The 56,551-nt window shown below is 57.9% G+C and carries 57 protein-coding genes (2 of these 57 cut by a window edge); 16 read left to right on the top strand and 41 right to left on the bottom strand.

Annotated elements, in window-relative coordinates; all coding sequences use genetic code 11:
- Positions 1–531: the final stretch of a spore maturation protein gene (locus T9A_RS01325; RefSeq protein WP_035244432.1), read on the top strand. The gene continues 693 nt to the left of window position 1, outside the view; only the last 531 of its 1,224 coding nucleotides appear in the window; its start codon lies off the left edge, out of view; the stop codon is at positions 529–531.
- Here the strand turns inward: T9A_RS01325 and T9A_RS01320 are convergent.
- On the bottom strand, positions 509–1,159 hold the full coding sequence (locus tag T9A_RS01320) for an alpha-ketoglutarate-dependent dioxygenase AlkB family protein (protein WP_232221952.1): 651 nt from the start codon (positions 1,157–1,159) through the stop codon (positions 509–511). The two genes, T9A_RS01325 and T9A_RS01320, sit on opposite strands and share 23 nt — an antisense overlap.
- A gap of 63 nt (positions 1,160–1,222) precedes the next feature.
- On the opposite strand from T9A_RS01320, the gene corA reads away from it, so the two are divergent.
- On the top strand, positions 1,223–2,173 hold the full coding sequence (gene corA / locus T9A_RS01315; protein WP_035244430.1) for a magnesium/cobalt transporter CorA: 951 nt from the start codon (positions 1,223–1,225) through the stop codon (positions 2,171–2,173).
- A 171-nt stretch (positions 2,174–2,344) separates the two neighbouring features.
- Here the strand turns inward: corA and T9A_RS01310 are convergent, their stop codons facing one another.
- Entirely contained in the window at positions 2,345–3,178 is an 834-nt protein-coding gene (locus T9A_RS01310; RefSeq protein ID WP_035244428.1) for an MBL fold metallo-hydrolase, read from the bottom strand.
- Positions 3,179–3,236: 58 nt separating this feature from the next.
- Positions 3,237–3,719, bottom strand: coding sequence for a hypothetical protein (locus T9A_RS01305; protein WP_035244426.1), 483 nt, complete (start codon positions 3,717–3,719; stop codon positions 3,237–3,239).
- 74 nt (positions 3,720–3,793) lie between these two features.
- Here T9A_RS01305 and yaaA point away from each other — a divergent pair, with 74 nt between their 5' ends.
- Positions 3,794–4,567, top strand: coding sequence for a peroxide stress protein YaaA (yaaA, locus tag T9A_RS01300; protein WP_035244424.1), 774 nt, complete (start codon positions 3,794–3,796; stop codon positions 4,565–4,567).
- A 41-nt stretch (positions 4,568–4,608) separates the two neighbouring features.
- Here yaaA and T9A_RS01295 read toward each other — a convergent pair whose 3' ends face one another.
- From T9A_RS01295 to T9A_RS01225, 15 genes are all read right to left on the bottom strand, one after another.
- Entirely contained in the window at positions 4,609–4,905 is a 297-nt protein-coding gene (locus tag T9A_RS01295; protein WP_035244422.1) for a sll1863 family stress response protein, read from the bottom strand.
- A 16-nt stretch (positions 4,906–4,921) separates the two neighbouring features.
- Entirely contained in the window at positions 4,922–5,839 is a 918-nt protein-coding gene (locus tag T9A_RS01290) for a universal stress protein (protein WP_035244420.1), read from the bottom strand.
- Complete coding sequence (gene fnr / locus T9A_RS01285; RefSeq protein ID WP_084573355.1) at positions 5,836–6,579, bottom strand: fumarate/nitrate reduction transcriptional regulator Fnr; 744 nt, start codon at positions 6,577–6,579, stop codon at positions 5,836–5,838. Before fnr ends, T9A_RS01290 begins: the two co-directional genes overlap by 4 nt.
- 47 nt (positions 6,580–6,626) lie before the next feature.
- The gene (hemN, locus tag T9A_RS01280) at positions 6,627–8,000 is read right to left on the bottom strand and encodes an oxygen-independent coproporphyrinogen III oxidase (protein WP_035244418.1); all 1,374 of its coding nucleotides are present in this window, start codon (positions 7,998–8,000) and stop codon (positions 6,627–6,629) included.
- Positions 8,001–8,066: 66 nt separating this feature from the next.
- Entirely contained in the window at positions 8,067–8,837 is a 771-nt protein-coding gene (locus T9A_RS01275; RefSeq protein ID WP_232221951.1) for a sulfite exporter TauE/SafE family protein, read from the bottom strand.
- On the bottom strand, positions 8,834–9,037 hold the full coding sequence (gene ccoS / locus T9A_RS01270; RefSeq protein WP_035244415.1) for a cbb3-type cytochrome oxidase assembly protein CcoS: 204 nt from the start codon (positions 9,035–9,037) through the stop codon (positions 8,834–8,836). The genes T9A_RS01275 and ccoS overlap by 4 nt, the downstream gene beginning before the upstream one ends.
- A complete protein-coding gene (locus T9A_RS01265; RefSeq protein WP_035244413.1) occupies positions 9,016–11,388 on the bottom strand; it encodes a heavy metal translocating P-type ATPase in 2,373 nt (790 codons plus the stop codon). The genes ccoS and T9A_RS01265 overlap by 22 nt, the downstream gene beginning before the upstream one ends.
- Positions 11,385–11,903 carry a FixH family protein gene (locus T9A_RS01260; protein ID WP_035244412.1) on the bottom strand — a complete coding sequence of 173 codons (519 nt, stop codon included), beginning with the start codon at positions 11,901–11,903 and terminating at the stop codon, positions 11,385–11,387. The genes T9A_RS01265 and T9A_RS01260 overlap by 4 nt, the downstream gene beginning before the upstream one ends.
- A complete protein-coding gene (gene ccoG / locus T9A_RS01255) occupies positions 11,872–13,290 on the bottom strand; it encodes a cytochrome c oxidase accessory protein CcoG (RefSeq protein WP_035244410.1) in 1,419 nt (472 codons plus the stop codon). The genes T9A_RS01260 and ccoG overlap by 32 nt, the downstream gene beginning before the upstream one ends.
- A gap of 81 nt (positions 13,291–13,371) precedes the next feature.
- Complete coding sequence (gene ccoP, locus T9A_RS01250) at positions 13,372–14,283, bottom strand: cytochrome-c oxidase, cbb3-type subunit III (RefSeq protein WP_035244409.1); 912 nt, start codon at positions 14,281–14,283, stop codon at positions 13,372–13,374.
- The gene (locus T9A_RS01245; protein WP_035244407.1) at positions 14,280–14,432 is read right to left on the bottom strand and encodes a cbb3-type cytochrome oxidase subunit 3; all 153 of its coding nucleotides are present in this window, start codon (positions 14,430–14,432) and stop codon (positions 14,280–14,282) included. Before T9A_RS01245 ends, ccoP begins: the two co-directional genes overlap by 4 nt.
- A complete protein-coding gene (gene ccoO, locus T9A_RS01240) occupies positions 14,429–15,064 on the bottom strand; it encodes a cytochrome-c oxidase, cbb3-type subunit II (RefSeq protein WP_035244405.1) in 636 nt (211 codons plus the stop codon). The genes T9A_RS01245 and ccoO overlap by 4 nt, the downstream gene beginning before the upstream one ends.
- A 10-nt stretch (positions 15,065–15,074) precedes the next feature.
- Positions 15,075–16,505 carry a cytochrome-c oxidase, cbb3-type subunit I gene (ccoN, locus tag T9A_RS01235; RefSeq protein WP_035244404.1) on the bottom strand — a complete coding sequence of 477 codons (1,431 nt, stop codon included), beginning with the start codon at positions 16,503–16,505 and terminating at the stop codon, positions 15,075–15,077.
- A gap of 186 nt (positions 16,506–16,691) precedes the next feature.
- Complete coding sequence (locus T9A_RS01230; protein WP_035244402.1) at positions 16,692–19,826, bottom strand: efflux RND transporter permease subunit; 3,135 nt, start codon at positions 19,824–19,826, stop codon at positions 16,692–16,694.
- Entirely contained in the window at positions 19,826–20,902 is a 1,077-nt protein-coding gene (locus T9A_RS01225; RefSeq protein ID WP_052042418.1) for an efflux RND transporter periplasmic adaptor subunit, read from the bottom strand. Before T9A_RS01225 ends, T9A_RS01230 begins: the two co-directional genes overlap by 1 nt.
- A gap of 209 nt (positions 20,903–21,111) precedes the next feature.
- Between T9A_RS01225 and T9A_RS17415 the strand changes: the two genes are divergently transcribed.
- Positions 21,112–21,438 (top strand): DUF3653 domain-containing protein, encoded by a 327-nt coding sequence (locus tag T9A_RS17415; protein WP_084573354.1) that lies wholly within the window; start codon positions 21,112–21,114, stop codon positions 21,436–21,438.
- Between the two features lie 65 nt (positions 21,439–21,503).
- Here T9A_RS17415 and T9A_RS01220 read toward each other — a convergent pair whose 3' ends face one another.
- The 8 genes from T9A_RS01220 to T9A_RS01185 form a co-directional block, all read right to left on the bottom strand.
- A complete protein-coding gene (locus tag T9A_RS01220; protein ID WP_052042417.1) occupies positions 21,504–22,616 on the bottom strand; it encodes a zonular occludens toxin domain-containing protein in 1,113 nt (370 codons plus the stop codon).
- Complete coding sequence (locus T9A_RS16535; protein WP_084573353.1) at positions 22,613–22,969, bottom strand: DUF2523 family protein; 357 nt, start codon at positions 22,967–22,969, stop codon at positions 22,613–22,615. Before T9A_RS16535 ends, T9A_RS01220 begins: the two co-directional genes overlap by 4 nt.
- A gap of 1 nt (position 22,970) precedes the next feature.
- Positions 22,971–24,233, bottom strand: a complete 1,263-nt coding sequence (locus T9A_RS17150) for a thrombospondin type 3 repeat-containing protein (RefSeq protein ID WP_232221950.1) — start codon at positions 24,231–24,233, stop codon at positions 22,971–22,973.
- A gap of 79 nt (positions 24,234–24,312) precedes the next feature.
- Complete coding sequence (locus T9A_RS17340) at positions 24,313–24,447, bottom strand: membrane protein (protein WP_035244398.1); 135 nt, start codon at positions 24,445–24,447, stop codon at positions 24,313–24,315.
- Between the two features lie 14 nt (positions 24,448–24,461).
- Positions 24,462–24,701, bottom strand: a complete 240-nt coding sequence (locus T9A_RS01200; RefSeq protein ID WP_035244396.1) for a hypothetical protein — start codon at positions 24,699–24,701, stop codon at positions 24,462–24,464.
- Between the two features lie 9 nt (positions 24,702–24,710).
- Complete coding sequence (locus T9A_RS01195) at positions 24,711–25,028, bottom strand: DNA-binding protein (protein ID WP_035244394.1); 318 nt, start codon at positions 25,026–25,028, stop codon at positions 24,711–24,713.
- 5 nt (positions 25,029–25,033) lie between these two features.
- Positions 25,034–26,065, bottom strand: coding sequence for a replication initiation factor domain-containing protein (locus tag T9A_RS16530; RefSeq protein ID WP_198030599.1), 1,032 nt, complete (start codon positions 26,063–26,065; stop codon positions 25,034–25,036).
- Between the two features lie 244 nt (positions 26,066–26,309).
- A complete protein-coding gene (locus tag T9A_RS01185; protein WP_035244393.1) occupies positions 26,310–26,615 on the bottom strand; it encodes a hypothetical protein in 306 nt (101 codons plus the stop codon).
- A gap of 481 nt (positions 26,616–27,096) precedes the next feature.
- On the opposite strand from T9A_RS01185, the gene T9A_RS01180 reads away from it, so the two are divergent.
- Positions 27,097–27,456: a helix-turn-helix domain-containing protein gene (locus T9A_RS01180; protein WP_035244392.1), complete on the top strand. Its 360-nt coding sequence runs from the start codon at positions 27,097–27,099 to the stop codon at positions 27,454–27,456.
- A gap of 159 nt (positions 27,457–27,615) precedes the next feature.
- On the opposite strand, the gene T9A_RS01175 is transcribed toward T9A_RS01180, so the two are convergent.
- The 3 genes from T9A_RS01175 to T9A_RS01165 form a co-directional block, all read right to left on the bottom strand.
- Positions 27,616–28,839 (bottom strand): hypothetical protein, encoded by a 1,224-nt coding sequence (locus tag T9A_RS01175; protein ID WP_035244390.1) that lies wholly within the window; start codon positions 28,837–28,839, stop codon positions 27,616–27,618.
- A gap of 290 nt (positions 28,840–29,129) precedes the next feature.
- The gene (locus T9A_RS01170; RefSeq protein ID WP_035244389.1) at positions 29,130–30,308 is read right to left on the bottom strand and encodes a vWA domain-containing protein; all 1,179 of its coding nucleotides are present in this window, start codon (positions 30,306–30,308) and stop codon (positions 29,130–29,132) included.
- An 18-nt stretch (positions 30,309–30,326) separates the two neighbouring features.
- Positions 30,327–31,169 (bottom strand): AAA family ATPase, encoded by an 843-nt coding sequence (locus T9A_RS01165; protein ID WP_035244387.1) that lies wholly within the window; start codon positions 31,167–31,169, stop codon positions 30,327–30,329.
- A gap of 275 nt (positions 31,170–31,444) precedes the next feature.
- Here T9A_RS01165 and T9A_RS01160 point away from each other — a divergent pair, with 275 nt between their 5' ends.
- Positions 31,445–32,161: a 16S rRNA (uracil(1498)-N(3))-methyltransferase gene (locus T9A_RS01160; protein WP_035244386.1), complete on the top strand. Its 717-nt coding sequence runs from the start codon at positions 31,445–31,447 to the stop codon at positions 32,159–32,161.
- A gap of 82 nt (positions 32,162–32,243) precedes the next feature.
- Positions 32,244–34,232, top strand: coding sequence for an acyltransferase family protein (locus T9A_RS01155; protein WP_084573352.1), 1,989 nt, complete (start codon positions 32,244–32,246; stop codon positions 34,230–34,232).
- Positions 34,233–34,302: 70 nt separating this feature from the next.
- Here the strand turns inward: T9A_RS01155 and rluB are convergent, their stop codons facing one another.
- From rluB to T9A_RS01125, 6 genes are all read right to left on the bottom strand, one after another.
- Positions 34,303–35,148 (bottom strand): 23S rRNA pseudouridine(2605) synthase RluB, encoded by an 846-nt coding sequence (gene rluB / locus T9A_RS01150; RefSeq protein WP_035244382.1) that lies wholly within the window; start codon positions 35,146–35,148, stop codon positions 34,303–34,305.
- Positions 35,141–36,070, bottom strand: coding sequence for an SMC-Scp complex subunit ScpB (gene scpB, locus T9A_RS01145; RefSeq protein WP_035244380.1), 930 nt, complete (start codon positions 36,068–36,070; stop codon positions 35,141–35,143). The genes rluB and scpB overlap by 8 nt, the downstream gene beginning before the upstream one ends.
- A gap of 2 nt (positions 36,071–36,072) precedes the next feature.
- A complete protein-coding gene (locus T9A_RS01140) occupies positions 36,073–37,011 on the bottom strand; it encodes a segregation and condensation protein A (RefSeq protein ID WP_035244379.1) in 939 nt (312 codons plus the stop codon).
- 28 nt (positions 37,012–37,039) lie between these two features.
- Complete coding sequence (locus tag T9A_RS01135) at positions 37,040–38,254, bottom strand: tryptophan--tRNA ligase (protein WP_084573351.1); 1,215 nt, start codon at positions 38,252–38,254, stop codon at positions 37,040–37,042.
- 212 nt (positions 38,255–38,466) lie between these two features.
- The gene (locus T9A_RS01130; protein WP_035244377.1) at positions 38,467–39,090 is read right to left on the bottom strand and encodes an L-threonylcarbamoyladenylate synthase; all 624 of its coding nucleotides are present in this window, start codon (positions 39,088–39,090) and stop codon (positions 38,467–38,469) included.
- 96 nt (positions 39,091–39,186) lie between these two features.
- A complete protein-coding gene (locus T9A_RS01125) occupies positions 39,187–40,011 on the bottom strand; it encodes a PHP domain-containing protein (protein WP_269529904.1) in 825 nt (274 codons plus the stop codon).
- A gap of 197 nt (positions 40,012–40,208) precedes the next feature.
- Here T9A_RS01125 and T9A_RS01120 point away from each other — a divergent pair, with 197 nt between their 5' ends.
- From T9A_RS01120 to T9A_RS01095, 6 genes are all read left to right on the top strand, one after another.
- Positions 40,209–40,949, top strand: a complete 741-nt coding sequence (locus T9A_RS01120) for a VC0807 family protein (protein ID WP_052042413.1) — start codon at positions 40,209–40,211, stop codon at positions 40,947–40,949.
- Positions 40,950–40,970: 21 nt separating this feature from the next.
- Positions 40,971–41,270: a YciI family protein gene (locus T9A_RS01115; protein ID WP_035244373.1), complete on the top strand. Its 300-nt coding sequence runs from the start codon at positions 40,971–40,973 to the stop codon at positions 41,268–41,270.
- A gap of 132 nt (positions 41,271–41,402) precedes the next feature.
- Positions 41,403–42,065, top strand: a complete 663-nt coding sequence (locus tag T9A_RS01110) for a TIGR04211 family SH3 domain-containing protein (RefSeq protein WP_035244372.1) — start codon at positions 41,403–41,405, stop codon at positions 42,063–42,065.
- 170 nt (positions 42,066–42,235) lie between these two features.
- Complete coding sequence (locus T9A_RS01105) at positions 42,236–43,144, top strand: 1-acylglycerol-3-phosphate O-acyltransferase, YihG family (protein ID WP_035244371.1); 909 nt, start codon at positions 42,236–42,238, stop codon at positions 43,142–43,144.
- 62 nt (positions 43,145–43,206) lie between these two features.
- The gene (locus T9A_RS01100; RefSeq protein ID WP_035244370.1) at positions 43,207–45,771 is read left to right on the top strand and encodes a DUF349 domain-containing protein; all 2,565 of its coding nucleotides are present in this window, start codon (positions 43,207–43,209) and stop codon (positions 45,769–45,771) included.
- Positions 45,764–46,240, top strand: a complete 477-nt coding sequence (locus tag T9A_RS01095) for a DUF4442 domain-containing protein (protein WP_052042412.1) — start codon at positions 45,764–45,766, stop codon at positions 46,238–46,240. Before T9A_RS01100 ends, T9A_RS01095 begins: the two co-directional genes overlap by 8 nt.
- Before the next feature lie 85 nt (positions 46,241–46,325).
- On the opposite strand, the gene T9A_RS01090 is transcribed toward T9A_RS01095, so the two are convergent.
- Both T9A_RS01090 and T9A_RS01085 read right to left on the bottom strand, forming a co-directional pair.
- Positions 46,326–46,940: a DUF924 family protein gene (locus T9A_RS01090; protein ID WP_035244369.1), complete on the bottom strand. Its 615-nt coding sequence runs from the start codon at positions 46,938–46,940 to the stop codon at positions 46,326–46,328.
- Positions 46,933–47,568 (bottom strand): arylesterase, encoded by a 636-nt coding sequence (locus T9A_RS01085; RefSeq protein WP_035244368.1) that lies wholly within the window; start codon positions 47,566–47,568, stop codon positions 46,933–46,935. Before T9A_RS01085 ends, T9A_RS01090 begins: the two co-directional genes overlap by 8 nt.
- On the opposite strand from T9A_RS01085, the gene T9A_RS01080 reads away from it, so the two are divergent.
- Positions 47,567–48,244, top strand: a complete 678-nt coding sequence (locus T9A_RS01080; protein WP_035244367.1) for an ABC transporter ATP-binding protein — start codon at positions 47,567–47,569, stop codon at positions 48,242–48,244. The genes T9A_RS01085 and T9A_RS01080 overlap by 2 nt on opposite strands.
- Complete coding sequence (locus T9A_RS01075; RefSeq protein ID WP_232221949.1) at positions 48,237–50,660, top strand: ABC transporter permease; 2,424 nt, start codon at positions 48,237–48,239, stop codon at positions 50,658–50,660. The genes T9A_RS01080 and T9A_RS01075 overlap by 8 nt, the downstream gene beginning before the upstream one ends.
- A gap of 123 nt (positions 50,661–50,783) precedes the next feature.
- Here the strand turns inward: T9A_RS01075 and T9A_RS01070 are convergent, their stop codons facing one another.
- On the bottom strand, positions 50,784–51,971 hold the full coding sequence (locus T9A_RS01070; RefSeq protein WP_035244366.1) for a multidrug effflux MFS transporter: 1,188 nt from the start codon (positions 51,969–51,971) through the stop codon (positions 50,784–50,786).
- A gap of 327 nt (positions 51,972–52,298) precedes the next feature.
- Here T9A_RS01070 and T9A_RS01065 point away from each other — a divergent pair, with 327 nt between their 5' ends.
- Complete coding sequence (locus tag T9A_RS01065; protein WP_035244365.1) at positions 52,299–54,191, top strand: cation:proton antiporter; 1,893 nt, start codon at positions 52,299–52,301, stop codon at positions 54,189–54,191.
- Between the two features lies 1 nt (position 54,192).
- Here the strand turns inward: T9A_RS01065 and T9A_RS01060 are convergent, their stop codons facing one another.
- From T9A_RS01060 to T9A_RS01050, 3 genes are all read right to left on the bottom strand, one after another.
- Entirely contained in the window at positions 54,193–54,621 is a 429-nt protein-coding gene (locus T9A_RS01060; protein WP_232221948.1) for a MerR family transcriptional regulator, read from the bottom strand.
- The gene (locus T9A_RS01055; RefSeq protein WP_052042411.1) at positions 54,618–55,559 is read right to left on the bottom strand and encodes a hypothetical protein; all 942 of its coding nucleotides are present in this window, start codon (positions 55,557–55,559) and stop codon (positions 54,618–54,620) included. The genes T9A_RS01060 and T9A_RS01055 overlap by 4 nt, the downstream gene beginning before the upstream one ends.
- A gap of 142 nt (positions 55,560–55,701) precedes the next feature.
- A protein-coding gene (locus T9A_RS01050) for an FGGY-family carbohydrate kinase (protein ID WP_035244364.1) crosses the window boundary here: on the bottom strand, positions 55,702–56,551 show its 3' portion. The gene runs 710 nt beyond the window's last position; only the last 850 of its 1,560 coding nucleotides appear in the window; the start codon falls outside the window, past its right edge — the gene reads right to left on this strand; its stop codon occupies positions 55,702–55,704.

Raw genomic sequence — 56,551 nt, 5'->3', positions numbered from 1 at the left:
TCGAGCTTGCTTGGCAATGGCATTCTGTTGCTGGTACTGAGTGCTTTCTTTGTTGCTGCCTGGCGGGGTGGGGTAGATAGCTACGACACCTTTGTGGAGGGCGCCAAGGAGGGCTTCACCCTGGCGGTGCGGCTGATCCCCTACCTGGTGGCCATGCTGGCGGCCATTGCCATGTTGCGAGCGGGCGGGGTGCTGGACCTGTTCCTGGATGGCATTCGCTTCGGGGCCGCCGCCATTGGCTGGGATACGCGTTTTGTGGACGCGCTCCCGGTGGCGTTCCTTAAACCGCTGAGCGGCTCCGGGGCCCGGGCAGCCATGGTGGATGTGATGCAGACTCAGGGTGTGGATTCCCTGGCCGCGCGCATGGCTGCAGTGATGCAGGGCTCCACAGAAACCACCTTCTATGTGCTGGCGGTGTACTTCGGCAGCGTAGGGATCCGTGATTTCCGCTATGCCTTATGGTGTGGTCTGGCAGCGGATGCGGCGGGACTGATCGCCGCCATTCTGCTCAGTTACGCGTTCTGGGGCTGATGCCGGTGAAGATTCTGCGAAACGTCAGGTTGAGACGCTCACCCTGAACCCGTTGTCGCCGCGGCAGCGCATGCTGGAATTGCTGCTGCACCTGAGGGCTCATCAGCAGCAGGCTGTTATCCGGTAGCGCCAGCGAGAAACACTGGCGGCCTCCACCACGGGGGCGAAACACGAAATCCCTTTCTGCACCCAGGCTGTAAGAGGCAATCCAGGGCTCCGGGCCAAGCTCGGGTTCGTCGTCACTGTGATAGCCCATGCAATCCTTGCCGTTACGATAGCGATTGGCCAGCACCGAGTTAAACGGGTGCCCGCACAGTTCGCTCACGGTATCGCGCACCGGCTTCAACACGTCCGGCCAGCCATCCGCCACATGCTGGTGACCGGAGTAGCGATAGGGAATGCCCGCATCGCCATGCCAGGCCGTGAGCCGTGGTACGGTATGATAACGACCAAATACCTGAATCCGTGGCTGCTGCCAGTCCAGTGCCGCATTCAGATCTGCTTGTAATAGCCGGTGCTGCGCAGCGGGCAGGGCATGGTGCCAAAGCCATAACCTGGCCTGACCGGCCAGGGTAATCGCTTCCGGCATTTTCTGGCCGGCTGCGGACCCGGAATCGTTGACAGTCATAAGCTCCGTACTATATCAAATTGCTGCCGGTATCTTGCCGGCGATGGTGATCAGGGAAACATCATGCTGCATATCTTCCGCATCGAAAACGGTGTTCTGCGTGAAAAGGACACGGAAAGCATCCTGCCCACTCTGGCTGATGATGCCAGCTGGATTGATCTGGTGGACTCGGAGGAAAACGAACGCGAGCTGGTGCAACAGTTTCTGGAAGCGGAACTGCCGGCCTCTGATGACATGGAAGAAATCGAAGCGTCCGCCCGTTTCTTCAGCGATGAGCAGGGGCTGCATGTCCACTCCCTGTTTCTGTTCCAGTCCGAGGGGCGCGCTCGTACGTCCACGGTGGCGTTTGTCGTCCAGGAAGGTCGTCTGCTGTCATTCCGGGATTCCCGGTTACCCGATTTCCGGCTACTGCGACTGCGCGTACGCCGAGGCTGGGTAAAGGCAAAGCAGCCGATAGATATCCTCTTGAGTATTCTCGAGCAAAAAGTGGAAAACCTGGCTGATGCCCTCGAGGATGTGCACCGTGACCTGGAACAAGTGGGGTACAGCGTGCTGGAGGAGGAGAACGGAGAGCTGGAAGACGATATTGAAAAACTGGCCCGGCTGGAGGATACCAACGGCAAGATTCGCCTCTGCCTGATGGATACCCAGCGTTCCATTTCCTTTATTCAGCGCTATGTCCGCACCGACAAGGTTCGCCGTCGCACCTGTGCCGAGGTGCAGCATGACCTGGACACCTTGATGTCACACACCACCTTCCTGTTCGACAAGATCAACTTTTTGATGGATGCGGCGCAGGGGTTCATCAATATCCAGCAGAACCAGATCATCAAGATCTTTTCCATCGCCGCGGTGGTGTTCCTGCCGCCGACCATGATTGCCAGTATCTACGGCATGAACTTCGAGATCATGCCGGAGCTGAACATGGTTTATGGCTATCCCATGGCGATATGCCTGATGCTGCTGTCCGGCATGACGCCTTACTGGTTTTTCAAGCGTAAAGGGTGGTTGTGAAGGGCAGTTAACGGTGCATAGTTAACCGCGAAAACCGCCTTCGGCTGAGCTCCTGTAGGAGCATCGCTTGAGATGCGAATGGACGTAGCAGGAAGCGAGTAAGAATTCGCGAAAACCGAAACCGTAGCATTGGTTTGCTTTTGCCTATCGACACTCGCTTCCCTGGCGCAATCAGGTTTTGTGCCAGCCTTGATCGGTTTCTTCGGCTTTGCCATCTTCGGCCAGCTTGATCAGGTGGGCCTGCAGGGAGAATTGGGCCACACCGTGCAGGAATTCCGGCACGTCGTCATAGACCACCTTCACCAACACTGCCAGGGTTTGAGGGTCACCCGAGAGGGCGTCCAGCACCTTGTCTTCGCGTTTCTGTCGGTGCGCCAGTGTATGGGTCAGGGTTTCTTCCGGGCCGCTGATCAGATCGCCATGACCAGGAGCCATCCGTGTTATGCCGCGCTGCTGCAGTTTGCGTAGCGAAGCAAAGTAGGCCTGCATGGAACCGGAGGGAGGAGCGATCACTACGGTGGAGCCCTGGATCAGGTGATCGCCGGTAAACAGCATGCCATCATCACTGAGGTAGCACAGGTGGTTGCCCACATGGCCCGGGGTTTCAATTACCTGTAGCGAAACGCCGCCGCAATCCACCCGGTCTCCCTCGGCCAACAGACGGTCTGCCTGCCAGCTCTCGTCTTGCAGGCCGTCATCGGGTACCGAGGGGCCCAGACAACGAGCCCCGGTGGCTGCCACCAATGCCAGAGCGCCTGGGGAATGGTCTCGATGGGTATGGGTGACCACCACCTGGTCGATGGGTTTTCCCAGGGTGCGGGCAGCCTGCAGCAGAGCCTGCAGATGCTCCTGATCCTCGGGGCCGGGATCAATGACCGTCAGGCTATCCTTGCCAAACAGATAACTGTTGGTGCCAGGCCCGGTCATCATGCCCGGGTTGCGCGCCAGAACCCGCCAGGCATGATCGCCAATCGGGGTGAGCTGGCCGGGAATCAGTGATGCCATAATGACTCCTGGGAATTTGAAGGCCGCATTGTGACGATTCACCCTGCAGGATGCCAGTCTACGACTGCGGGTAGGCCAGCTTGTCGATCGCTTCCAGTTCCCAGCGATCCACCGGGGTGTCTTCTTTCGGATGACGACTGACAACTGCAAAGGGGTAATCCTGACCAGCGGGCAGGTACATTTGCACATCAATGGTCTGCTGGTAGATCACAGTGCAGTCATTCTCCGCCTTCGGGCAGGACAGGGCGCGGGCCTGAAGCGTTACCGCTGCCACATTCATTTCACTGCGGTTGGCCAGGTTGCCGGTCAGGCGCACGCCGGATTCAGAGGCAAGGAATTCTTTCAGCGTTACCTCGATCCCATCAGGGGGAAGCCGCACCTGATCGTCACGGCCGCCTTGCCAGACACCGATGCCGAGTACCATGAGGCCGGCCAGTACCAGGCTCAGCACCAGATAAAACGGTCGACGCCCCCATTGCCAGCTACCCCAGAGCAGAACGGTAACCGCGATAATGACAGTCAATACCAGTAATAGGCGCATTTATTCTCCAGAATTGCAGACCTCGCTCCCCCTGATTCATATAATCCCGGGAGTCATATGTAAAGGAGTAGGCCATGCTGATTGTTGTATCGCCAGCAAAAACCCTGGATTACGAGAGCGAATTGCCAACGCTGAAAACCACCCAGCCCCGATTGCTGGATGATAGCGATGTGTTGATCGAGCGGGCACGCCAGCTTTCTCCGGCGGATGTCAGCAGCCTGATGGGTGTCAGTGACAAGATCGCGCACTTGAATGTGGAGCGGTTTGCCCAGTGGCAGCGACCCTTCAACAAGAAGAATGCCAGGCCCGCGGCGTTTGCCTTCAAGGGCGATGTGTATACCGGCCTGGAAATCGACACCTTCACGGACAACCAGCTCAAGGAGGCCCAGACGTCCTTCCGAATGCTGTCAGGACTGTATGGCGTGCTACGCCCGCTGGACCTGATGCAACCATACCGCCTGGAAATGGGTACCAAACTGGATACCCCACGCGGCAAGGATCTCTATACGTTCTGGGGCGACATTATCACTGAACAGCTCAACAAGGATATGAAAGCGGCGAAAACCGACGTGCTCGTCAATCTGGCATCCAATGAGTATTTCAAGTCGGTGAACAAGAAAGGGATCAATGGCCGCATCATTGAACCGGTCTTCCAGGATGAGAAAAACGGCAAGTACAAGGTGATCAGCTTTTACGCCAAGAAGGCCCGTGGCCTGATGGCGGCGTGGATTATCAAGAAGGGCATCAAGGACCCGGCCAAACTGAAGAATTTCGATGTGGCGGGTTATTGCTTTGCTTCGGATCTGTCGACCCCGGACAAGCCGGTGTTTCGTCGGGCCGAGCAGTAGACCTGGTGAAGGAGCGCCACTGGGGCGCTCCTGAAACGGGGTCAGTCTCTGTCTTCAAACTCGCTGCGGGCGGCAAGCAAGCCGGTTTTCAAACCATCCCAGGCCAGTTCCACGCCGGCTTTGATGTCATCCCAGGCATCTTCGCCGTGAGACTCCAGTTTTTCCAGTTTGGCTTCCAGCTCGTCGCGACGATCCTGAATCTCCGCAATTTTTTGCTTCGCGTCGCTACGCCACTCTTCACGCTTGTCCCCCAACCGGGCGGTCAGGCGATCCAGCTGATAATCCCAGTCTTCCAGTTTCTGGCGAATGTTGTCGGCAAAGTCTTTCTTGTCTGTCATTACGTTATGCTCCTGATCAGGCTTGCCAGGGACTCTGGAAACCTTGGGGTTTGATGACCAGCACATCCGTGCTGGCACGGGTAATCACGGATTCTGCTGTGGCGCCCAGTAACAGCCTTTCCGGCAGGTTACGATGCACGGTGCCTACCACCAGTACGTCCATATCATGTTCGTCACAGTATTTCGCCAGGGTCGGCGCCACCGGGCCGGTCAGCACTGTCATCTGGTCCGGCCCCAGGCCGTGGGCGGCACCAAATGCCTGAAAGCGATCACGGTAAAACTGGCGCACCTTTTCCATGCCGCCGCTGTAATCGGGAATCGCTTCGCCCACCAGCAGAATCAGGCTGTCGTCCATTTCATCAAGCACATGAGTAGCGCGCAGGGTGCCACCAAGATTGCCGGCAAAATGATTTGCCGCACCGAGCACGTTAACCGCCAGGGCATCCTGGGGCTGCTCTTCTGTACCCGGGTCCAGGGCGGCCAGAACTCTCGGTGCATGGGGCCACTGACGGCCATGAACACACAGCACCGGGCAGGGCGCCTTGCGAATCAATTGCCAGTCCCGCGGGGTGAAAAGATGCCGGCGCAGGCCGCTTTCTTCACTGGTATGCACAACCACCATGGCGGGTTGCAGGTCGAGGATGCTCTCACGCAATGCGGCCATGCTGTCTTTGTGCCACAGAATGGAAAGCTGACAGCGCTCCCTATCGGTTAATTCACTGATCCTGTTTTGCCAGGCTTTGTGAATCTGTGCGCGGGCGGCGTCCTGTCGTTCATGGTCAACGCCAACGGCGCGAACCATAGCGGAGGAATAGGCATTGACCAGAACATGCAGTGGCGCCTTGGTGGAATCCGCCACCTGTCTGGCTTTGTATAGCGCAGGCTGGGGAGCCTTCAGATCACTGTCGAGAATGGCCAGTACCGGGGCGGTCACAGGCTTACTTCCAGACTCTGCTCTCCACAAAGGCTTCGCCGATTTAGGATCTCCACTTCACGTCCCTCCACGCGTAACCAGCCATTTTGCTGGAAGCGGGTAAAGATACGGCTGACAGTCTCCACCGCCAGGCCCAGATAATTGGCGATGTCATAGCGCGACATGGGAAGACGGAATGCCCGCTCGCTAAGCCCTCGGCGTTGGTGACGTGCTGACATGGATATCAACAGGGATGCCACCCGGTCATCCGCATTTTTCTTGCTGAGCAGCATATGCAGCTCACGGTCTGAGCGAATTTCGTTACTCATCAGGCTGAAGAAATGGTGCTGCAGCGACGGGATGCGCTGGGACAGCATTTCCAGTTTGGAGAATGGGATCTCGCACACCGTGGCGGTTTCCAGTGCCTTGGCGTTGGACATGTGGTGGGCGGTGCTAATGCCATCCATGCCAAGCACTTCACCGGGGAGATAAAAGCCGGTGACCTGCTCGTCGCCTTCATCGCTGAGCACATAAGTTTTCAAGGCGCCGGAGCGGACCGCGTAGACCGCCTGAAACTCGTCGGCGGCGCGAAACAGATGTTCGCCGCGTTTCAGGGGTCGGCCCCGATGAATGATGCGATCCAGCTCGTCGAGCTGTGTCGGCGCCACTGCCAGTGGAAGGCAGACAGGGCTGAGACTGCAATCATTGCAGGAAACATGTTGAGACACGGTGTGACTCCGGTTGATGGCTGCGTAATGCAAATTTCACCTTACAGTATAGGGTAGGGTGAACAACAAGCGAATATAGTTCAAATGATGCGACTGAAGCGATTTTGGGCCTCGTTCTGGGTATAGCGATCAAAAGGCATCACCAGGGCCCGGCTTACCAGCCGGCCCTGCTCGGTGATCACCAGCCGCTGCTTGTCCACGCGCACCAGCCCCTGATCCTCAAACTCCACCCAGGAAGCCAGGGCATCCACAAAGTAGTCAGGGAAATTGATTTGCCACTGCTCACTGAACAGATTCATGTCCACGTACAGGTCGCACAACAGGCGCATGATAAGGTCGCGGCGCATCTGGTCATCGCGATCCAGGAGATAACCCTGTTCAATGGTGGACTGGTGCTGATCAATGGCATCCGACCAATGACTTAATGATTTCATGTTCTGCGCGTAAAGATTGCCGATCTGGCTGATGGCACTGACCCCAAAGCCCAGCAAATCCGCATCCCCGTGGAGGGTGTATCCCTGAAAATTGCGGTGCAGAAGCCCGTTGCGCTGAGCCACGGCAATCTCGTCGCTTTCCAGAGCAAAGTGATCCATGCCGATAAAGGTATAGCCGGCATCCTGGAGGATGCGCCCGGCACGGACGAACATGGACAGCTTTTCTTCCGGGCTGGGCAAGGCCATATCCGGTATCTGCCGCTGAATTTTGAAGCGCGCCGGCAGATGGGCGTAGTTGTACAGCGAAATTCGCTCGGGCCGAAGGTCTGCAATCTGCTCGATGGTGCGGGCCAGACTGGATTCCGACTGCCAGGGGAGGCCGTAAATCAGATCGGTGTTAATGGATTTGAAACCGAAATCCCGCGCCCAGCCCATGGTCTGACGAATCATTTCATAGGGCTGGACCCGATTGACCGCCTGCTGCACACGCAAATCCAGGTCCTGAACCCCGAGGCTGATGCGATTGAAGCCCAGGCCACGAAGCAGCCCCAGACGAGCCTGGTCCACGGTGCGTGGATCAATCTCGATGGCATAGTCGCCACGGTCATCTTCACGCAGGGTGAAGTGTCTGGCCATGTAATAGACCAGTTCGGTGATCTGGGCATCATTTAGAAAGGTGGGGGTGCCGCCACCCCAGTGAATCTGGGTGACCGGCCTTTGCCTGTCTACCTGTTCGGCGCGCAGGCCGATTTCCTGCTTCAGACGTTTCAGGTATTCCGCCGCTCTGCCACGGTTGGCGGTGACAACCCGATTGCAGGCGCAGTAATAGCAGACGGTGCTGCAGAACGGAATGTGCATATACAGCGACAACGGCCGGCGAGCGGCATTGCCAGCATCAATGGCCTCGGCATAATCCGACTCACTGACTTCCTCGTGAAACTGGGGAGCAGGCGGGTAAGACGTGTAGCGCGGTCCGGGACCGCCATGCCGGCTGATCAATGTTTTGTCCCAGGTAGCCACACCCGCTCTCCAGTTAAGTGATTTACTCCATTATTGCGGGCCCTGAATTGACTGTGTTGACCTGGATCAAGTCTCGGGCTGATGGTGGTGGCTGTGTTTGCCTGAATCGGCAGGACCAGGGTGAACGTGATGGGGCATCTGGCTCATGGACCAGGCCTGCCAGAAGAATGCCAGCGCCAGCAGAAACGTCAGTGATGCCGCCACCTTTGGCCAGATGCCGTTGCGAAAATGCTGTAGCCGGGAGGCGATCACACCGGTAATGGCCACGGGGATGATGGTTACTATACCGAAGACCAGCATCACCAATGCACCAGCCGGTGCGCTGCCGGCCGTAACGGCAAGGGCCAGGGCGGTATAAATCAGGCCACAGGGCAGCAGGCCCCATAGTCCGCCCAGCGCCAGCGCCTTTAGCGGGCGATCTACCGGGAGTAGCCGCCGGGTCAGGGGCTGTAATCGGCGCCACAGCCCGGCACCAATACCTTCCAGTTTTTTCAGCCACACGCCTTGCCCGAGCAGATAACCACTGAGCAGCAACATCAGAACGCCGGACAGGGCTAGCCCAATGGCCATGGAGGGGCCAGGCAGCCAATCCAGCAACGCCTTGCCCAGCATCCCTGCAAGGCTACCAAGCACCATATAGGTCGAGACCCGGCCGATGCCGAAGAGTAGCTGCCAGCCCCACAGGGACTTACCCTGGCGGCGCGATTCTGGAATCGAGAAGGTGAGCGCGCTGCTGATGCCGCCACACATGCCGATACAGTGAACACTGCCGGCAGACGCCAGCAGAAGAGCACTGGCAAGCAGAGTCAGCAGGGATTCCGGGCTCTCTGGCATCATGAGTCCCGCTCGTTGTCGTGATCTGCAGCCTCTTTACTCGTAGGGAGGCCTTTGCGCTGTTCACGATCTTCGAACACCACCCGCCAAGAGGCATTATCCAGATCATCAAACTGATCCTTGCGCAGGGCCCAGAACAGGGCCCAGATCGCCCCGGCAAGAAACAGCAGTGCCAGAGGGATCAGCAGGAGGACGATTTCCATCGGGTAACTCGCGTTGCGTTGAGGGTGACTAGCAGTGAACTGGCAGACATGCCGATGGCCGCAGCCCAGGGCGGAATCCACCCGGCCACGGCAAAGGGCACCGCCAACAGATTATAGAGCAGGGCCCAGGTGAGATTCTGGCGAATGGTGCGCTGGCAACGCCTGGCAAGTGCAGGCAAAGCCGGTATCGCCTGCAGATTGTCCTTGAGCAGATACAATCCTGCTGCCCGCTGGGCCAGGCTGGTGGCGTTGGCGGTGGCCACGGATACGTCCGCCGCCAGCATGGCCTCCGCATCATTGATGCCGTCACCCACCATCATTTGCGTCGTGGTCGTCTGCAGCTCCTTGAGCCAGCGGGTCTTGTCAGCGGGCTTCATGCCGGCACGCCATTCCTCCAGCGATAATTCCCTGGCCACCGGCCCGGCAGCGGCATCGTTGTCGCCGGTTGCCATGCGTACAGCCAACCCTTGCTGGCGAAGAGCCCGTGTTACCGCAGCACTCTCCTCGCGAATGCTGTCCTGCAGCCACAAATACAACTGCACGGCGCCGTCACGGCTCAGTTGCAGGCAGGTTGTACCGGGGCGAGCCTGTTGCGGTGCGCCACTGATGCGCCATTGCTGGCCCTGAAGGTTGCCGGTAATACCATTTCCATCCGGCAGGATGTCTGTCATTTGCGGGTTGCGCGCAATGTCGCGAAAGGCCTGGGCCAGCGGGTGAGGGTTGTTCCATTCCAGAGCGGAAACAATGGCAAGCAGATCGGCCTTTTGCCCTTCACCGGCAACCTGGGTGTCCACCAACGAGAAACGTCCCAGAGTCAGCGTCCCGGTTTTATCAAAGAGCACCCCGCCGATATGGGGTAATCGCAGCAGCTGGCGAGGCGATGCCACCAGCACTCCTTCGCGCAGGGCGGTACCCAGGGTCGCCGAAAGAGTCAGAGGTACAGCCAGCGCCAGCGCGCATGGGCAGGTGATCACCAGTACCGCCAGGGTGTGGTCAAAAGCCTCGCCGGGCCCGGCCGGCCAGTGCCAAAGCAACGTAAAGGCAGCCAGCAGAAGAACCGCAGCGGTAAAAAGTGGGGCGATGCGGTGCCAGTCACGGATCACATCCAGCCGCTCGCGGCTGGCCAGCTCCACCTGTTCAGCGATTCGGGCAATCTGACTGTGGTCTGCGGCGCACTCTGCCTGCAGCGTGATTGAGCCTTCCTGCAGGCGGGCTCCGGCCACCAGGCAAGAATGGAGCCCCCGGCTTATCGGCACAGATTCACCGGTCAGTGCCGCTTCATCGAAGGTGCCCTGGCCGTCGATGATACGGCCATCCACCGGTACCACATCACCCTGAATCAGCAGCAATCGGTCGCCGGCTGCCACCTGCCTGAGACTGACCCATTGCGCCTGATCACCACTGAGACGGCGAACCGCACGGGGCAGGGTATCGCCAAGCCTCGCATAGCCCGCATTAATAGCCTGGCGCTGACGGTGTTCCAGCCAGCGGCTGATCAACAGGAAGAAAACGAACATGGCGGCGGAATCGAAGTACACGTGGCTGCCGCCGGTGAACATGGCTACCAGGCTGCCGCCCCAGGCCAGGAAAAGAGCCAGGGCGATGGGGGTGTCCATGGTCAGATTGCGATTGCGCAACCCACGCCATGCGCCTTGAAAGAAGGGCCAGCCAGCATAAAAGACCACCGGGGTGGCGACAAAAAAGCTGGCCAGGCGGAAGACCCACTCGTAAACCGCATCCGAACCATCAAAGACGCCGATATACAACGCCATGGAATACATCATGGCCTGCATGGCGCCCAGTCCGGCCAGTATCAGCCTGCCCAGCAGGCGCTTGTGCTCGCGGCGATTGGCTGCGGTGGCGGCAGGATCACCGGGCAGGCTAACGCCATAACCCAGTTGCTGGATGCGGCGGGCGGTTTCCCGGGCTTGCGGTGCCCCCTGGTAGTCCACTGTCAGTGTCATGCCCGCCAGATTGACACTGGCGCGACTGACACCAGGCTGTGTGGACAGGGCTTTTTCGATTAACCAGCTGCAGGCCGCACAGGTCAGTCCGCTCAGTTGCAGCTGCAGGCGTTCGCCGTCAGGCAGCGACGCACAGTGTGGCGCAAGCAGGTCGGGGATCTCGAACAGAGCCAGGTCCAGTTCTGCCCGGCGTGCATCCGGTGCCGGGGCTTCGTCCTGTCGAATCCGGTAATAGTCATCCAGCCCCATGCCGTAAATGGTCTCGATGGCGGCAGCACATCCCGGGCAGCAGGCATCACGGCTTCCCTCCGGGGTGCGGGCGGTGAAAGCACCAGACGGGGCAGGCTGCCCGCAGTGCCAGCAGGGTGGGGTGAGGCTCTGATTCATGGCTTGGTAGCGTGACCCAGGCGCACCGTACCGTCTTCAATGTTGCCACTTTGGTAAAGACGCCAGTGCCCCTCAGGGGTAGAGGCGGTAGCGATAAAACGGCCCATTGAGGGGAGAGCTCCGTCGCCACGAAAAACGCCATTGCCCTGGTGATGGAGTGTCAGCAACACATCCTTTTCCTTGAGGGTGGGGTGGCGCAGCGCCACGGTAATCAATTCTGGCGCAGGGATTCCGGCATCGCTGGTCAGCCTTGCCTGAACGCCGGCGCCCACCTGGGACAGCACCAGGCCAATGCCCAGTCGCGCGGCAATCTGTTCCTGTTCCGCGGAGCGGTTAATTCCACGGCCCTCCTTGTACCACTCGTCGACCACCGGGCTGTCTGCATTGATGACGGCAATATACAGGGTGGTCAGGCCGGCAATCACTGAACTGGCCGGCAGCAGAATGGCCAGCCAGAGCAGCGGGTATCGATACCAGGGGCGATCATCGACGTGGGGTGATGAAACGGGATTCATGCTGTTTCTCCAGGTCCGGGTCGTTCAGTGACCTTACTGAAAACCAGATGGTGGATGACTGCATTTCCACCTCATAGGGGTCATAACTTACCGTCACCGGCAATGACAGGTGCTGCCCGGGCTGGATAGTAAACTCAGTTCGGTTTTCCATGCGCAGCCCCTCAGGGCCTTCCAGACTCAGTGTATAACGATGGGCATCCTGGCCCTTGTTGAGAATTTCCAGGCGATAGACGTTCTCCACGCGGCCGCTGCTGGCAACCCGGAAAAGCTGATTGCGATCGCGCAGAACATCCACCTGCAAGGGCACACGGTTATAGAGCGTGGCCATAAACAGGGTAGCCATGGCCAGCAGGACAATGCCATAACCGATCAACCGGGGACGCAGCACCCGGGATTCCTTCCCTTCCAGCGCATTCTCGGTGGTGTAGCGGATCAAGCCCCTGGGCTTGTCGATGTGATCCATGACATCGTCGCAGGCATCAATACAGGCCGCGCAGGTAATACATTCGTATTGGAGCCCATCGCGAATATCAATGCCTGTAGGGCAGACCTGAACACACAGTCCACAGTCAATGCAGTCGCCTTTTTCGACAGCCTGCGGCTCCTGATTGCGTTTCTTGCTACCCCGGCCACGGGGTTCGCCACGATCTTCGTCATAGGAAACGATGAGCGTTTCACGATCGAACATGACGCTCTGGAAACGGGCATAGGGGCACATATACAGGCACACCTGCTCGCGCATGAAACCGGCGTTCATATAAGTGGCAACGGTAAAGAAACCTACCCAGAACAATTCCCAGCCACCCCATTCAACACTGAAGATACGAACAGTCAGATCCGTAATCGGTGAAAAATAGCCGACAAAAGTGAGGCCGGTAAGAAAGGCCAGCGCCAACCACAGCACATGTTTACTGCCGCGCCGTAGCAACTTACTCATGGACCAGGGCGCCTCGTCCATCTTCATTCGACTATGCCGGTCACCTTCAAAAAGTTGTTCTATCCACTGGAAAAAGCGGGTCCAGGTAGTCTGGGGACATACATACCCACAATAGACTCGCCCGGCCAGAACCGTGAAAAAAAACAAGGCGAACGCAGCAATGATCAGCGCCCAGGAAAGAAACAGGAAATCCTGCGGCCAGAGAGTCAGGCCAAAAATATGGAACTGCCGGTTCGGCAGATCAAAGAGAACAGCTTGCTGTCCATCCCAGCGAATCCAGGGTAGGGCAAGATAAAGCCCCATGGTGCTGATGATGCTGAAATCGCGAATGCGCTGGAAACGGCCACTGATGGATTTCACCTGGATCCGTTTACGCTTGGCATAGAGGCTAATGGGGCCCTGTGCTTCCGGGCTGTCATCAACGGTTTTAATGCGGTCGCGCTCACTCATTACGCACCTCGAAGACTGCTGGCGTGATCCGCCGACTCGGCCTGTCGCAGCCTTTTGCAGGCTGCGACAATGGCCCTGGGGTTACGGGGCTGACTTGTTGGACAGGCTGTAAACGTAGGCCGCAATGACATGAATCTTCTCTTTGCTGAGTAGATTTTCATGCTTGGGCATTTCCCCTTTTCGTCCTTCGCGAATAGTGGTCTCGATGTCCTCCAGACGCGGACCGTAAAGCCAGGTGGTGTCCGTAAGATCGGGCGCACCCATGGCCTGATTTCCTTTGCCTTCCTGGCCATGGCACGCGGCACAAACTGCGAATTTGGGCTTCGCTCGCTCGATGGCGGCGGCCTTATCCGCGTCGTTGGCCAGATCCGGTCGGCTCAGGCTTTGCACGTAGATGGCCATGTCGCGCACTGCCTTGTCGGTATTGCCGATAGCAGCGGCCATGGGTGGCATCATGCCTGTGCGGCCCTGGGCAATACTGGCAATGATCTGTTTGGGCTCACCACCATATAGCCAGTCATCATCCGCCAGATTCGGGTAGCCTTTCGCGCCGCGGGCATCCGAGCCATGACAGATGGCGCAATTGTTGGCAAATAGACGACCACCCACGGCCAAAGCCTCCGGGTACTCGATCAGTTCATCCACCGGCACTTTGCCAAACTGCTCAAACAGCGGGTCCGTCTGCCGCGCCACCAGGGCGACTTCCTTTTCGTATTGCAGTGTACTGCTCCAGTTCAGCACCCCCGGGAACTTTCCCAGACCGGGATAAAGCACCAGATACACACATGCGAAGATCAATGTGCCGATAAACAGGAACAGCCACCAGCGGGGAAGCGGGGCATTGCGTTCCTGAATACCGTCAAAGCTGTGCCCGGTGGTTTCCTTGGCAGCCTCCTCCGGAGAGATCTGATTGTTCCACAACAACAGGCCCGCACAACCGAGCAGATTGATGGCAACGATAATGATGATGAACCAGCTCCAGAAATCACTCATTGCTCGTCCCTCTCTTTGCGGCGGTCAGCCTCAAGGGCCATGTGTGAGAGTTTTTCGTAGTCTTTTTTTCGGCTGGGGCGATACACCCATATCGTCATCGCCATAAAAGCGACGAAGAAGACCAGCGTAAACAGGGCTTGAAAGCTCATTGTGCTACCTCCTTACGTTCCTGGCCCAGGGAAAGCAGATAGGCCACCAGGGCATCTTCTTCCGTGGCATCAGCCCACTCACCCTTGATCTTGTTCATTTGCTCGGTGATATCCTGTTCGCTGTAGGGCACACCAAAGGTGTCCTTGAACAATCGCAAGGTTCGTTCCGTATCGCCCCAGTCCACGAGATTTTCCTGCAACCAGGGATAAGCCGGCATATTCGATTCCGGCACTACCTGGCGCGGATCGCGCAAATGTTCACGGTGCCATTGCTCGGTGATCGGCCGCAGACCGACACGAGCCAGATCCGGCCCGGTACGCTTGGAGCCCCACAGGAAGGGGTGCTCCCAGACATCTTCGCCGGCCACTGAGTAGGCGCCATAGCGTTCCGTTTCCGCACGAAGGGGGCGCACCATCTGCGTATGGCAGACGTGGCAGCCTTCGCGGATATAGATGTCGCGACCTTCCATTTCCAGAGCTGTGTAAGGCTCCAGAGTTTCCAGTGGCTCAGTGGTGGCCTTCTGCCAGAACAGTGGCACGATTTCCGCCAGGCCACCGAAACTCACCGCAATCAACGTCAGCACAATCATCAGGCCGACATTCTTTTCCACTCTTTCATGGGCATTGGACATGTCGGTCTCCTCAGGCAGCCTGCAGCACGTTGTCGTCGCCGTGGGTATCGCGCTCGGCAACGATGGTCTTGTAGACGTTGACAGCCATCAGCACCATGCCGGCGAAGAACACCACCCCGCCGAGCAGGCGGATGGCGTAGAACGGCTGCCTTTCCACCAGTTCCTGGACAAAGTTGTAGGTCAGGGTGCCATCGCTGTTTACCGCTCGCCACATCAGACCCTGCATGATCCCGGACACCCACATGGAGGCGATGTACAACACCGTACCGATGGTGCTCAGCCAGAAGTGGGCATTGATCCAGCCGATGGAGTACATCTGCTTGCGCTCAAACAAGCGGGGAATCATGACGTAGATAGCGCCGATGGTGATCATGGCTACCCAGCCCAGCGCACCGGAATGCACATGGCCGATGGTCCAGTCCGTGTTGTGGCTGAGCGCGTTGACGGTCTTGATGGACATCATCGGCCCTTCGAAGGTGCTCATGCCGTAGAAGGAGAGGGCAACGATCATGAAGCGGATGATCGGATCCGTGCGCAACTTATGCCAGGCCCCGGACAGGGTCATCATGCCGTTGATCATGCCGCCCCAGCTGGGCGCCAGCAGTACGATGGAAAATGCCATGCCCACGGACTGCGCCCAGTCGGGCAGGGAAGAGTAGTGCAGATGATGCGGGCCGGCCCACATGTACACGGCGATCAGGGCCCAGAAATGCACGATGGAAAGACGGTAGGAGTATACCGGGCGCTGGGCCTGTACCGGCACGTAGTAATACATCATGCCGAGGAAGCCTGCGGTCAGGAAAAAGCCCACCGCATTGTGCCCGTACCACCACTGCACCATGGCGTCGATCGACCCGGAATAGACGGAGTAGGATTTCATCGCCGAGACGGGAATGGCGATGTTGTTGATCACATGAAGCAGGGCAACTGCAATGATGAAGGCCCCATAGAACCAGTTCGCCACGTAGATGTGAGGTTGTTTACGCCGGGCGATAGTGGCAAAGAAGACGATGGCATAGGCCACCCAGACCAGGGTGATCAGGATGTCGATGGGCCATTCCAGCTCCGCATATTCCTTGGTGCTGGTATACCCCATGGGCAGGGTGATGGCGGCAGCCACAATCACCGCCTGCCAACCCCAGAAGCTGAAAGCAGCCAGCTTGGGAAACGCCAGGGTGGCCTGGCAGGTTCGCTGCACAACGTAGTAACTGGTGCCGATGAGGGCAGAGCCGCCAAAGGCAAAGATCACCGCGTTGGTGTGCAGTGGCCGTAACCGGCCAAAACTGAACCAGGGTAACTCGAAATTGAGGACTGGCCAGGCAAGCTGGGCGGCGATGATCACCCCCACCAGCATACCCACTATCCCCCATACAACGGACATGATGGTGAATTGCCGTACCACCGTGTAGTTGTAAGAGGGTGAAACCGCTGAGTTTTCCATGTACGTTCCCTTCCGAATGATGCGCCGGGAGACGATACCAAGCACGTTCCCCGGCTTTCTTGATATAGATCAACTGCGCCGTTCGTAACCCTGGGACAAAATGTCTCACCTACTCTGAGATAACCTCAGTTACTTTGTGGTCACTTTGGCGCTTCCGTCAACCGTCAGAAAGGAACGCTGCGAAATTCAGACCCTCTTTTTGAAAAGTGAAAGCACCAGCGCAGTCAGCGCTGGCAGGAAAGTGATGGTCACAATGGCAGTGCCGAGCAGCCCGAACAGGACAATCGCCCCGACCCCCCGATAGAGCTCTGTGCCCTCACCGGGGATCAGCACCAGCGGCGCCAGGCCACAGACCGTGGTAATGGTGGTCATGGCGATGGGGCGCAATCGTGAGGCCACGGCCTCGCTCACGGCATCCACGGCGCTCATGGCATTATCGCGGAAATTCAGCGTCGCCTGATGCACGATCAGGATCGGATTGTTTACCACTGTGCCCATCAGAATCAGAAAACCGAGCATGGTGATCATGTCGAAGGGCTGGGTTAGCGGTGGCAGCCCCAGGACTGGCAGCAAGGCGCCCACACCATTCATCATTGCCAGACCCAGCAGGCCGCTGGCGATGCCCAGTGGAATCGTAGTCATGATCAGCAACGGGAAGCCCCAATGGGTAAAAATAGCCACCAGCAACAGGTAGACCAGCATCAGCGCCACAATATAATTGCCGGACAGGGATTCCTGGGTAGCCTGCAACTGGTCGCTGGCGCCGGACAGGGTAATGCTGATGGTATCCGGAATCTCGCCGGCATCGCGTAATTGCTGAATCATGCCACGCACCCGGCTGACCCCGGTTTCCAGGGCCACACCCCGGGGCGGGATGATATTCAGTGTTACTGTGCGCCGGCCGTTGACCCGCCGCACCACACTGGTGTCCACGGTTTCCTTCAGGGTAGCCAGGGATGATAGTGGCACCGTCGCACCGATAGGCGTATGGACTGGCAAGCCGGGGAGGGCAGCCAGTTCCGGCCGGGTGCCGGTACGGTGGCTGTAGGCATAGATGTCGATTTTGTCATCACCCAGGAAAAACTCATCCAGATAGGCGCCATCGGTCAGTGCCGCTACCGTAAAGCCCAGCTCTTGCGTGGAAAACTGCACTTCGGCGGCACGGCTCCAGCGCGGATGGACCTCGATCAGCGGCTGGGCCAGGGACAGGCTGGCAGGCTGGGACTGGATGCGCGGATTATCAAATACTTGTTCGGCCTCGCGCTCCAGCCGTGAGGCCACTGTGTAGATTTCCGCCAGATCGGCCCCGGCCACGTCCAGGGTCACGCTGCGGGTACCGCCGTCGTTACTGGATATGATCGATCCGCGAGCCGCGAAAGCCCCCATGCCTGGATAGCGTTGATAGACCTCGGTGATAGCATCCATCATCGCTTCCATGTGCGTCGGATCCACTGGCTCGGCGATGATGCGCAGGCGCTCCGCATCCACACCCATATTCACATACTTCATTGGCGGCATGGCCAGCTTTCCTGACTCGTAGTCCGCCGGGTCGGCCCCCACCAGCGGCAAGAACTCTGCTTCTACTTCGTCAGCAATGGCTTCCATGGTGCTCAGGTTGTAACCCGGAGGGGCGCTCATGCTGGCGAAGGTTTTCGGTTCCTCACCCTCAGGCAGATATTCCGCCGGCGGCGTCAGGAACAGCACAATAGCACCACCTATCAGCACGGTTGCCAGCAGGGTGATCACTTGCCGGGGGCGACTACTGGACAGGAGACCGGAAAGGCGGTGCAGGGCGGTCATCCAGCGGCTGTGCTGGCCGTCATGGGCCACCACGGCACTGAAATCCAGCCGGGCGGAGAGGGTGGGAATTACCGTCATGGCCACCAGCATGGAGACCAGAATCGACGCGGATACGGCAATGGCGATATCGGAATAAAGCTGGCCGGCCTCTTCCTGAATAAACACCACCGGCAGAAATACCAGCACCGTGGTCATGGTGGAGGCGAACACCGCGGGCCACACCTTCTGGATGCCACTCACTGCCGCGCGAAAGCGATCCAGCCCCTTGCGCCGTTCCGTCTCGATGCTTTCCAACACCACGATGGAATTGTCCAGTGTCATACCGATAGCAAAGGCGATACCCGCCAGGGAAATCACATTGATGGTGCGCCCGGCCAGCAGCAGGCCAAGAAATGCGGCAATGGTGCAGATGGGAATGCCGATCACGCCCACGGCGGTGATCTTCACCGAGCGCAAGAACAGGAACATGACCAGGGTGGCAAACACCGCACCAATGGCCAGATTGGTCCACACATTGGCCACCGAGGCTTCCACGTAACGCACATCATCAGCGATCAGCGCCATGCGCATGCCTGCCGGCTCCAGCACTTCCCGGTTGATCTGCGTTACCTGGTCGAACATGGCGTACTTGATGTCGATGACATTGGAGCCGGTTTCCCGGCGCACCGCCAGGCTGATCACCGGCTCGCCATTGACCCGTGACAGGCTGCGAACCGGGAAGTGATCGAGTACCACGGTCGCCACATCTTTCAGGCGTACCTGGGAGTCACCGCTGCGGACCAGAATCAGTTCATTGAGGCTGTCGATATCCTTGAAGCCCCCCACAGTACGCAGCAAATAGCGCCGCTTACCGCTTTCCAGCTCGCCGCCGGATACATCCCGGTTTCGCTCACGCAGGGCATCCCTTACATCCACCACACTGAGCCCGAACTGGGCCAGTTTCTGGGCATCCAGCAGCAACTGCACCTGCCGTTCGGCACCGCCGCGCACTTCCACCTGGGAGACCCCGGCCACGCTCTCCATGCGCGAGCGTACTTCGTCGTCGATGAAATCCTGCATCATGTCCATGTCCAGCCCGCGAGGATTATCGGGCAGGGGAGAGACGCGGTAATACATGAAGGCGTTACTGGAAAACGAACTGGAGAGAATGCGCGGCTGATCCACATTATCCGGATAGGTAGGGACCTGACTGAGGGCATTATTGACCCGGATCAGTGCGTCGGTGATATCCACGCCGAAGGGGAATTCCAGCTCGATTTCCGCCTCGCCACTGCCGGCGGAGGAGGTCATCCGCCGCAAGTTGGGAAGATTGCGCAGGTACTCTTCCTGCTCGATGAGGATTTCCTTTTCCACATCCTGGGGCGTGGCACCGGGCCAGCTTGTCACCACGGAAATGGTTCGCACTTCCAGATCGGGAATCATCTGAACCGGAATGCGCAGTGCAGCGAGAACGCCGAGCAGGGTGATGATCAACACCACTACCGTCATCAGGGTGCCATTGCGGACAATCTTCTCGAACATCAGTCCACCACCCGGATCTTGTCACCGTCCCGCAAGCTCTCGTTGCCGCGGATAACCACACGATCACCACGATTCAGGCCCTCGACTATAGTGACCTGCTGTGACAGGCCCGAGGCGATTTTGACGACCTTGCGGCGCGCCACCAGGTTTTTATCGTCGCCCTCGGCAATCCAGACCGTCACATTGCCCTGGCTGTCACGGAGCAGGGCGTCTCGGGGTACGGAGGGCCGAGTATTTGCTGAGCGCATTTGTAGCCGGCCATTGATCGCCATGCCCGGCGTCAGGGATTTCCCGTCAACACTGGCTCTCACCGTGAAGGTTCTGGCAGTAGGGTCGTTAACAGGCACAATTGCGGTAATGCTTGCGGCTATCGAGCTCTCCGAGTCGTCTTCCTTCTCCAGCCAGACCTCCAGGCCGGTATCCAGGGACAACTGCGGAAAATACTGTTGTGGGACCGCAAAATCCGCCTGCAAATCATCGCTTCCCACCAGCTCAAAGACCGTGGTGCCAGGTGTCAGCCATTCACCTACCTCGGTAAGCTTTGCGCTGATAACACCACTGAAAGGGGCGCGAAGGGTATGTCGCTTGAGCAAGGCTTGCTGCCTCGCCACGTCAGCCTGGCTTGAGGCCAGTCCCGAGGTGGCCACCTGAACCTCAGATTCCAGGCTGCGTACTTCGCTGGCGGCGATGCTTCGCTTCGCCACCAGGCTGTTGGCTTCCTGCAGTCGCCGGCGGGCGTCTTCCAATGTGGCCTGTTGCTGCTGATAGTCAGCCCGGGAACGCTGTAGCTCCAGACGGGTCAGCTCGGCATCCAGCTCAATCAGAGGGGCGCCGGTCTCAACCTTGTCGCCGATATCCACGAGCAATTTGCTCACCAGCCCGGAAACAGACGCGGAAAGTCGCGCTGCTCGATCTGCTACCAGGGTGCCGTTCACCAGCAGCGCATCCTGGGAGCGCGACAAATCCACCACAGCCAGTGATACCGGCTTGCGATCATCCGCCAGCGCGGATACGGCCAGTAACGACAGCAGGACAACCCGGAAAAAGAATTGATATAGCAGGGACAGTAACCGCATGCGTGTCCTTGTCAGTTATTCTAAGAATTATGCAAGTTGTGAGTTTATCAGGGCCGGAGGCAAATCCGGGTGAAAAGCAGGGTAAGGATTGTATCGGGCTGACCTGGCAAAGGATCAATCATGACTACGCATAATGTATATTATGTTCAATAGACTATGCGGGCAGGGATAGGGCAAGATTTGGCTTTTAGCCTTCCAGTAAAGCACGAATGCGATTCAAAGACGCGGCTTTTGGCCTATCAGTAAATGAGCTATCCCTTATCACTCACCGCCACCCCCAGACCATACGGCGCTACCTCAGAACGAACAGAGCACCGATTGAAGTCACCCACCTGATTGACCTACACAGGTCAGGAAAAATCCCCTCTACAAATGAAAGCTGGTCAGGCTGGCGAGTTGATGGACCGCTTCTGATTGACCCTGATGGAAACGGGTACAGACCGAACGAAATTCGGAGTTTGTGGGCTGTGAAGCAGCTTAGATATGAGCTTGAGAGATTGCGAAAAGGGCCTGTGCAGATGTGCATGGACGTTTGAGTATATTCGCCCATGGCGCGGGGTCCCTCCCCGGGAGGGACCCCTCCCCGCGCCATGGGACGCGATCACTTACGAGCTATTGCAACCTGAGATGAAGGATTGTCACAGATCACATTGTGACGGTAGTCATTAAATTGGATCGTCAAAAGGCAACGCCCGCGGGGTGTTAATCTGTAGCCCGCTTGCATTAGGTCCTGCTCAGTAACGGTGAAAACACGCTGGCCGTTCTGACTGGCATAGATCAGGTAGGTATACCTATCCCCCATCTGCATAAAGCCTGCTAGGTGAAGGTGAACACCATCAAAGGGGTGGTCAGGTTCCGGGGGCTGCTCTGGTTCTGGCGGGTCGGGCGGAGACTGGACAGGGGGTGGCTCAGGGGGCTGAGTAGGTGCAATGTCAGGCTTTACCCTTGTTACCTTAACCTTAAAATCTGATGGAACAGTCTGGGCTGAAACGGGAACCGGATTAACAGGGGTGGGATCTGGTGTTGTGAAGGGCATCCCGCCCCAGAATAGACCAATAATTCCCAGCGGCACGAATAAGGCAGCGCCGATGAAAGACCAATGCTTCCAGATAGGTTTAACGTCCTGGGCCATTGCTTCCTTTACCGCCACATTGCTTTTCGTGTGGGACTTGTAGAGCTTGAAGTTGTTGCTGTCATAGCTGCGTATTGATTCCGACAAGACCGCCCCGCGTATGCCGTTCAGGACCTTACGGATATAGGACTTGTCGTGGCCTAAGGCCCTGTTGTTGGTGACACGGTAGACCATATCAACGTGCTCACAGATATTGCGGCACAGCTTGCTATGGAACTGAGTTATGAGAAGAACGTCGGCCCCTTCATGCCTGTGTTCTGCGTACCACTCCTCGATTTCATCAGGCGTTTTGCCACGCCTTAATGATTTATGGCATTCATCAATGATATACAACGGGCCCTTGCCGTCATCGTCGCGCCAATCATCGCCATAATCATCAAGGGAAGAACCTAGCCATCTGCCCTTTGGATGACGTATGTGGAGAAGGTCTGCAAAGTCAGGGTTTATAGCCTCAATGAGGGGACGATTGACCGGGAGATTAGTTATCACCTTACGGCCAGCATTAAGCGCCGGGAGAAGGTGAAAAACTACAGCCTCATAGCTTTTGCCGGAACCGGGTCTGCCGAGTAGCAGGTAAATCATGAGCCAAGCCTTACGAAGGGTATCAACTGAAGCAGGAGGCGGATAACGATAGCGGCAGTAATGATCAGGGTAGCGGAACCTAGGTGAAGTGCTCCCATGACGTTAAGTACCTCGCCGGGTAAAGCATTGATGTATTGCTGAGGGTCGAAATTGAGTTGCTGGCCGAGGGCATCAAGGAGAGTAACTGCAAGGCCCATGAGCAGGTCGAATACGAGGGAGACAGCATCCACAAGGAACGCCCAGTACGTTTCCCACATTGACAGATAGATATAGGTGATTCGCTCCAAAAGCCACTCAAAGCCGCCGACCAGCTTTGACCAAAGCCACTCGAATGGTCCCAATGATGCTTCCATGTTAACCCCCGAAGATTAACGCCCTAGCAAGGAGCAAGGCGCAAAAATTGATGATCGCGGCGAGTACGCTCCAAATCCAGCAAAAGTCAGTGCCGGGGAGACTTCCACTTCCGAAAGAACCAAGCGATCCTAGATTGAAACTCATGCTGACCTGTGGACAGGAACCGGAGTCAGGCAAGGACCAAGACCGGAGCCATGTGACTAGCGCACTCTGATCTATAGCCGCTTGGTGAGAATTCCAGACACCAAGAAGCCCGTCTGGATAACGAGGGTCCCATATCGAATCCCCGCAAATATCACCCGCATCAGGATTGCATGAGCCAAGGGAGGCAGCGCCGTCGCCGCCTGTGTCATCACCGTCGCCTGTGCCGTCGCCGGAGCCTGTAGAACCGCCGTCCGTTTCGTCATCGCCAGTACCGTCGCCGTTGTCTGATGTGCCGTCGCCGGGGTCAGTGCCCTGCCCTGTCCCGTCACCTTCGTCTGTTCCATCATCGCCTGATCCGTCGCCCTCGCCGCCTGTTTCATCGCCAGAGCCATCACCTTCGCCTGTTCCCTGTTGGCAGGCATCGCCCTGGCCATCTGAATCAGTATCTAGCTGATCCGGGTTCGGCTCTGATGGGCAATTGTCTTGAGCATCAGGAACACCGTCTGAATCGGCATCCTCCTCTATTGGCTCACCGTCAAGAACAGTATCAGCGGCGCAGCTTGCACCGGTTGAGTAATAGACCCAACGGCTGTTTGTTGCAAAATCACTGCCGGGATAGATATGAGTGCCACCAATAACGTGACCGGGCCTGTCGTACTCGCATTCATCCCTGCAAAGGGAATCTGGTATTGAGAAGGAGCATATAGGCGTTGAACCCTCAAGGCCTGTTATAAGGCCTCCATCGCAGCCGTATTCAAGGTGCGGGTCATCCTCTGGGCATTCTGGTGTTGGCTCACCGCATACAACATCAAAATCACCCGTTGGGCTTGTTTGCGTTACGCTTATAACAAGAGGATGCGTTTCTGTTGTGCAATAGTGAATAACCTTTCTGGTCATTCTGTTGTTTGAATTAATGGAGTAATTAATGCAGTAAGGCGCTGTTGCGCCATAGTAAATATTTGGAAGCAGGGGATCTGCTATTGGCTCACAGGGTGGGTAGTTTTGCCCGCCATTTTGACCCCTTCCGGCAGTTTCACCGGGAACTGTGGTGGCATATGAAACCAGAGGGAAAACAAGGAGAGCCACCAGAATTGCAATGGCTGATGGATAAAGTTTCATGGTTACGGCCTGCCTATTGCTGATGTCAAGGCAAGGCCGGCCATGGCGCCTATGAGGACAACCAGACCGGCCACCATCCTTACGCCTTGTTTACGGCACGCTTGGACAGGGTAATGCCCTTGTAGGCGAGAGCAATGCCCACAATTGCGACACCGGCAGCACCTACGAAGGTGGCAACACCGGAAAAGTCTACTGCAGCGAAGATATCAGCCATTTTTGTTTCTCCTTTTATACTCTATTGATGGTTTTTTTAGCGACGCCGATGGCGTAGCCGAGAGACCAAGGGAGCAGGATTGCCCCTAGGCCCCATGTGTACAGCCACAAAAGCTCCTCAGCCGTTGGCATTGAGAATGAACTGATGTAGCTGAACTCTGGTGCAGAAACCAATGCAAATGCCTGGCAATTCTCGATAAGGTCACCGGTTGAGCGGACCACACCCAAAGCATCGATTTCTACGCAAACTGCCATAATGGGCCCCTACGCCTTAACGCCTTTAGGCTTGCCGTCACCGGAGAAGAACCAGTTGATACCGGCTGACTTTTCACCCTTCCAAACGCTGGGAAAAACAGGAACGTAAACCTCCTGACCCTTGAATTTTTCGTAATGGGCGGCAAGGCCCTCGGAAAAAAGCTGCTTTGAAATGCGGATGTCGTAGGTAATGGCTTCACCGTCATAGCCATTTTCCTTGGGGACCTGAATACCGACATAGTGTTGCTCGATGACTTCGCCGGTTTTGTTGTTCGTGCGTGCTACCTTTTTGTAGCCGAGTACGTTGCCTTTCAGTAAAAGCGCCATGTGCGTCACACCTCTATGGTTGCCAAATCATTAAGTACTGATTTCATTAATTGCCCGTTATGGGTCTGGGTTTCTGCCCGCAGGGATTCGAACCCGCCGACATCATTTGCAATCACACCGGGGGAGCCAGACCAGACAAGCCGATCAGGGAAACCCTTTGGATTGCAGAATTCGTAGAAAATCTGGTCAGGACGCAGCCCCATGACCTGATGGGCAAAGTTGATCAATTTGCCGTACTGGGTTCGCGCTATCCGACGCAGCTTGTCATACTGGATTGAGACCTTTTCGCGTGCCGTGCGGATGACATGGGCAACCTTGCTGAGGAAAGACAAAGCAGGGTAAGCCCCGGCAAGGTACTCAGCAGGGTTTGTTAACATATCAAGCGGCAATTCCCTGTCCCGGTTATGCAGCTCACACTCCCAGCGAACCCAAGGGGAATTAGGATCACCGAGTTGCTTGCCCTTGTCGTAGCAGCGAAGGAGCTTGCCGTTTTCACGACGACCGACATAGAAGGTACGCCCATCGCCTGAACCGAAATCATCAATGTAAGATGCCTTGGGCGGCCTGCCCTGCCCCTTGAACTCACCAGAGAGGAACTTTTCTCTGCACAGGTCGACGTTGTGAATGCCGTCATGGTCATCAAACGCCAAATCGACGCGAGTTAACCGGGCACAGAGGTCGTCCAGGCGAGAAGGAAGGGCATCCCAATTCTTGATCATGGCGCAGGCCTCGCCGGTCATGTAAAGCTGAGCGCGCTCCTCAACTAGACGGGAAACGCCGCCGTCATAGTCCCTGACCTTGTTGTTCCCACCCCACGCTATGAAGGCTTTACCGTCGAATGTAATTGCACTCTCAAAGAAGTTGCGGCCGCCAGAAACCTTGTCAGAGACGGTGAAGATGCCAGCACCAAAAAGGTGATTTACGAAAGCCTGCATTCTGTCGGAAATGTCATCGTCAGAAACAACCCACGGGGACACATCACCGGTGACCCGTTCCATGGAAGAAACGGGAAAGGTCACGGAGAATGTGTCTACCAAGAATTCTCCCCGTGGGACTTCGTGGAGACTTTCACCCCGTATTACTGTCGGGGTTCCAGAAGCCTGACCGGCCTTCATGATTCACCCCGCATGCCGAGATAGCGAGAAGCGAACCGGGCAGTTCCCTTGATGAACCAAGCCAGACCCATACCAGCAAGTACGCAGATGACAAGATCAAAGGGAGCGGCGATTAGCGAATAATCGAACATGATCTGTGATACCTGCTCAGCGGTTGCGCACTCCATCAGATAGCACCCCGGTTTTTCAGGTAACGACGAGCAGCCTTCACGCCATCGCGGGACAGGTCTGCAAGAAATTCGTTATTGGGTATGAAATGGGTTTTCCTTTCCTCAGCCTTGGCAAGATGACCAAGGCCACAATCAGAGAGAACGGACTGAGAGCTACGGAACATTGCTAGCCGACGAGCCATCACATGGGAATCATGAAGGCGGTCACCGACATGCTCCTTGGCCAACCAGTAGACGCCTGGCTCAGGTGCAGGCTTGAACGGCGGATTGTAGGGATTCACTTTGATAACAAGCCGTGTCATTGCCCTGACCCTTTTGAAAAGCGGTTTTTCATGGCGCGAGGAAAGGTTGCAGCAGCGTTGAGCGAGTCACCCGCAGAGAACCGACTGAGGAAGCGTTGAGAACTGGTGGTATGGGGGCCAGCAGATTTATGAGGGAGCCGGGGGCAAGGTATCGTCGGTGAGACGTTTTCGCCCTGGCTAACGCTTTCCTGCCGACTGTTAAGGCCTACGGCCTTGGGGTGCAATTTTGTACCCTCGATAGGACAACGAATAACGACCGGGGAAATTTTGGAGACTTTGCAGGACGGGCACAGAAAGCCGCCATCATTGGTTTCGCCTGACCAGTTGCAAAATTTGCTGTCACAGTACGCCATTGCCTTACCCCTTGTGCCGTGTTGCAGCGCTGCAATAAGTGGAATGTATTGCAAGTCTGCAACGTTGTAAAGCGGAAATATTGCAAAGGGGCAACACAATGGGTCTAATTGCCACAAGGAGACGAGATATGAAAAAGACAGCCGACTACCTCAAGGAAGCGCAAAAGACTCTGAAACACAGCACAGACGGCGATACAATGCGATGGCTAGACGTGAACAGGGGGACGGTCTCTAGATACCTGTCTGGCAAGTCAATCATCGACAGTGATGACGTCGTGTGGAAGATTGCCGAGGCATTGGATATAGACCCAGCGGAGATAATCGCAGCCAGAGCGATAGAACGAGCAGAACGCTCAGAGGACGCGGACGGGTTCGCACTGTGGACCAAGCGGTTTAAGGCTGTAAGTCACTCAGCAACAAGCCTTTTTTTTGGGGGAGCCCTCCTCGCAAGCGCCGTTGAGGGCATACGACACTGTATATTATGTTAAATAGGGGATGTCGCGACAATATCTTTTCTCGGGATAACGCTCTCGCCCAATGATCAGCTGTTAAAGGTTTTAGCTCCAACAACAGCTGACCTGCTAACACCCCAGGCGTTGCCTGAGGCGTAAAGAGCTCCATTTCCAGCCCTTACGCCTAAGCATTGATCAGTGATCGCGGCTGTGGGTATGTTCGAAACGATAAGTCAGGTTTAACTGCACACGAGGCGCTTCGCTGCGATCCCCTGCCTGATTGTCGCGCATCCCGTAAGCCAGCTCGGCCCCATAGCTGAGGCTGTCGTCGTGCTGGCGAATCAGGCTCAGGGTGCCGTAGCGGGTGCGACGCATGGCATTTCCGGGCAGCTCATTGTTCTTTTCCAGGGTAATTTCGCCGCCAACCATGGCCAGCGTCCAATCCCGGCGGAACTGCCACTGCCCGGCCAGATAGCCGCCTTGAGCCAGTAGCGGCTTCAGTCCGTCGGTAGCGAATACGTAGCCATCCATACTGCTGTCACCGAAGCCAGACAGGTCATTGTAGTAATGGGCCATGGCTTCACCATAACTGCCGCTGGCCAGCAGGGTCAGGCTGTCGGTCACAGCCAGGGTGCCACTGAGCACACCGCCGGTGGCATTGGCGAACTGCTGGCCGCCATCGGCAAATTCCACACCGATTTCCCGGTTCATAAGGCCGACCCGCAAGTGGCCTCGGCCATGGGACTGGATCCAGGCGGCAATAATGTCAGGCCGGCGGCCGCTGGCGCTGCTCAGGTTATCCGGGTCATACACTTCCGGATTGGGATCCTCCAGAGCCACCGTTAGGTGCTCGCCCTGCCAGCGCACGCCGGTCTGGCGGGCGAAAATGGCGCTGTTGGGGCCCTGGGAATCCAGCGTCAACGGCCAGGCCGCACCATCCAGCAAGGCGGTGTAGCCGTAGCCGGCACGCAGGGCGCCATACTCAAAATAGAAATCCCGGACTCGCAAATCGTAGCCATCGATGCTGCCGAACACATCCACGGCGAACACCGCATGGGGCCCACTGCCCTCTCCTACCCGTAGGCCTAACTGGCTGTTCTTGCTGTGTAGCTCAAAATTCTGCTGATGAGTATCACCGGCAGGGATGGTGCTGGGGATCAACAGATCATCGAGCCCCGCATTCTTGTCATCGTAGATGGCATCCACGCTGACCTTGCCGAACACGGCAAAGCCGGGCCACTGCAGATGGTTTGACGGGGAATGGGTTGGCGCATCCTGGGTCAGGTTGGCCTTGAGCCGATCCAGCTCCTTTTGAAGACGACGGATTTCAGACTGGGTGGTATCCGCATAGAGGCCGGCTGCGGCCAATGCGGTACTGCTGAAAACGGTCGTCCAGATGGTGGTTCGCACCCTGGACATGGGAATCTCTCCTGAAGTCCACCGGATCACGGTGGGCGTTCATCTTTGTGCTTCGGCGTCCCGGGGTTCCGTGCCTTGTGGGCTGTCCGGGGCGTGAAACGCGAAAGGCGCGGAGAATACGGATGCAGGGCTCTGTGCGCTACTAGACAAATGTTTAGTGCGGCAAAATACAGGGGTGGGCAGACGAGCGGAATGCAGATTTTTGCTCTTGAGGGACGTAGGGAATAGCTTGCCTGCACGCGAACCCGATTGTGGCGTTCGGCTGCAGGCAGCCTCCTACAAAAAGACCATTACTTGCTCAAATAGCGCATGGCCTTTTCCAGGCCTTCGATAGTGAGCGGATACATCTTGTGCTCGCTGAGCTGCTTGATCCACTGCGTGGAGGTGGTCATCTGCCAGGCACGCTCCGGTTCCGGGTTGAGCCAGGCCACCTTATCGTAGGTTTCCATAAGACGCTGGAACCAGACCGCACCGGCCTCTTCGTTCCAGTGCTCCACGCTGCCGCCCACGGAGTTCACTTCGTAGGGGCTCATGGCCGCATCACCGACAAAGATCACCTTGTAGTCACTGCCGTATTTATGCAGCACATCCCAGGTGGAAATCTTCTCGTCCCAGCGACGACGGTTGTCCTTCCATACATACTCATAGATGAAGTTATGGAAGTAGAAATACTCCATGTGCTTGAACTCCAGCCGGGCGGCGGAGAAAAGCTCTTCGCAGAGTTTGATGTAGGGGTCCATGGAGCCGCCTATGTCAAAGAAGATCAGCACCTTGACGCGGTTTTCCTTCTGCGCACGCATCTTGATGTCGAGCAGGCCGGCGTTACGAGCGGTGGAACGGATGGTGTCATCCATATCCAGCTCTTCCTCGCGACCAATACGGGCAAACTTGCGCAGCCGGCGCAGGGCGAGCTTGATATTACGCGTTCCCAGCTCCACGGAATCGTCCAGATTGCGGAATTCCCGCTTTTCCCAGACCTTCACCGCCCGCTTGTTGCGGGATGGCCCGACCATGCGCACCCCTTCCGGGTTGGCGCCGTAGCCACCAAAGGGACTGGTGCCGCCGGTACCGACCCACTTGTTGCCGCCCTGGTGGCGCTTTTCCTGCTCTTCGAGCCGCTTGCGCAGCTCGTCCATGATCTTTTCCAGGCTACCCAGACCCTTGAGTTTTTCGAACTCTTCCGGGCTCAGGTTCTTCTCCAGCTCCTTGCGCAGCCACTCATCCGGGATCACCTTGTTGAGCCAATCGGGCTCCAGGTTTTCCAGCCCTTCAAAGTAGTTGGCAAAAGCCTGGTCGAAACGGTCGTAGAACTTTTCATCCTTGACCATTACCGCCCGGCTGAGCAGATAGAAATCCTCGATGGAGCCGAAAGCCACGTGGGCCTGCAGGGCATCAAAGAGATCCAGCAATTCGCGCAGGGTTACCGGGACCCGGTAACGGCGCAGATTTTCGAAGAAACCAATCAGCATAATCAGCCAGCGTTGCGGTTAGCGTTCGCGACGGTTCATGAACGCCAGGCGTTCAAGCAGTTGTACGTCCGACTCGTTTTTCAACAATGCACCGTAGAGCGGTGGCACCGCGCTCTTGGTATCGCGATTCTGAAGGATGTCCGCCGGAATATCGTCGGCCATGAGCAGCTTCAGCCAGTCGATCAACTCGCTGGTGGAGGGCTTCTTCTTCAGACCGGGCACCTTGCGCAGGTCGAAGAAGATTTCCAGGGCCTCGGTGACCAGGTTCTTTTTGATCTCCGGGAAATGCACATCGACGATGGCCTGCATGGTCTGGGCATCGGGGAAATTGATGTAATGGAAGAAACAACGACGCAGGAAAGCGTCGGGCAGCTCTTTTTCGTTGTTGGACGTGATGATCACGATCGGGCGCTGCTCGGCGCGGATGGTTTCCCCGGTCTCGTAGACGAAGAATTCCATGCGATCCAGTTCTTGCAGCAAATCATTGGGGAACTCGATGTCGGCCTTGTCGATTTCGTCGATCAGCAGAACCACCTGTCCGTCATGGGTAAAGGCTTCCCACAGCTTGCCTTTCTTCAGGTAGTTGGCCACATCTTCCACCCCTTCAGCACCGAGCTGGGAATCGCGTAGGCGAGACACCGCGTCGTACTCATACAAGCCCTGCTGGGCCTTGGTGGTGGATTTGATATTCCAGGACAGCAGAGGCAGGCCCAGGGATTCAGCTACCTGCTCGGCCAGCAGGGTCTTGCCGGTACCCGGCTCACCCTTGATCAGCAACGGGCGCTTGAGCGCAATCGCTGCGTTAACGGCCATTTTCAGGTCGTCGGTGGCCACATATTGGTCAGTACCCTGAAACTGCATGAAACTCTCCACACTTAAACAGTGAATCGAACGGGTGAACGGGCGGCACACTCTACCAGCGGCCTGAAGGCGCCGCCAGTTACCAGCGGGCCAATCCAGCCACATCCCCGGGGATCCTGACGCAGGTGAATGGGCTGGTTGTGCAATGGGAGCAATCTAGCAAGGCCGGCTGGCGAGGCAAAGGGCGAGAACAGCCAAGTAAACAGCGATTTACGTCACCCTGACCCGGCGATTTCCGCGCGGATTCCGGGTCAGGCTGTGCGATAATCCGCGCCATGAATCTGCTGTTACTGCACCCTCACCAACACCTTCATGGCGATCTCTGGCGTCTGGATGACCGTCAATGCTGCCATGTCCGCGATATCCTCGGGCTGACCGCTGGTGATGCCTGCCGCGCCGGGATTATTGATGGAGCGATGGGGAAGGCGCAAATTGAATCCATAGAAAACAGCAGGATAGAGGTTTCTTTTAAAGTGGACTCTCACCCTGAAGCGCCGCTCCCTCTGTCGCTACTGCTGGCCCTGCCCCGCCCCAAGATGCTCAAACGCATTCTGATTGACGCTACCAGTCTTGGCATCAAGCGCATCGTGCTGATCAATAGCTGGAAGGTGGACAAAAGCTACTGGCAGACCCCCAACCTGAAAGCCGACCTGCTCCGCGAGAAAATGCTGCTGGGACTGGAGCAAGCCCGCGACACCACACTGCCGGAGCTGGTTCTCGCCCCACGCTTCAAACCGTTTGTGGAAGATGACCTGGACACCTGGGCCGGCCCCGGCCGCCGCCTTCTCGCCAACCCCGGTGACTACCCGGCCATGCCCTGTGACCTGGCCGAGCCTGTCACGCTGGCCATCGGCCCGGAGGGGGGCTGGACCGACTACGAAGTGGAGATGCTGCAAAGACAGGGTTTTGCCTGTCACAGCTTCGGGACGCGCATTCTCAGAGTGGAGACAGCGCTGCCGGCTCTGGTAGGACGCATGATGCAATTGCCATGAGTGCAAGCACTGGCACGCCCCTCTCTCGACCACACAAATGAACCCGAGTATCCTTTCGCTTTTTTAGCGGGGAAGCGGGTCAATGCAACAACGATATCTGGCTCATCTGGACGGGCTCAGGGCCATTGCCGTTGGGCTTGTGGTGGTTTATCACGCAGGACTAGGTGTCTTCGGTGCCGGCTTCATTGGTGTGGACGTATTCTTCGTATTGTCCGGTTTCCTTATCACTGGGCAGCTGGTGCATAACATGCAGGAGGGAAAGTTCTCCTTTGCCCAGTTCTATATGCGTAGAATTCGTCGCCTGGCCCCTGCCATGCTGGTTGTTCTGCTCGCCACATTGCTTGCAGGGGCCTTTGTTCTCCTCCCCGAAGACCTGATCTATCTTTCCCGCCTTGCAGCCCTAGCCGTGCTAAGTGCCAGCAATTTTTACTTGGCTAATACCACCGGCGGTTATTTCGAGACGGAAACCGATGAAATTGCCTTACTGCACACCTGGTCGCTGGCCGTGGAAGAACAGTACTACCTGATCTGGCCGCTGTTTCTGCTGGTGTTCCTCAAGTTTGGTGCCCGCTTCTGGCGGCCCGGTCTGCTTGCCGGCATCTTCCTAACCTCCCTGGCGTTTTCGGTCTGGTATACTCACGCGGACCCCATGCGGGCCTATTACCTGCTGCCCGCACGTTTCCACGAATTGTTCATCGGCGCGATGCTGGCTATTGCCTTCCAGGCAAACAAGGTGCCTGCCCTGCCCCGCTCGGCTCGGGAAGTGATGGGCTGGGCTGGGCTTTTGATGATTCTGGTACCCGCTGTGGCCTGGACTGCCGAGATCGCTTTCCCCGGCTATCTGGCAGCCATACCGTGCCTTGGCACAGTGATTCTTATCTACGCCGGCGACGGAAAATCCTCAATCAACTGGCTGCTTACGCGCCGTGTCATGGTCTGGCTGGGTATGCTTTCCTATTCACTTTACCTTTGGCACTGGCCTATTTTCAGTTTTACGACCTATGCTACCGGTGAAATCGACACCATAAGCGCTCTGGCCGGCATCGCTTTGGCTGTTGTGCTATCTCACCTCACCTGGAAGTTTGTCGAGCAGCCATTCCGCTACCGCTGGACATTCCCCCCAAAGCAGACAGCGCTGCGCCTATTTGTGGTCCCTTTGCTGTTGCTCGCTGGCGTCGCTGTGGCCATCTATGAAGGTGATGGCCTAATCAACCGGTTCGACAGTAGCACAGTGGCCAAAATTCATGCTCTGGAAAGCGAGCCGGGCCGCTTCCCCTCCCAGTGTGATAATCAGGAAGATGGGCTGTGTGCGGATGTACTTCTGCTGGGAGATTCCCATGCTCAGCATTTCGGGGACTTCATAGGGATACTGGCGAAGGATGCTGGATTGTCATATAACGTGAAGTGGCGCGCCGGCTGCCCAGCCTACGCCGGCCTCATGCCTCTGAATTACAAGGGCGAAGAGGTGGAAATTGACGAAGAATGCCCCCAGGTGAATGACGCTATTCTTGATGAGGCCGACAATTATGGAGCAATTGTACTTGCCGGTTACTGGTCCCTGACCGATATTAAGGGCGACCGCTATTTCTTTGTCACCAATGCTAATCCAGAGCCGTCACAGGCCAATTCCAACGCGAATATTGCCGCCGGTCTAAGGGAAACGTTACGCCGCATTACAAAAGCTGGCTCCACGCCAGTACTCATTTACGACAACCCTCAGGTGGAAAAACGCGATTTCAAGTGTTCGAGAATGAATCTTCTACCCTTCCATGATGAGCCTTGTAGCTTCCCTCTCAGCTATGTAGAAGAGCAACAAAGACTTAAACGAGCCCTCTTCGCCCAGCTGGCAGATGAATTTCCACAGCTGAAATTCATCGACCCTAACTCTCTACTCTGTAGCAAAGAGAGCTGCTATACCGAACTGGAAGGAGTTCCGCTCTACCGGGATGATGATCACCTTAATCAGGTCGGCTCCGAGTGGTTGGCGAAAAAGATGCTCGAAAACGGCAACAACCCATTGAAGGAACTCGTCATCCGGCGGCAGAGTGGCGTGGTGGAGAGTCAGCAATAAGCAGCAGTTGAAGCCTGAAAAAAAGGGAGGCTTATGCCTCCCTTTTTTTGTGTGCCTATTGTTTATGGTCTTAACGGCGGTAAGGACCGCGGGCCTTGCGGGGAGGTTTGCTGCCGGCGCGCTGGTGACGCAGGCGGGCGCGGCCGTAGAGGCCGGTGTATTTCTTGCCCTTCAGCTCTACCTTGCCGATCAGTGCCTGTATCTGCTCAGGCTCCAGCTCCATCCAGCGGCCCTGGCGCAACTGGGGCGGCAAGGTCAGGTCGCCGAAACGGATCCGCATCAAGCGCGCCACATCCAGATCCTGGGACTGGAACAGGCGACGCACTTCCCGGTATTTACCCCCGGTCAGTGTCACCTTGTACCAGTGGTTGGCGCCCTCTTCCGCGCCGCCGGCATCTTCAATGCTGTCGAACTTGGAGACACCATCTTCCAGCAGCACGCCGTCGAGCATCGCCTGACGCTTTTCCGGGGTCATGCCGCCACGTACACGCACGGCGTATTCACGCACGAAACCGTTGGAGGGATGCATGAGGCGGTGGGCCAGCTCACCATCGGTGGTGAACAACAGCAGGCCGGTGGTATTGATGTCCAGACGGCCCACCTGTACCCAGCGCATGCCCTGCAGTCGCGGCAGGTTATCAAACACCGTGGCGCGCCCTTCCGGATCGTTGCGGGAGCACACTTCGCCGGGCGGCTTGTGGTACATGATCACGCGCTGAACGATTTCTTCTTCCGCCTTCACTTTAATAATCCTGCCATCTACGCGTAGGGTATCTTCACTGCCAACCCGATCACCCAGGGTTGCCACTGCGCCGTTGACCGAAACCCGGCCATCAGCGATCCATTTCTCCAGCTCCCGGCGGGAGCCCAGTCCGGCTCGCGCCAGTACTTTCTGCAATTTTTCAGTTTCAGTCATGACGTGTCTGGCTGTCCTCTGCACTATTTTCCGCAGCGGCATCCTCGCCGTCAGCGTCATTGGGGCTATTGTCAGCCGTCTCGGCCTGTTCGGCCACACTTTCATCGCTGGCAACGGCTTCCTGCTTGTCCTTGTCGGCAGCCGGTTTGCGGCGGAATTCCTGTTCGAAGTCGGATAACACCGAATCTACCTTGTCCATACTCATCAAGGTGTCATCATCAATTTCCGGTTCCTGCTCCAGGCCCGGGAAGGCTTCCTGGTCGCCTGGCAGCCGCTGTTCACGCTCACCCTCCAGCATGCCATGGCCATCTTCGCCTTCCGGCGCTTCATCCATATCGCCCGGCCTGGCATTGGCAGGGGGCACATCGCTGAGAGCCAGTTCTTCATTGATCTTGTCCAGATCACGGATCTCCGACAGCGATGGCAGGTCCTCCAGGCTCTTCAGATCAAAATAGTCGAGAAACTGCTTGGTGGTGGCAAACATGGCCGGCCGGCCCGGTACATCCCGGTGCCCCACCACGCGTACCCAGTTTCTCTCCAGCAGGCTTTTGACGATATGAGAGCTTACTGAAACACCACGAATTTCTTCGATTTCGCCACGGGTAATAGGCTGGCGATAGGCGATCAATGCCAGGGTTTCCAGAATGGCCCGGCTGTAACGGGGAGGTTTTTCCTGCCACAGGCGGCTTACCCACTGACCCAGTTCCGGGCGGGCCTGGAAACGAAAACCAGAAGCGACTTCTTTGAGAAAGATGCCACGGTCAGCATAGGCCTCACCGATCTCTTCCAGATATTTACCCAGATCCTGCTTGCTGGGGCGGTCTTCCTCATCAAACAGAGTCTGCAGTGCATCCCGGTCAAGCGGGCCTTCCGCCACCAGAATGGCGGCTTCAATGATTCTTTTTATCTGTTCAGCTTCCACAGCTACCCCTCGGTTCCGTCATGGGCATCGGGTTCATCATCCACGCCGTCATCGGGTTCGTCTTCCAGTTCAAGTTGGGCCAGCACATCAGATTCTTCCAGTACCAGGGTCTTCGCTTTCACATGAATGGGAGCGAAAGGCCCGTTCTGTACCAGCTCAATCAGGCTGCCCTTGACCAGCTCCAGGGTGGCAAGAAAGGTGACCACCACGCCAAGCCGCCCTTCTTCCGGGGTGAAAAGCTCCACGAAGGGCACAAAATCCCGGCCCTTGAGCTTGTCCAGCACATTGGCCATGCGCTCCCGGGTAGACAGCTTTTCCCGGGATACCTGATGGCTCTCGAACATATCGGCCCGGTGCATGACCTCTTTCAGGGCCAGCAGCAGCTCTCGCATGTCCACATCCGGCTGGGCCTTTTCCCGGGTAAATTCAGGGCGTTTGGCTTCTGCCGGAAAGATGTCCCTTTCCAGGCGCGGCAGCTGATCGATGTCTTCTGCTGCCTGCTTGAAGCGCTCGTATTCCTGCAAACGGCGAATCAGCTCTGCACGCGGATCGTGTTCTTCGTCTTCCTCGTCCTCTTTCTGGCGAGGCAGCAACATGCGCGACTTGATCTCGCCCAGCATGGCGGCCATCACCAGATATTCCGCCGCCAGCTCGAAGTTCATCGCCTTCATCAGCTCCACGTACTCCATGTACTGAGTCGTGATGGTGGAGACAGGAATGTCGAGAATGTCCAGATTCTGTCGCTTGATCAGGTACAGCAACAGATCCAGCGGGCCCTCAAAGGCTTCCAGGAAGACCTCCAGGGCGTCGGGCGGTATATACAGATCGTCCGGCAGTTTGGTGATCGCCTTGCCATACATCAAGCCAAAGGGCATCTCTGCCTGGCTGGGATGCAGCGGCTTCATAATGGGTGTGACTGTGGGTTCTGCCGGTTCAGTCATCTCTCTCTCCCGAGTGCGCTAGTGCGCCTCAGCGGTAATTGAGCCCCATAGCGGCGCGGACTTCTTCCAGGGTGGCGCGGGCAGCCTCGCGGGCTTCCTCACAACCCTCAGCGACCAGGGTGCGGACCAGATCCGGATTGCGAAGATGCTCCTCCGCACGCTTGCGGATCGGCTCAAGCTCTTCCTGCACGGCCTCGATGATAGGTTTCTTGCAATCCAGACAACCGATGCCGGCACTGGTGCAACCTTCTTGCACCCACTGGCGGGTGTTGTCATCGGAATAAACCATGTGGAACTGCCATACCGGGCAGTTATCCGGGTTACCTGGATCGGTCCGGCGAACCCGTGCAGGATCGGTGGGCATACGGCGAATCTTGCTGTCGATATCCGCCTCTTCCTCACGCATGGTGATGAAGTTGCCGTAGGACTTGGACATTTTCTGCCCATCCAGCCCCGGCATTTTGGAGGCCGGTGTCAGCAGTGCCTGGGGTTCGGGCAGGATTACCTTGCCGCCGCCCTCCAGGTCACCCATCAAGCGCTCCTTGTCACCCAGAGTGATATTCTGCTGGCTTTCCACCAGGGCACGCGCAGTCTCCAGGGAGGCTTCATCGCCCTGTTCCTGATACTGGCGGCGATGATTGAGGTATACCTTCGACTGCTTCTTGCCCATTTTCTTGATGGCTGCATCCACGGCTTCCTCGAAGCCCGGCTCACGGCCATAGAGGTGATTGAAGCGACGGGCCACTTCCCGGGTCAGCTCCACGTGAGCGACCTGATCGGCCCCCACCGGCACCTGGCCGGCCCGGTAGGCGAGGATGTCTGCGGATTGCAGCAGCGGATAGCCCAGAAACCCATAGGTACTGAGATCCTTTTCGCGCAGCTTTTCCTGCTGGTCCTTATAGGTGGGCACCCGTTCCAGCCAGGACAGCGGAGTCATCATGGACAGCAGCAGATGCAGTTCCGCGTGCTCCGGCACCTGGCTCTGAATGAACAGCGTGGCAGAACCCGGGTTGACCCCGGCGGCCAGCCAGTCGATCACCAGGTCCCAGACGTGCTGTTCGATCTTGTGCGGGTTTTCGTATTCGGTGGTGAGCCCGTGCCAGTCTGCCACGAAGAAAAAGCATTCATATTCGTGCTGCAGACGCGCCCAGTTTTTCAGCACGCCATGGTAATGACCCAGATGCAGGCGGCCAGTGGCGCGCATGCCGGAAACAACTCGCTGGGAAGGAACCACGGAACTCAAAGCCTACTCCTTAGAATCTTGTTTGGGTTATATCAGCACGCCGCTGTGTCTCGCTCACAGGCGGGAGCGCACTAAACCCGATCAGCCGCGCAATGCGACAGGCATCACGCGGGGGAAAGCCCGCGATTATACGGTGAACCGGGGTATCAGGGACAGTGGCAAGCAGCCCCTTTGCGGCACTCTGGGTAAAACATAGTCAGCCAGGGCAAGATTCAGAAAATACTGTCCACAGGGCCGGCCCCTTCCCGCACCACTTCGGGGCCATCACCGTCAGCCATGGAAATCACGGTCGTTTCCATTACGCCACAGAAACCGCCATCAATGACCAGATCCACCTGCCCTTGCAGGAAGTCGCGGACATCCTGGGGATCAGTGAGCGGGAACTCGTCGTTGGGCAGATGGCAGGTAGACGTCATGATCGGCTCGCCATGCTCGGCCAACAGCGCTTGGCAGATGGCATGATCTGGCACGCGAATACCGATATTGCGCTTTTTCGGGTCCATCAAACGCCGCGGCACCTCGGTGGTGCCCTTGAGGATGAAGGTATAGGGGCCCGGGGTGTGGGCCTTGAGCAGGCGATAATCCGGATTTTCCACCTTGGCATAGATGGCCAGCGCAGACAGATCATGGCAAAGCAGAGTGAACTGGTGCTTCTTGTCCAGCTGCCGCAGGCGGATCAGCCGATCCAGCGCATTCTTTTCGCCGATACCGCAGCCCAGCGCGTAGGTGGTATCCGTCGGGTAGGCAATCAGCCCGCCGTTACGAATAACGTCTACCGCCTGGCGGATAAGCCGCGGCTGAGGCGTTTCGGGATGGATGTAGAGAATTTCGGTCATAACTTCAGTTGGTAGTTGATAATTGACAGTTGACAGCTAACGTCAAAACATTGCCGCAACCCATTGTTTTAGTTGTCAACTGTCCACTGTCAATTGTCAACTAGTTAGCCGCCCTTCCCACACAGGCCTGGCGCCGTTCGGCACCGGCGGCAATCGCCCCAGTGCCAGCCATTTCTGCTCTGGCGAATGAAAATCCGAACCGGCGGACACCTGCAGATCAAAGTGTTGCCAGCATTCATCCAGCAACGCGGTCTGTTGCGGGGAGAGCCCGGGCATGGCCACTTCCAGGCCGTCGCCGCCGGCCTCCTTGAAACTGGCAAGAAACTGGCGCAGTTTTTTGCGCGTCATGCCGTAGGCCTGCGGATGGGCCAGCACCGCGGTGCCACCGGCGGCATGAATATCGGCAATGGCCTCTTCCAGGGTGCACCAGGGTGTCGCCACAAAAGCGGATTGGCCCTGCTTCAGGTAACGGTTGAAGGCGTGTCGGTGGTTGCGCACCCTGCCCGCTTCTTCAAGAAACCGGGCAAACAGAGGACGGCCCGGCGCATCGGTGCCCGCCAGTTCACAGGTACGCTCATAACTGTTGGCCAGGGTCGCAGCACGATCCAGACGGCGGCCAATCTCCCGGGCACGATTCACTCGTGCCTCTTGCTGGGCGGCAACTCTTTCCTGCAACTGCCCACAATCGGTATCCAGCCACAGCCCCAGCACATGGTATTCGCGGTTTTCGTGGCGCACGGACAGTTCGATACCGTTCACCAGGCTGATATCGTGCTGCCGGGCAGCCTCATGGGCCTCCGGCAACCCGGCCAGGGTATCGTGGTCCGTCAGGGCCAGACAGGTCACTCCGTAGTCCGCAGCCCTCGACACCAGCGCTGCAGGGCTTAGAATACCGTCGGACGCCGTACTGTGACTGTGCAGGTCGATTGTGTGGTTACGGGAGATAGCCGGATCCTCTCAAGATGCTCGATGTGTCTGCAATGACTCTCAAATTCGTCATGCGGCCCTGTTACGGCAAGCCGACGACGGGAATCAAGGCGCAGGGTAGCATTTTTGAGCCCTTCACCGGCATCTTTAACGCCCTCCGGCTGCCATAAACTGATCAAACGGAATCCCGAATGAGCGAAAGCAACACCCCGGAACAGAACAGCCAGCCAGCCAGCGCCACGCCACCGAAGCAGGAAAGTCTGCTGGCCAATCTGCTGATCAATATCGCTATTCCCGCACTGATCCTGGCCAAACTCTCCGGGGATGACTGGCTGGGCACCAAGTGGGCCATCGTGGTGGCGCTGGCCTTCCCCCTGCTCTACGGCCTGCGGGATTTCCTGCAGAACGGCAAGGCCAATTTCTTCTCCGGCCTCGGCGTTGTCAGCATTCTGCTTACCGGCGGCATCAGCCTGATGGAGCTGGACGCCAAGTATATCGCCATGAAAGAGGCGGCCATTCCTGCCCTCCTGGGCATCGCAACGGTGGTATCCCTGCGCACCCGCTGGCCGCTGGTAAAAACCTTTCTCTATAACGACAAGGTGCTGGATACCGACAAGATCGCAGCCAAACTGGAAGACAATAACAACCTCGGCGCCTTCGAGCTGACCCTCAAACAGGCCTCCTGGATGGTGGCTGCCTCCTTTTTCCTGTCTTCGGTGCTCAACTACGTTCTGGCCAAGGTGATTCTGACCAGCCCGCCGGGCAGCGAGGCGTTCAATGCCGAGTTGGGCAAGATGACAGCCCTGAGCTACCCGGTTATTGTCGTGCCCTCCATGATTGTGCTGATTCTTGCCATGGTCTTTCTGTTTCGCCGCATCGGCAAGCTGACCGGGCTGAAGCTGGAAGACATCATGGCCGCACACCACCGTTAACCCTGAATAAAGAGCGAAACCATGCTGTACGCGATTATCAGTGAGGACGTGGCAAACTCCCTTCCCTTGCGTAAAGAGGCTCGGGCGGACCATCTCGCCCGCCTGGAAGCCCTGAAAGAACAGGGGCGGCTGATACTGGCCGGCCCGCATCCGGCCATCGACAGCAACGATCCCGGTGAAGCCGGCTTCACCGGCTCATTGGTCGTCGCCGAATTCCCCTCGCTGGAAGCCGCTCAACAATGGGCGGATGCCGATCCCTACATTGCTGCCGGCGTTTACGCTGGCGTGACGGTGAAACCGTTCAAGAAGGTACTGCCCTGACCTTCAGCTGGACAGATTGCCATTTTTTACAAAGACACCACGGCCCACAGCACGAAATGTGATTATGGTAGCGCCGCAACCCTGATGACTTCTCTAGACTGCGCGGCCTGACACGAAGGAGTAAAGACCCCCATGCTCGCAAGACTGGTTTGTTTCCTGGCAATAATGGTAGCCAGCCATACGGCTGTCGCCTCCACTGCCTGGGTAGATGACAGCATCTATGTACCGATTCGCTCATCTGCCAACCCCGCTGGCCGCATTCTCCACCGGGGCATCAAGAGCGGCACCCGCATCGAGTTTCTCGGTTTCGACGGTGACTGGGCAAAAATTCGCTACAAAGACATTGAAGGCTATATTGGCAAGCAGTACCTGAGCCAGAGCCCCACCGCTGAAATCATGCTGGAGCGAGCCAATCAGGCAAGCGAAGAAGCCAAGGCGGAAGCGGCGAAATTGCGCACTCAGCTGGCTGAGCTCAAAGGGGAGCATGAGGCACTTTCCGAGCAGTCCTCGGAACTGAAGAATGCCCTGAGCTCCCGTAGTGAAGAGCTGGAACAGCTGCAGGACGTGGCCTCTGACCCAATCCGCCTGGACCAGGCCAATCGACGCCTGAATGAGGAGCTAAGCCTGCTCCGTTCCGAGCTGGATCAAGTGAAAGGCGAGAACGTGATGCTGCGTAACAACAACACCTCCCAGCAATGGATTACCGGGGTCGGCATTCTGCTGCTCGGCCTGGTGGCCGGCATGATCATGCGCTCACGCTCAGGCCGCCGCCGCAATAGTGGCTGGGCGAACTGATCATTCACTGATTATCCCAGCTAAGGCCATGCCATTCCGGCATGGCCTTTCTGCTGCATCCAGGACCCCAACGCCCTGTATTTTCGGCAAAAATGACCGAAACGGACACGGGACATGCCCAAGCGCTTTGGGTAGCATGCCTGTTTACCCTGCTATTGACGACGACAGTTATGACTATCTGGCACAAGATTCGTGGCGCACTGGCCCTGGTGGGCATCCTGCTTAACACCCTTCTTCTCTGCCTTCCGCTTTACGTTTTTGCCCTGCTTCGGCTGGTGCTGCGCGGGGAAAAATCCCAGGTGGTATTGTCGAAAATACTGGTCTTCATCGCTGAGACCTGGATCGGCATCAACAACGCCATTATCGGCCTGACCAGTCAGGTGAAGTGGAACATCACCGGCATGGACACCCTGGATCGTGATCAGTGGTATCTGGTCACCTGCAACCACCAGTCCTGGGCGGATATTCTGGTTCTGCAGCGTATCTCCAACCGCAGAATTCCCTTCCTGAAGTTTTTCCTCAAGCAGGAATTGATAAAGGTGCCGCTACTCGGTCTGGCCTGGTGGGCCCTGGACTTTCCTTTCATGAAGCGCTTCAGCAAGGCTGAGCTTGAAAAGAATCCATCCCTGAAAGGCAAGGACCTGGAAACCACCCGCAAGGCTTGCGAGAAATTTGCCTACTTCCCAACCTCGGTGATGAATTTTTTTGAAGGCACTCGCTTCGAGGCAGAAAAGCATGCCAAGCAGCAATCTCCCTACAAGCACCTGCTTAAACCCAAAGCCGGTGGCGCAGCCTTTACCCTTAATGCCATGTCAGGACATTTGCGAAATTTACTTGATGTGACCATTATTTACCCCCCGGAGGCACCCCGCTCTCTGCTGGCTTTTCTCGGCGGCGCCATGAATGAAGTTGACGTCATCGTTCAACAGCGCGTGATCCCCGCCTGGGCCTCGGAAGGCGACTACGAATCGGACCCGGAATTCCGCGCCCGATTCCAGCAATGGATTGGCGACCTCTGGGCGGAAAAGGATGCCTTACTGGAAAATAATAACGCCGGACGTACCACACCAGGCGCCTGACGCACCCCGCTTCAGCGTCAGGCATCGAGCGTCAAGCGTCTGGCGCCTTTTTGAGAATTGATATGTTTGGCCGATTTCTGAAACCACGCTGGCAGCACAGCAATCCCGACATGCGGCTCAAGGCCGTGGAACAACTATCCCCCGTTGACGACGAGGCCACCCTCGCCCGTCTTGCCCGTGGCGACTCCAACTCTCTGGTGCGAGCCGCCGCCAGCGGCAGAATTATGGACTTTTCACTGCTGGACGAAATCCACCAGCGTGACGAAGAGCCCTCGGTCCGCGAAGCCGCCTCCATGCGCATCATGGCACTGCTGGCCGGCACCGTGGATGGCGCCCCGAACAGCGAAACCCGATTGAGACTGATACGCCTCACCGGCAATCGCGAGGCGCTGGGCTTTATTGCCCGCAACAGCCCCGATGAGATGTGCCAACAGGCCGCCATTGAACGTCTTGATGATGACAATCTGTTGTTTGAACTGGCCCTGGAAAGCAGAACAGAGACCCTCCGCCTCGAAGCCGCCCAGCAGCTTCGCAGTCTCTCTCTACTGAAACGTCTGAGCCGCGAAGGTCGCGACAAACGCGTCACCCGGTTGGCCCGGGAACAAGCCAAGGCCCTGCAAGAAAAAATTCAGCTGGAAGAGGCCGAGTCCGCACGAGTCGTGCAACTGGCCGACCGGCTGGAGCAGCACGCTCGCCGTTCCGTTGACGCCCTTTATGGCCCGCGTCTGGAACAGCTGGAACAGCAATGGCAGGACAGCAGCAACCGGGCTACACCTGACCTGGCCGAGCGGGTTCAGCAGGCACTCCAGCAATGCCGCCATCAACTGGCGACGCTACAGGAGGAAAATCACCGCCAAGCACTGGCAGATACCGCCCGTGCAGAACGCGAAGCGGCCGCCCACAATCTGTATCAACTATTGAGTCAGAGCGACCCACAGGCCTGGGAAGATCAGTTGGGCGAGTTGCGCTCTGCCCTTGCCACCCAGAAGCGTCGCTGGGACAGCGCCAATGAGCAAGCCCCGGCGCCGGACAATGACAAACTGGCCTTCGAGGACCTGGTCAGTGCTTTCGAGCGCATGCTCAATCTGGCCGCCGATATTCTCGAAGCCCGCGATGATCCCGCTCGCCTGAACAGCCTGGCGGCCGAGTGGCCCACGGGATACCCCAAGCCACCATTGTTGACTGCCCTCGTCCCCCCTGCCCGCGAAGAAAAACCATCAACGGCCCGGGCTCGCCCCGCACCGAGCCCCAACCAGGGGCTGCTGGTTGCACTGAAGCGGGAGCTGCGCGACGGCAATCTGCGCCATGCCAACCGTCTCTGGCACAAGGCTCAGGCGATCATCGACGAGCAAAGTGATCCGGCTCTGGCCAGCCAGCTGAAAAAACTGGAAGCCCGCCGTGCCGAACTGCAGGACTGGCACCGCTTTGCTGCCGAACCGAAGAAGGTGTCGCTGTGCGAATCCATGGAGGCTCTGGCCGAGAGCAGCATGGATGCCCCGCAACTGGCTTCCGCCATCCAGGCGCTTCACGATGAATGGCGCGCCTTGATGAGCTCCGATCAGGATGAGGATCAGGCACTGTGGGATCGCTTCAAGGCCGCCTCCGATCGAGCCTATGAGCCTTGCCAGGCCCATTTTGCCGAGCAGGACGCGCTGCGCCAGAGCAATCTGGAAAAACGTCGCCAGCTTTGCGAGCAACTCGAGCAATTTATTGACGCGCAGGACTGGAGCCAGGCCGACTGGCAAGGCATCTGGCAAATCCGCCAACAGGCACCGAAAGACTGGAAAGCGATTCAACCGGTGCGCTTTACTCATGCTCGTGAGGTACAGAAACGCTTCTCCGCCATCCTGTCCGGCCTGGACGAAAGGCTGAAGGACTATATCGAGGCCGCCGAAACCTCTCGGCAGGCCCTGATCACCCAGGCAAAAAACCTGACCGAGCTAAATGATGTGGGCGAAGCCACCCGGCAAGCGCAGCAATTACAGAAGCAATGGCGCGACACCCCCTGGTTACCGCCGGCCCAGCATCGCGCCGGCCAGAAAAAATTCAAGAAGGCCATGGATGCCCTGTTTGCCGAGCGCAATCGCCAGCATGCCGAGCGAAAGGCGGAACAGGAAACCCGCTCACAGGAAGCGCAAGGTGCAGTCACACAACTGGAAAGCTGCCTGGATGCGCCTTTTTCAAGGGAAGGTGCCCACGCTTTAAAAGAGGCGCTGCACGCACTTGAGCAATTCAACAGCTCCGCCCTGCCCCAGTCTCTGAGTCGCCAGGCTCAGCAACTTCGGCGTCGTGCCCGTGAAAGGCTCGACCGCCTGACTGAATGGGAGCACTGGCAAGCTCTGCAGCAGACGGTAGAAAGTCTTTCTGAAGTGAATGAATGTGGTGACGAATCGCTGACATTGGCGGTTGCCTTCGAGGCACTGGCCGGCGTACCCAGCCCGGAAGCCGAGCGACAGCGCCGCCTTCAATGGCAACTGGAGAAACTGCCCTCGGCCATGAAGCAGCAAGAGTTTGCCGCCCTGGACGAAATGGCTCGCCTGTTGAAGGACCACGATCAACCGGTCTCTGTCCCCGTGCGCAATCGCCTGCACCAGGCCCTGGCCGTGCTGGAGCCCGGCAGTGAGTAATCTGCTAACCCGCTTTGCCCGCACCCCGAGAGGACTGCGCTGGTTCCTGAATCTTTACGGCCCCTATCTCGGCGCCGGTGTGCGGGTGGACTATCTGGCGGAAGACTTTCGCGAGCTGAAGGTGTCCATGGGGTTGCACTGGTACAACCGCAATTATGTGGGCACCCATTTTGGTGGCAGCCTCTATTCCATGGTGGACCCGTTCTACATGCTCATGGTCATGAACGTGCTGGGGCGGGATTTTATCGTCTGGGACAAGGCTGCCGAGATTGATTTCATCAAGCCTGGCACCGGGCGGGTCCATGCCCGCTTCCAACTAACTGATACCATGCTGGAAGAGATCCACCAGCACACTGCCGATGGCAACAAATACCTGCCTTGCTGGCCAGTGATCATCGTCAACGATGACGGCGAGACAGTGGCCAAAATCAACAAGACGCTCTATATCCGCAAGAAGCCCCGCAGCTGATCTTGTCGTGGGAGCCATCCCTCATGATGACGCTGATTGATCTGAAAAGCGCCAATGGTTCGCCATGCAAGCATAGCTCCTACAGTCACTGCCCGAAGCTACCTGTTTTTTCCAGATAGGCGAGTTCTTCGGCGGTGCTTTCCCTACCCAGAGCCGCATTGCGATGTGGGAAACGCCCGAAGCGGCGAATCAACTCCCGATGTTGCCTGGCTGCATCGACACTGCTTTGTACCGACTTGCGACAGGAATCCGGGGCGCGCTCCAGCAAGGCGGTCATGCTGTTCAGGCAGAGATCCTGCAGGTCTTCATCTTCGGCATGCATCAGTGGCATCAGGAAAAACACCTGGCCGCACAGGGGCAGTTTGCTGTGCATCTGCCTGGAAACACCCTCGACCGCCAGGGTTGCCGCCCGGTGATCGCCGGCAAAGGCCTGGGACTGGCCACGGTAGATATGGCGGGTGAACTGGTCCAGCAACAGAATCAATGCCAGCCGTGACTGCGGCTGGCGCTCCCAGTCCACCAGTTCCTGCTGTATCGCCGCCTCCACATAAACGCCGAAGCGATGCTCAATCTCCGCATCATCACCGGCACTGGCGCGAAACCATTTGCGGGTCACGGATGCCTGTGGCCATTCCTGGCTCAGGCCATCCTCAAACCAGTAATTGAGTACGTCCTGCCAGGGGGGCGTCAATTCAAACACTGTCACCTCCAGTGGCTTCACCACACTGCTCCGGCAATAAAGGCTCAAGCACGGAAGAGGCATGGGCCTTTAACAGGGGCTGAGCTGCCGCGGTGGGATGAATGCCATCTTTCTGCATCCAACCCTGCTCCACCACGCCTTCCAGAAAAAACGGGAACAACGGCACCTGTTTGTCGTCAGATACCTGACGGAACTGTTGTTCGAACAGACGGGTATACTGTGGTCCGTAATTGGGGGGAATACGCATGCCGAGTAATATCGGTGTGGCGTCAGCCGCACGGCTTTTCTCGATCATCTGTGCCAGATTGTTGCCCATGGCAATGGGGGACAGACCGCGCAGGCCATCATTACCACCCAGCTCGATGATCAAGATTTGCGGCGCATGTTTTTCCAGCAATGCTACCAGCCGGCTATTGCCGCCGGCGGTGGTTTCACCGCTGACCGACGCATTGATCACGGGGAAATCACGGCAGCGCTGTTCCAGTTCTTTCTCCAGCAGGGCGACCCAGCCTGCGGATTTTTCAATCCCGTAGGCGGCACTGATACTATCGCCCAGAACCAGTAAGCCCCTGGCCTGCACGGACAGCGCCGCCATGGTCAGAATTGCCACTAAAAGAAGCCGAATCATGAACACACAATCTCCCGTATTAAGCGCCCGAAACCTTGGCAAACGTGTACAGGGACCAGAGGGCGGGCTGGATCTGTTGCAGGATATCACGCTGGAAGTGAATGCCGGTGACAGTCTGGCCATTACCGGGCCGTCAGGTTCCGGCAAGTCCACCCTGCTGTCCCTGTTGGCCGGGCTGGATGTGCCCACCAGCGGCGAGGTCCTGCTGGGAGACAAGCCGTTCAGTAGTGGCAGCGAAGACCAACGGGCCCGCCTGCGTGGCGAGCAATGCGGGTTTGTGTTCCAGCATTTCCAGTTGGTGGCTGATCTCACCGCCCAGGAAAACGTGATGCTGCCGCTGGAAATCCTTGGCCGTGGCAAAGCCCGGGACACTGCCCGCCATTGGCTCGACCAGGTCGGACTGGGCAAGCGCTGCCATCACTTCCCTGCGCAGCTTTCTGGCGGGGAACAGCAACGCGTTGCGCTGGCCCGGGCCTTTGCGGTGTCGCCCTCCCTGTTGTTCGCCGATGAGCCCACCGGTAGCCTGGATTATGCCAATGGCGAGCATGTGGCAGACCTGCTGTTTTCCCTGAACCAGGAACAGGGCACCGCCCTGGTACTGGTCACCCATGACCAGACTCTGGCCCGGCGTTGCAGCCGAGCCATGTCCCTGGTGGAGGGCCGTCTTGGTGTTTAAGGCCTGGCGTTCCCCCGCATTCCGCGTTCAGGCACTGGCGGTGCTGGTGGCAGCCTTTGCCATGACCGCCATGCTGATTCTGCGCGACACCGTGGACCAACGATTCAACCAGCGGACCGCCGTTGCCCTGGGTGCAGACCTGATTCTGGAAGGCACTCGCTTCCCAGAGCCGGCACAACGACAGCAACTGGCAGAAACCCGTCACGCGGAAAGCGTGAAATTTTCCAGCGTGATGGTGAATGACGACAGCTTCCTGCTCGCCAGCATCAGGGCGGTATCTGCCGGCTTCCCGCTCTATGGTGAGATCCAGATCAGTGACAGCCGCTTTGCGGATCCGTATCCGGTCGACCATGGTCCACAACAGGGCCATGTCTGGATTGCCGGCACCGGGCTGGACCGTCTGGGTTTACAGACCGGCGAGTTCATTACCCTGGGCGAGCGCAGCCTGCTGATCGATAAAGTCATCGTCCAGGAACCGGATCAACAGGCCGGTTTCTACAGCATGAACCCGCGGGCCCTGATCCATATTGATGATCTGCAAAGCGCCGGGATACTCGGTGAAGGCAGTCGCTACCGTCATAACCTACTGGTGGCTGCCGATGATGCCGCGCGCCAGCAGCTGGAGAGTCGCCTGACCCCGGGGCTGCGTCCGGACCAGGAACTGGAAACCGTGGCCAATACCGAGCTGCGCAGTCGCGGGCCGGTAGAGCAGCTTTTTCTCTGGTCGCAATTGGCGGTGATGCTGGTGGTGTTGCTGTGCGCGGCAGCTATCTACCTGACCTCGAGCCACCGTGCCCGTCACCAGCAAACGCTCTGCGCCGTGATGAAAACCGTGGGCGCCAGCCAGGCAGCCATTGTCCGCCGCTTGCTGGGCGGCGACGCCCTTGCCCTGCTGATCCCCACACTTGCCGGCATTGCCCTGGCCAGTGCGCTGGGCCTGTATCTGATCACTCTGATGGGGGGAGGCATGGCCTTTCCCATTACCGCTCCAGTATTGGGCCTGTTTGGCCCGGTGCTACTGTGGCTGGGGTTTGCTGCACCGACGCTGTGGGCGCATCTGGGCCTGCCAGCCACCGCCTTGCTGCAACAGCGTGACAGCCAGCCCGGCCGTCAGCGCTGGACCCTGCTAATCGCCCTGCTCACGCCGATCCCACTGGCCGCCGTCATGAGCGGTTCACTGACCAGCCTGTGGCCCTTGCTACTACTGACCTTTGCCATCGCGGTGGGGCTACCGCTGCTGCTGTGGCCACTGGTGTCGCTACTGGACCGTGCCAGCGGCAGGATGCCGCTGGCCGCCCGCCTGGCCCTGCGTCGCCTGAGCCGTCGTAAGGCAACCACGCTCCCCCTGCTGGCGGCGCTGGTGGTATCGCTGGCGGTATTGTCCATGTCGATCCAGACCGGCAGGCAGTTGTTGAGCGACTGGCGCTCTACCCTGCCGGAAAACGCACCCAACTACTTTGTCATCAACCTGTTTGACCAGGATCTGGCGCCTTTCAATGACTGGCTAACACGGCACAACAGCGACAGCCAGCCTCTCTATCCCGTGGTTCGCGCCCGGCTTACCGCCATTAACGGCGAGCCGGTGCGTGATGCCGTGACCAAGGAGCAGGACCAAGGCGATCGGGCATTGAACCGGGATCTGTCTCTCACCGAGGCGGATAGCCTGCCTGACAGCAACGAGCTACTGGAAGGCCGCTGGGTCGAGCGGCCCGGTGAAGTCACCGTGGAAAGTGAGCTGGCGGAGTCACTGGGGCTGAAGCTGGGTGACCAGCTGACCTTTACCGGGTCGTCCACGCCCATCGAGGCGGAAATTGTCGGCTTGCGAGACGTGGACTGGGAAAGCTTTGCGCCTAACTTCTATTTCATGTTTTCCCCGGGCACGCTGGATGCCCAGAGCCGCACCTGGATCACCAGTTTTTATCTGGCCCCCGAGAAAAGCACTGAACTGGGTAGTCTGGTGCAACAGTTTCCGCAGATCAGTCTATTGGACGTGAACGCCATCCTTGCCACCCTGGAGGACATCGTCGCCCAGGCCAGTCGAGCCGCTTTCTTTGTGGGACTGATGCTGATGCTGGCGGCCCTGCTGGTACTGGCTGCCGCCCTGCTGGCAACCGCTGACCAGATGCGCAAGGACAACCGGCTGCTGGTCGTCATCGGCGCCCGCCAGAGCCTGCTTCGACGCACTGCGGCCCTGCAGGCCCTGTTCCTGATCGGTGGTGCCGCCCTGCTGGCCAACCTGATTCACTTTGCCGCGCTGTTTCCACTGGGCCAGAAACTGTTCGACGGGGAGTTGCCGTTGAGCCTGTGGTTGCTGCTGCCCTGGGGGGTGACGGCTTTGCTGGTCGGCTGGCCCCGCCGTTGCGGCCAGCTTCCCGTGGCGGGAAAGTCTGACGCAGACAAGTTCGCGTCCTCGTAGGGTGGATTAGCCTAAGGCGTAATCCACCTTCCTGCGATTCGAAGTCTGCTGCAGTGGATTTTGCGGATTACGCCTGAGGTTAATACACCCTGCGGTTGATGTGGTTGCCGAGAGGTATCGTTTCTAACCTTTCACCCCTTTCCTCAGCCACAGAAAAGCCCCCAGCGCCGCCATGCTGCTGCCAGCCATCAACAGTGTCATGGGCACCGGCGTGCCGTCATGCCAGGTTCCCAATACCGTGCCAATCAGCCCGGCCAGCAGAAATTGCAGCGTGCCGTTCAGGCCGGTAGCCGCACCGCTATCGCGGTCGAACAGGCTCAGGAAACTGGCAATACCGTTGGGGATCACCAACGCCACCATACCCGCAGTGACCATGATCAATGGCACCACCGCCCAGAGAACCAGATTGTCTGTCAGTGTCAGCCCCAGCAATGCCACCCCGGCCAGGGCCTGCAAGATTAGTCCTGCACGCATGATGTCGGCGCTGGCATAACGGCGTAGCAACACAACATTCAGGCGGTTGAGCCCGAGCATGGTCACCACATTGGCACCGAAATAGAGCGGAAACCGGTCGGGGCTGATGCCGAAATAATCCATGTAGAGGAAGGCCGCATCGGTAATGAAGACAAACAGGGCGGAAAATGCCAGCGCATTGGCAAGAATAAAACCCATGGCTGGGCGATTGCGCAGTACTCGGCCATAGGCGTTGAACAAACGGTGCCACAGCGTCTCATTGTCCTGCCGTCGCGGGACCGTGGGCAGCGGGAAGCGAACCAGCAGCATCAACATCATCCCGTAACCGGCCAGCATGAAGAAAATGCTCTGCCACCCGGCAAGATTGAGCAGTGCCACGCCCACCGCCGGCGCCACCAACGGCGCAATCAGCATGACCAGACCAATACTGGTGAGCACCCCGGCGGCCTGCTGGCCGGTGAAATGGTCCCGTACCGAGGCAGCGGCGATCACCACGGATGCACCACCACCCATGGCTTGCAGGAAACGCAGCAGGTAGAGCATGTGGATGTCATTACTGAAAGGAATGATCAAGCTGCCGGCAATAAACAGCAGCAGCCCCACGTAAGCGACCGGCTTGCGACCAAAGTGATCCGACAACGGGCCACCCAGCCACTGGCCCAGTGCCACACCGAGCACATAGACACTCACGGAAATTTCCACATCATGGATCGGCACGGCAAAGTGCTCGGACATGGCCAACAGTGCCGGCAGATAGGTATCAATGGCGAGAGGCCCCAGAGCGACCAAGGTGCCCAGTAAAATCGCCAATCGACGGGGAGAGATTTGCGCTTGCATGGAATGTCCAGTGAGGCAATGAGAGCGGGATGTTAACGCATGTGTCGCTGGGCTTCAGTGATTTTATGAACCTGATTCATTTCCTGTTATGAAAAACGGGTTGCGGCCATCGTGTTGTCCTGTGACCATTAGCCGCTTTGGCGGGTTAATGAAAGCACCCCTGCCCATGGGGATTCCAGAAACGCAATGGGTAACCGCAATGACAACACTACCAACGGACCGGAACCGGTCCTCATCGGTGCCCGTGATCCAACCTTCCGGGACTGACCCTGCTTGTTCTGCTGACACTTTCTGCCCCGCCACCCGTCATTACCAAACGGAAACTGCATGAATTTAGAGATTGCGTACCAATTGGCCATCATTACCGTTGTGGCCTTCCTGTGTCAGTGGATTTCCTGGCGTATCAAGCTACCCGCCATTCTTCCGCTGCTACTGACTGGCCTGGCACTCGGGCCACTGACCGGGGTACTGCAACCCAAAGAATTGCTGGGTGATCTGCTGCTGCCCGGCGTATCGCTGGCGGTATCTATCATTCTCTTTGAAGGGGCCATGACCCTGCGCTTCGATGAAATTCGTGGCCTGGAGAAAACCGTTCGCCGCCTGGTGACATGGGGGGCGCTGGTCACCTGGTCGATTGTAGCCGTGTCTGCCTGGTGGTTTCTAAAGCTGTCGTTTGACCTTGCCCTGCTGTTTGGCGCCCTGGTGGTCGTCACCGGGCCAACCGTGATTGTTCCGCTGCTGCGTAGCGTACGCCCCGTCAGCAGTGTGGCCCGCCTGCTCCGCTGGGAAGGCATCGTCATCGATCCGCTGGGTGCCATTTTTGCGGTACTGGCCTATGAGCTGGTGGTGGCCAGCGGGCAGGAAGGTGCGTTACTGCATACCCTGTGGCTGTTTTTCCAGACTATCACCGTCGGTGCAGCCATCGGCGCTGTGGTCGCCATGGGCCTGGCAGCGCTGCTGCGCCGGCATCTGGTGCCAGAATATCTGCGCAGCTTCCTGGTGCTGTCGCTGGTGATCGGCGAATTCGTACTGGCCAATGCGCTCAGCGAGGAATCCGGCCTGGTCGCAGTTACCGTCACCGGTATCGTGCTGGCCAATCTCAAGGGGGTTCGCACCAACGATATTCTCCACTTCAAGGAGAACCTCTCGGTCATTCTGATCTCCGGGCTGTTTATCGTGCTGGCGGCACGCCTGGAAATGCAGGAACTCGAGCAACTCGGTTTGATGGCACTGGTGGTGCTGGCGATTATTCAACTGATCGCTCGCCCGGCTTCCGTGCTGGTCGCCACACTGGGCTCCAACCTTAACTGGCGGGAAAAATCCCTGCTCGCCTGGATTGCCCCGCGGGGTATCGTGGCCGCGGCCATTTCCGCCCTGTTTGCCGAACGGTTGCTGCAAAATGGTGTGGAAGGAGCCGAAATGCTGGTTCCTCTCACGTTCATGGTCATCATCGGCACCGTGGCCTTGCAGAGTCTCACTGCCAGACCTCTGGCCCGTTTACTGAAGGTCGCAGAGCCAGCACCACGGGGGTTCCTGATTGTGGGAGCCAACCCGGTAGCCCGGGCGATTGGTTCTGCCCTGCAGAAAAACCAGTTCCCGGTCATGGTGACGGACTCAAGCTGGGAATCCATTCGGCTAGCCCGCATGGAAGGCCTGAGCACGTTTTATGGCAACCCGGTTTCCCAGCATGCGGACCAATACATGGACCTGGTGGGCTACGGTAAATTGCTCGGGCTGAGCCCGCGGCGTGAGCTGAACACCATGGCCACTATGCGCTATCGTCTGGAATTCGGGGAACCCAATATTTTCAGTCTGCCTACCCAGAGAAGTGACAAGGAAGTAAAGCATGAAGTGGCGCCGGAACACCGTGGTGCCACCCTGTTCGCTGCGGAGATGACCTATGCTCGTCTGGCAAGCCTGCTGAGCCAGGGAGCGGAAATTCGCAAGACCCGCCTCACTGAAGAGTTCGATTTCAACGCCTACCAGCAAACCCCGCACCGCCGGGTGTGGCCGCTTTTCGCCATCGATACCCGTGATCGTATCTATGTGTTCAGTGAGGAAAGCCAGCCTGCCCCCAAGGCAGGCTGGCACGTGCTGGGATTGATCAAGGAAGATGCGGCCAAGGAAGAAGCCCGCACCGAGGCGCGGGCCGAAGCGGCTGCAGAGAAAGCTGCCTCGGACAAGGGTAAAGGCGCTGAAAAAGCCAACAAGAAAAGCTGACCTACCCTGCCGGGTCCGGGGCATCGACGAAGGCATCGATCAACCCACAGACCCGGCCATCATCCAGGCGACAATCCGGGCTGCCCTGCCACTGCTCCATGGCGCTGCGCATACGCAGACTGAGCGATTGCAGCTCGGCAATCTGTGTCTCTACCTGTTCCAGGCGCGTTTCAATCAGAGTCCGGACCTGGCCGCAGGGTGTTTCCCCTTCCCGGGAAGCCCCCGCCAGGGCCTGAATATCAGCGAGCGTAAAACCCAGGGAGCGGGCTTTCAGGGCAAAGTGCAACAACCGTAAATCCGTATTTCCGTAACGGCGATAGCCGTTGTTGGGATCTCTTTCCGGTTTCAGCAGAGCAATGTCGGTGTAATGCCGCACCGTCTCGGTGGTGGTTCCCGCCTTGCGGGCCAGATCGGAAACACGCATGGTCATTTCTCTCCCGGTTGCGTCCAGGGTCGGTAGATAGCGGGAATGGCCGCATCCTGCTGCTGGTAATAACGGTGAATGGCCATGGCCAGGGCGTCAGCACCCAATTCTTCAGACAGCTTATCCAGAAAGGCGGTTCCTCGCTGCGACATCACCAGGTGACACTGCAGGGCGACATCAGCCAGGGACCGGTTCTCCGGGTACCGTTGCCAGGCCTGCCGCAATGGACTGTGAGCCCAGTCGCAACGCTGATGACTCAGAGCGAGCTGCCCTTCCAGCCACCAGAGGTAAGGATCATCTCCGAGCGCCAGGTGCAATTGCCCGCTGATTTCCCGGTAAGCATTCTGATCGGACGCCATCAGTGCGTGTTTCAGCTGCCAGAGTGCCGGTTTGCCCGTTTCTGCCTGAGCCGCCAGGGCCTGCTCTTCACAGGGCTGGCCGGTACACTGCACAAGCCATAATGCCAGCAGTGCCGGCTGGCCTGCAGCCAGATCGGCAAGTTCCGCCGAGCCGGGGTTATCCTGCAACATGGTCAGGAATGCCTTCCCCCTCCCGGCTTGAAACCGATCGCCATAGGACACCAGTTCGCTCAATTGCAGACCGCTGCTGTAGTCGTACCACTCGGTGAGACGATAACGGGCACCAGGTTCGCCCTCCAGGCGGAGAAACCCCACACCACCGTCAGAAAAATGCAGTCTGATACGGGCCGCGAAACGCTTCCGGTTTTCGTTGAATCCGGTGATGGCGAACTGCTCAATGTCCACATCCTGCACCCAACGAGCAAGAACCCGGTCGGGCACCGGTACTAACGTCTGCCGGGCCAGTACCGGTTGCAGAGAACCACTGCCAAGATCCGCTCTTAGTGTCGCGAGGGTAAGGCTGTCAGCGCTAACGGTCTGCGCCAACAGGAAAAATAACAGCGAAATGAAAAAGCGGTAAGTCATGCGAAGCCCCATTTGATCCCGCACAGACTAGGCAAAAACACCGGGGTTAGCCACACCCTGGGTGCGCAGGGGAGACCCGTGCCTTATGGTGCAAATGATGGCCGGTGATCGCCAAGCTTTCTGTGGTAAAACCAATGCGGTGTTATCTCGACGGATAACCGGTGATCTGTCGGATGGAGCGGTACAGCGGGGACAGCCGCGGGTACATTTTTCGGTAGACTTGGCGGTATAGCGCATCGTACTGACGGGCCACCTCAGGATCTGGCTCAAACCGTTTTCCGGGGCGTGTCATCGCCGCGACAGCGCTGGCGTAATCCGGGTGCAACCCCATGGCAACGGCGGCATTGATGGCCGCCCCCAGGCCGGAGGTTTCAGAGGTATGCGGGCGTTCCGCCGGGAGGTTAAACAGGTTCGCGGTGATCTGCATGATGGCATCGCTCTGTGAGCCACCACCAGACACCCGCAAGGATTGCACTGGCACCCGATTGCGTTTCTCCAAGCGCTCCTTGCCCTCGCGAAGGGCATAGGCAATGCCTTCGATAATCGCCCGGTAAAGGTGTGCCCGGGTATGTACATCGCCAAAACCGATGATGGCGCCCTTGGCCTCCGGTCCGGGGATGCGCACGCCGGGATTCCAGAAGGGCTGCAGCACCAGTCCCATGGCGCCGGGGGGCGAGTCGTGCAGGAAGGACTCGAACAGGGTTTCCGCACTGACACCCAACTCTTCGGCCTGCTGCACTTCCTGTTGGGCGAACTCGCGCTTGAACCAGTTCACCATCCAGTAGCCACGCTGAACGATGACTTCCGAGTTGTAGCGCCCCGGCACGGCCGCGCTGTAGGCGGGGACAAACGGAATTGGCTCCACGTAGCGTTCGTTACAGGTATTGAAGGTGGCTGTGGTGCCGTAGCTGAGGTTACCGATTTCCGGCGTGAAGGCACCGGCGCCAAGCACTTCGCAGGCCTTGTCCGCCCCGCTGGCGATCACCGGCAGG

Source organism: Alcanivorax jadensis T9, assembly GCF_000756655.1.
Lineage (GTDB): Bacteria > Pseudomonadota > Gammaproteobacteria > Pseudomonadales > Alcanivoracaceae > Alcanivorax > Alcanivorax jadensis.
This window is presented reverse-complemented; position numbering and strand designations above follow the sequence as displayed.

Coding starts and splice junctions, on each gene's coding strand:
- T9A_RS01115 (WP_035244373.1), top strand. CDS start 40,971: ATGCTGTACGCGATTATCAGTGAGGACGTGGCAAACTCCCTTCCCTTG.
- T9A_RS01140 (WP_035244379.1), bottom strand. CDS start 37,011: ATGACTGAACCGGCAGAACCCACAGTCACACCCATTATGAAGCCGCTG.
- T9A_RS01105 (WP_035244371.1), top strand. CDS start 42,236: ATGACTATCTGGCACAAGATTCGTGGCGCACTGGCCCTGGTGGGCATC.
- T9A_RS01165 (WP_035244387.1), bottom strand. CDS start 31,169: ATGCAGTTTCAGGGTACTGACCAATATGTGGCCACCGACGACCTGAAA.
- T9A_RS01065 (WP_035244365.1), top strand. CDS start 52,299: ATGAATTTAGAGATTGCGTACCAATTGGCCATCATTACCGTTGTGGCC.
- T9A_RS01305 (WP_035244426.1), bottom strand. CDS start 3,719: ATGCGCCTATTACTGGTATTGACTGTCATTATCGCGGTTACCGTTCTG.
- ccoN (WP_035244404.1), bottom strand. CDS start 16,505: ATGGAAAACTCAGCGGTTTCACCCTCTTACAACTACACGGTGGTACGG.
- T9A_RS01055 (WP_052042411.1), bottom strand. CDS start 55,559: ATGACTTACCGCTTTTTCATTTCGCTGTTATTTTTCCTGTTGGCGCAG.
- T9A_RS01200 (WP_035244396.1), bottom strand. CDS start 24,701: ATGGCAGTTTGCGTAGAAATCGATGCTTTGGGTGTGGTCCGCTCAACC.
- T9A_RS01060 (WP_232221948.1), bottom strand. CDS start 54,621: ATGACCATGCGTGTTTCCGATCTGGCCCGCAAGGCGGGAACCACCACC.
- ccoS (WP_035244415.1), bottom strand. CDS start 9,037: ATGGAAATCGTCCTCCTGCTGATCCCTCTGGCACTGCTGTTTCTTGCC.
- T9A_RS01110 (WP_035244372.1), top strand. CDS start 41,403: ATGCTCGCAAGACTGGTTTGTTTCCTGGCAATAATGGTAGCCAGCCAT.
- T9A_RS01220 (WP_052042417.1), bottom strand. CDS start 22,616: ATGATTTACCTGCTACTCGGCAGACCCGGTTCCGGCAAAAGCTATGAG.
- T9A_RS01080 (WP_035244367.1), top strand. CDS start 47,567: ATGAACACACAATCTCCCGTATTAAGCGCCCGAAACCTTGGCAAACGT.
- T9A_RS01275 (WP_232221951.1), bottom strand. CDS start 8,837: ATGATGCCAGAGAGCCCGGAATCCCTGCTGACTCTGCTTGCCAGTGCT.
- T9A_RS01130 (WP_035244377.1), bottom strand. CDS start 39,090: ATGACCGAAATTCTCTACATCCATCCCGAAACGCCTCAGCCGCGGCTT.
- T9A_RS17415 (WP_084573354.1), top strand. CDS start 21,112: ATGCGATTCAAAGACGCGGCTTTTGGCCTATCAGTAAATGAGCTATCC.
- ccoG (WP_035244410.1), bottom strand. CDS start 13,290: ATGAGTGAGCGCGACCGCATTAAAACCGTTGATGACAGCCCGGAAGCA.
- T9A_RS01175 (WP_035244390.1), bottom strand. CDS start 28,839: ATGTCCAGGGTGCGAACCACCATCTGGACGACCGTTTTCAGCAGTACC.
- T9A_RS01185 (WP_035244393.1), bottom strand. CDS start 26,615: ATGACACGGCTTGTTATCAAAGTGAATCCCTACAATCCGCCGTTCAAG.
- T9A_RS01245 (WP_035244407.1), bottom strand. CDS start 14,432: ATGAGCTTTCAAGCCCTGTTTACGCTGGTCTTCTTCGTCGCTTTTATG.
- rluB (WP_035244382.1), bottom strand. CDS start 35,148: ATGACTGAAACTGAAAAATTGCAGAAAGTACTGGCGCGAGCCGGACTG.
- ccoP (WP_035244409.1), bottom strand. CDS start 14,283: ATGAGTGATTTCTGGAGCTGGTTCATCATCATTATCGTTGCCATCAAT.
- T9A_RS01195 (WP_035244394.1), bottom strand. CDS start 25,028: ATGGCGCTTTTACTGAAAGGCAACGTACTCGGCTACAAAAAGGTAGCA.
- T9A_RS16535 (WP_084573353.1), bottom strand. CDS start 22,969: ATGGAAGCATCATTGGGACCATTCGAGTGGCTTTGGTCAAAGCTGGTC.
- T9A_RS01155 (WP_084573352.1), top strand. CDS start 32,244: ATGCAACAACGATATCTGGCTCATCTGGACGGGCTCAGGGCCATTGCC.
- ccoO (WP_035244405.1), bottom strand. CDS start 15,064: ATGTCCAATGCCCATGAAAGAGTGGAAAAGAATGTCGGCCTGATGATT.
- T9A_RS01295 (WP_035244422.1), bottom strand. CDS start 4,905: ATGACAGACAAGAAAGACTTTGCCGACAACATTCGCCAGAAACTGGAA.
- T9A_RS01310 (WP_035244428.1), bottom strand. CDS start 3,178: ATGGCATCACTGATTCCCGGCCAGCTCACCCCGATTGGCGATCATGCC.
- T9A_RS01120 (WP_052042413.1), top strand. CDS start 40,209: ATGAGCGAAAGCAACACCCCGGAACAGAACAGCCAGCCAGCCAGCGCC.
- T9A_RS01265 (WP_035244413.1), bottom strand. CDS start 11,388: ATGAATCAGAGCCTCACCCCACCCTGCTGGCACTGCGGGCAGCCTGCC.
- T9A_RS01180 (WP_035244392.1), top strand. CDS start 27,097: ATGAAAAAGACAGCCGACTACCTCAAGGAAGCGCAAAAGACTCTGAAA.
- T9A_RS01260 (WP_035244412.1), bottom strand. CDS start 11,903: ATGAATCCCGTTTCATCACCCCACGTCGATGATCGCCCCTGGTATCGA.
- yaaA (WP_035244424.1), top strand. CDS start 3,794: ATGCTGATTGTTGTATCGCCAGCAAAAACCCTGGATTACGAGAGCGAA.
- T9A_RS01170 (WP_035244389.1), bottom strand. CDS start 30,308: ATGCTGATTGGTTTCTTCGAAAATCTGCGCCGTTACCGGGTCCCGGTA.
- T9A_RS01230 (WP_035244402.1), bottom strand. CDS start 19,826: ATGTTCGAGAAGATTGTCCGCAATGGCACCCTGATGACGGTAGTGGTG.
- T9A_RS01225 (WP_052042418.1), bottom strand. CDS start 20,902: ATGCGGTTACTGTCCCTGCTATATCAATTCTTTTTCCGGGTTGTCCTG.
- T9A_RS17340 (WP_035244398.1), bottom strand. CDS start 24,447: ATGGCTGATATCTTCGCTGCAGTAGACTTTTCCGGTGTTGCCACCTTC.
- corA (WP_035244430.1), top strand. CDS start 1,223: ATGCTGCATATCTTCCGCATCGAAAACGGTGTTCTGCGTGAAAAGGAC.
- T9A_RS01085 (WP_035244368.1), bottom strand. CDS start 47,568: ATGATTCGGCTTCTTTTAGTGGCAATTCTGACCATGGCGGCGCTGTCC.
- T9A_RS17150 (WP_232221950.1), bottom strand. CDS start 24,233: ATGAAACTTTATCCATCAGCCATTGCAATTCTGGTGGCTCTCCTTGTT.
- T9A_RS01320 (WP_232221952.1), bottom strand. CDS start 1,159: ATGACTGTCAACGATTCCGGGTCCGCAGCCGGCCAGAAAATGCCGGAA.
- T9A_RS01160 (WP_035244386.1), top strand. CDS start 31,445: ATGAATCTGCTGTTACTGCACCCTCACCAACACCTTCATGGCGATCTC.
- T9A_RS01100 (WP_035244370.1), top strand. CDS start 43,207: ATGTTTGGCCGATTTCTGAAACCACGCTGGCAGCACAGCAATCCCGAC.
- T9A_RS01070 (WP_035244366.1), bottom strand. CDS start 51,971: ATGCAAGCGCAAATCTCTCCCCGTCGATTGGCGATTTTACTGGGCACC.